Annotated in this window: 48 protein-coding genes and 1 pseudogene (1 of these 49 running past the window's edge); 19 read left to right on the plus strand and 30 right to left on the minus strand. The window is 45.4% G+C overall.

What is annotated here, in order from left to right; all coding sequences use genetic code 11:
* A pseudogene (locus tag M1L23_RS12400) lies at nt 1-325 on the plus strand (hypothetical protein); the annotation flags it as partial.
* A gap of 45 nt (nt 326-370) precedes the next feature.
* Here M1L23_RS12400 and M1L23_RS12405 read toward each other — a convergent pair.
* From M1L23_RS12405 to M1L23_RS12440, 8 genes are all read right to left on the minus strand, one after another.
* Nucleotides 371-2,572, minus strand: coding sequence for a S41 family peptidase (locus M1L23_RS12405; RefSeq protein WP_252627758.1), 2,202 nt, complete (start codon nt 2,570-2,572; stop codon nt 371-373).
* A 138-nt stretch (nt 2,573-2,710) separates the two neighbouring features.
* Nucleotides 2,711-3,424 (minus strand): response regulator, encoded by a 714-nt coding sequence (locus tag M1L23_RS12410; RefSeq protein WP_252627759.1) that lies wholly within the window; start codon nt 3,422-3,424, stop codon nt 2,711-2,713.
* Entirely contained in the window at nt 3,421-4,857 is a 1,437-nt protein-coding gene (locus tag M1L23_RS12415) for an ATP-binding protein (protein ID WP_252627760.1), read from the minus strand. The genes M1L23_RS12410 and M1L23_RS12415 overlap by 4 nt, the downstream gene beginning before the upstream one ends.
* Nucleotides 4,854-5,840, minus strand: a complete 987-nt coding sequence (locus tag M1L23_RS12420; RefSeq protein WP_252627761.1) for an exo-alpha-sialidase — start codon at nt 5,838-5,840, stop codon at nt 4,854-4,856. The genes M1L23_RS12415 and M1L23_RS12420 overlap by 4 nt, the downstream gene beginning before the upstream one ends.
* A 20-nt stretch (nt 5,841-5,860) precedes the next feature.
* Nucleotides 5,861-6,442 carry a PqiC family protein gene (locus M1L23_RS12425; protein WP_252627762.1) on the minus strand — a complete coding sequence of 194 codons (582 nt, stop codon included), beginning with the start codon at nt 6,440-6,442 and terminating at the stop codon, nt 5,861-5,863.
* Nucleotides 6,442-8,091 (minus strand): intermembrane transport protein PqiB, encoded by a 1,650-nt coding sequence (pqiB, locus tag M1L23_RS12430; protein WP_252627763.1) that lies wholly within the window; start codon nt 8,089-8,091, stop codon nt 6,442-6,444. The genes M1L23_RS12425 and pqiB overlap by 1 nt, the downstream gene beginning before the upstream one ends.
* Nucleotides 8,081-9,367 carry a paraquat-inducible protein A gene (locus tag M1L23_RS12435; protein WP_252627764.1) on the minus strand — a complete coding sequence of 429 codons (1,287 nt, stop codon included), beginning with the start codon at nt 9,365-9,367 and terminating at the stop codon, nt 8,081-8,083. Before M1L23_RS12435 ends, pqiB begins: the two co-directional genes overlap by 11 nt.
* The gene (locus M1L23_RS12440; protein ID WP_252627765.1) at nt 9,364-9,621 is read right to left on the minus strand and encodes an accessory factor UbiK family protein; all 258 of its coding nucleotides are present in this window, start codon (nt 9,619-9,621) and stop codon (nt 9,364-9,366) included. Before M1L23_RS12440 ends, M1L23_RS12435 begins: the two co-directional genes overlap by 4 nt.
* A gap of 124 nt (nt 9,622-9,745) precedes the next feature.
* On the opposite strand from M1L23_RS12440, the gene rep reads away from it, so the two are divergent.
* A complete protein-coding gene (rep, locus tag M1L23_RS12445) occupies nt 9,746-11,764 on the plus strand; it encodes a DNA helicase Rep (RefSeq protein ID WP_252627766.1) in 2,019 nt (672 codons plus the stop codon).
* Nucleotides 11,765-11,788: 24 nt separating this feature from the next.
* Here the strand turns inward: rep and M1L23_RS12450 are convergent, their stop codons facing one another.
* Nucleotides 11,789-14,413, minus strand: coding sequence for a bifunctional diguanylate cyclase/phosphodiesterase (locus M1L23_RS12450; protein ID WP_252627767.1), 2,625 nt, complete (start codon nt 14,411-14,413; stop codon nt 11,789-11,791).
* Nucleotides 14,414-14,591: 178 nt separating this feature from the next.
* Nucleotides 14,592-14,990 (minus strand): c-type cytochrome, encoded by a 399-nt coding sequence (locus M1L23_RS12455; RefSeq protein ID WP_252627827.1) that lies wholly within the window; start codon nt 14,988-14,990, stop codon nt 14,592-14,594.
* Nucleotides 14,991-15,189: 199 nt separating this feature from the next.
* Between M1L23_RS12455 and dinB the strand changes: the two genes are divergently transcribed.
* Nucleotides 15,190-16,263: a DNA polymerase IV gene (gene dinB, locus M1L23_RS12460; protein ID WP_252627768.1), complete on the plus strand. Its 1,074-nt coding sequence runs from the start codon at nt 15,190-15,192 to the stop codon at nt 16,261-16,263.
* On the opposite strand, the gene M1L23_RS12465 is transcribed toward dinB, so the two are convergent.
* On the minus strand, nt 16,260-18,434 hold the full coding sequence (locus M1L23_RS12465) for a S46 family peptidase (RefSeq protein WP_252627769.1): 2,175 nt from the start codon (nt 18,432-18,434) through the stop codon (nt 16,260-16,262). The two genes, dinB and M1L23_RS12465, sit on opposite strands and share 4 nt — an antisense overlap.
* Nucleotides 18,435-18,634: 200 nt before the next feature.
* Between M1L23_RS12465 and purE the strand changes: the two genes are divergently transcribed.
* The 8 genes from purE (at nt 18,635) to M1L23_RS12505 (ending at nt 27,869) form a co-directional block, all read left to right on the plus strand.
* Nucleotides 18,635-19,126, plus strand: coding sequence for a 5-(carboxyamino)imidazole ribonucleotide mutase (gene purE, locus M1L23_RS12470; protein ID WP_252627770.1), 492 nt, complete (start codon nt 18,635-18,637; stop codon nt 19,124-19,126).
* Nucleotides 19,123-20,211 carry an ATP-grasp domain-containing protein gene (locus M1L23_RS12475; protein WP_252627771.1) on the plus strand — a complete coding sequence of 363 codons (1,089 nt, stop codon included), beginning with the start codon at nt 19,123-19,125 and terminating at the stop codon, nt 20,209-20,211. Before purE ends, M1L23_RS12475 begins: the two co-directional genes overlap by 4 nt.
* Nucleotides 20,212-20,292: 81 nt before the next feature.
* The gene (locus M1L23_RS12480; protein WP_252627772.1) at nt 20,293-22,623 is read left to right on the plus strand and encodes an EAL domain-containing protein; all 2,331 of its coding nucleotides are present in this window, start codon (nt 20,293-20,295) and stop codon (nt 22,621-22,623) included.
* Entirely contained in the window at nt 22,550-24,037 is a 1,488-nt protein-coding gene (gene glpK / locus M1L23_RS12485) for a glycerol kinase GlpK (protein WP_252627773.1), read from the plus strand. Before M1L23_RS12480 ends, glpK begins: the two co-directional genes overlap by 74 nt.
* A 33-nt stretch (nt 24,038-24,070) precedes the next feature.
* Nucleotides 24,071-24,463, plus strand: a complete 393-nt coding sequence (gene cdd / locus M1L23_RS12490; protein ID WP_252627774.1) for a cytidine deaminase — start codon at nt 24,071-24,073, stop codon at nt 24,461-24,463.
* Nucleotides 24,464-24,474: 11 nt separating this feature from the next.
* Nucleotides 24,475-25,287: a deoxyribose-phosphate aldolase gene (deoC, locus tag M1L23_RS12495; protein WP_252627775.1), complete on the plus strand. Its 813-nt coding sequence runs from the start codon at nt 24,475-24,477 to the stop codon at nt 25,285-25,287.
* Nucleotides 25,288-26,610, plus strand: coding sequence for a thymidine phosphorylase (gene deoA, locus M1L23_RS12500; protein ID WP_252627776.1), 1,323 nt, complete (start codon nt 25,288-25,290; stop codon nt 26,608-26,610). It abuts the gene before it with no gap.
* A 20-nt stretch (nt 26,611-26,630) separates the two neighbouring features.
* On the plus strand, nt 26,631-27,869 hold the full coding sequence (locus tag M1L23_RS12505; RefSeq protein WP_252627777.1) for a phosphopentomutase: 1,239 nt from the start codon (nt 26,631-26,633) through the stop codon (nt 27,867-27,869).
* Nucleotides 27,870-27,884: 15 nt separating this feature from the next.
* On the opposite strand, the gene M1L23_RS12510 is transcribed toward M1L23_RS12505, so the two are convergent.
* Both M1L23_RS12510 and M1L23_RS12515 read right to left on the minus strand, forming a co-directional pair.
* A complete protein-coding gene (locus M1L23_RS12510) occupies nt 27,885-28,553 on the minus strand; it encodes an alpha/beta hydrolase (protein ID WP_252627778.1) in 669 nt (222 codons plus the stop codon).
* A 14-nt stretch (nt 28,554-28,567) separates the two neighbouring features.
* Nucleotides 28,568-28,981 carry an OsmC family protein gene (locus M1L23_RS12515; RefSeq protein WP_252627779.1) on the minus strand — a complete coding sequence of 138 codons (414 nt, stop codon included), beginning with the start codon at nt 28,979-28,981 and terminating at the stop codon, nt 28,568-28,570.
* 230 nt (nt 28,982-29,211) lie between these two features.
* Here M1L23_RS12515 and M1L23_RS12520 point away from each other — a divergent pair, with 230 nt between their 5' ends.
* A complete protein-coding gene (locus M1L23_RS12520) occupies nt 29,212-29,667 on the plus strand; it encodes an Hsp20 family protein (RefSeq protein WP_252627780.1) in 456 nt (151 codons plus the stop codon).
* 99 nt (nt 29,668-29,766) lie between these two features.
* Here the strand turns inward: M1L23_RS12520 and M1L23_RS12525 are convergent, their stop codons facing one another.
* Together M1L23_RS12525 and M1L23_RS12530 are read right to left on the minus strand one after the other, a co-directional pair.
* Entirely contained in the window at nt 29,767-31,356 is a 1,590-nt protein-coding gene (locus tag M1L23_RS12525) for a leucyl aminopeptidase family protein (RefSeq protein WP_252627781.1), read from the minus strand.
* 30 nt (nt 31,357-31,386) lie between these two features.
* Complete coding sequence (locus M1L23_RS12530) at nt 31,387-32,664, minus strand: acetyl-CoA hydrolase/transferase family protein (RefSeq protein WP_252627782.1); 1,278 nt, start codon at nt 32,662-32,664, stop codon at nt 31,387-31,389.
* A gap of 182 nt (nt 32,665-32,846) precedes the next feature.
* Here M1L23_RS12530 and M1L23_RS12535 point away from each other — a divergent pair, with 182 nt between their 5' ends.
* Nucleotides 32,847-33,614, plus strand: a complete 768-nt coding sequence (locus tag M1L23_RS12535) for a thioredoxin family protein (protein ID WP_252627783.1) — start codon at nt 32,847-32,849, stop codon at nt 33,612-33,614.
* Nucleotides 33,615-33,633: 19 nt separating this feature from the next.
* Here the strand turns inward: M1L23_RS12535 and nagB are convergent, their stop codons facing one another.
* The 7 genes from nagB to M1L23_RS12570 form a co-directional block, all read right to left on the minus strand.
* Nucleotides 33,634-34,380 (minus strand): glucosamine-6-phosphate deaminase, encoded by a 747-nt coding sequence (gene nagB, locus M1L23_RS12540; protein ID WP_252627784.1) that lies wholly within the window; start codon nt 34,378-34,380, stop codon nt 33,634-33,636.
* Nucleotides 34,381-34,504: 124 nt separating this feature from the next.
* Nucleotides 34,505-35,365 carry a F0F1 ATP synthase subunit gamma gene (locus tag M1L23_RS12545; RefSeq protein WP_252627785.1) on the minus strand — a complete coding sequence of 287 codons (861 nt, stop codon included), beginning with the start codon at nt 35,363-35,365 and terminating at the stop codon, nt 34,505-34,507.
* Complete coding sequence (locus tag M1L23_RS12550; RefSeq protein WP_252627786.1) at nt 35,362-36,924, minus strand: F0F1 ATP synthase subunit alpha; 1,563 nt, start codon at nt 36,922-36,924, stop codon at nt 35,362-35,364. Before M1L23_RS12550 ends, M1L23_RS12545 begins: the two co-directional genes overlap by 4 nt.
* Nucleotides 36,914-37,723, minus strand: coding sequence for a F0F1 ATP synthase subunit B family protein (locus M1L23_RS12555; RefSeq protein ID WP_252627787.1), 810 nt, complete (start codon nt 37,721-37,723; stop codon nt 36,914-36,916). The genes M1L23_RS12550 and M1L23_RS12555 overlap by 11 nt, the downstream gene beginning before the upstream one ends.
* Nucleotides 37,724-37,729: 6 nt before the next feature.
* Nucleotides 37,730-38,008 (minus strand): F0F1 ATP synthase subunit C, encoded by a 279-nt coding sequence (locus M1L23_RS12560; RefSeq protein WP_252627788.1) that lies wholly within the window; start codon nt 38,006-38,008, stop codon nt 37,730-37,732.
* Nucleotides 38,001-38,714, minus strand: coding sequence for a F0F1 ATP synthase subunit A (locus M1L23_RS12565; RefSeq protein ID WP_252627789.1), 714 nt, complete (start codon nt 38,712-38,714; stop codon nt 38,001-38,003). Before M1L23_RS12565 ends, M1L23_RS12560 begins: the two co-directional genes overlap by 8 nt.
* Before the next feature lie 159 nt (nt 38,715-38,873).
* Nucleotides 38,874-39,257 (minus strand): hypothetical protein, encoded by a 384-nt coding sequence (locus M1L23_RS12570; protein WP_252627790.1) that lies wholly within the window; start codon nt 39,255-39,257, stop codon nt 38,874-38,876.
* A 199-nt stretch (nt 39,258-39,456) separates the two neighbouring features.
* Between M1L23_RS12570 and M1L23_RS12575 the strand changes: the two genes are divergently transcribed.
* The 6 genes from M1L23_RS12575 (at nt 39,457) to M1L23_RS12600 (ending at nt 47,855) form a co-directional block, all read left to right on the plus strand.
* Entirely contained in the window at nt 39,457-40,062 is a 606-nt protein-coding gene (locus tag M1L23_RS12575) for a recombinase family protein (protein ID WP_252627791.1), read from the plus strand.
* The gene (locus M1L23_RS12580; RefSeq protein ID WP_252627792.1) at nt 40,059-41,660 is read left to right on the plus strand and encodes a type I restriction-modification system subunit M; all 1,602 of its coding nucleotides are present in this window, start codon (nt 40,059-40,061) and stop codon (nt 41,658-41,660) included. Before M1L23_RS12575 ends, M1L23_RS12580 begins: the two co-directional genes overlap by 4 nt.
* Entirely contained in the window at nt 41,650-43,014 is a 1,365-nt protein-coding gene (locus M1L23_RS12585) for a restriction endonuclease subunit S (protein ID WP_252627793.1), read from the plus strand. Before M1L23_RS12580 ends, M1L23_RS12585 begins: the two co-directional genes overlap by 11 nt.
* Before the next feature lie 164 nt (nt 43,015-43,178).
* The gene (locus M1L23_RS12590) at nt 43,179-46,301 is read left to right on the plus strand and encodes a type I restriction endonuclease subunit R (RefSeq protein ID WP_252627794.1); all 3,123 of its coding nucleotides are present in this window, start codon (nt 43,179-43,181) and stop codon (nt 46,299-46,301) included.
* Between the two features lie 3 nt (nt 46,302-46,304).
* Complete coding sequence (locus M1L23_RS12595) at nt 46,305-47,081, plus strand: hypothetical protein (RefSeq protein WP_252627795.1); 777 nt, start codon at nt 46,305-46,307, stop codon at nt 47,079-47,081.
* 99 nt (nt 47,082-47,180) lie between these two features.
* Complete coding sequence (locus tag M1L23_RS12600) at nt 47,181-47,855, plus strand: DUF5710 domain-containing protein (RefSeq protein ID WP_252627796.1); 675 nt, start codon at nt 47,181-47,183, stop codon at nt 47,853-47,855.
* On the opposite strand, the gene M1L23_RS12605 is transcribed toward M1L23_RS12600, so the two are convergent.
* The 8 genes from M1L23_RS12605 to M1L23_RS12640 form a co-directional block, all read right to left on the minus strand.
* On the minus strand, nt 47,755-48,942 hold the full coding sequence (locus M1L23_RS12605) for an IS4 family transposase (RefSeq protein WP_252627797.1): 1,188 nt from the start codon (nt 48,940-48,942) through the stop codon (nt 47,755-47,757). The genes M1L23_RS12600 and M1L23_RS12605 overlap by 101 nt on opposite strands.
* An 85-nt stretch (nt 48,943-49,027) precedes the next feature.
* A complete protein-coding gene (locus M1L23_RS12610; RefSeq protein WP_252627798.1) occupies nt 49,028-52,666 on the minus strand; it encodes an EAL domain-containing protein in 3,639 nt (1,212 codons plus the stop codon).
* Between the two features lie 19 nt (nt 52,667-52,685).
* Nucleotides 52,686-53,612 carry a chemotaxis protein gene (locus tag M1L23_RS12615; RefSeq protein ID WP_252627799.1) on the minus strand — a complete coding sequence of 309 codons (927 nt, stop codon included), beginning with the start codon at nt 53,610-53,612 and terminating at the stop codon, nt 52,686-52,688.
* A complete protein-coding gene (locus tag M1L23_RS12620; RefSeq protein WP_252627800.1) occupies nt 53,609-55,159 on the minus strand; it encodes a methyl-accepting chemotaxis protein in 1,551 nt (516 codons plus the stop codon). The genes M1L23_RS12615 and M1L23_RS12620 overlap by 4 nt, the downstream gene beginning before the upstream one ends.
* Nucleotides 55,160-55,325: 166 nt before the next feature.
* Entirely contained in the window at nt 55,326-55,877 is a 552-nt protein-coding gene (locus M1L23_RS12625) for a TetR/AcrR family transcriptional regulator (RefSeq protein WP_252627801.1), read from the minus strand.
* Nucleotides 55,878-56,570: 693 nt separating this feature from the next.
* The gene (locus tag M1L23_RS12630; protein ID WP_252627802.1) at nt 56,571-57,044 is read right to left on the minus strand and encodes a hypothetical protein; all 474 of its coding nucleotides are present in this window, start codon (nt 57,042-57,044) and stop codon (nt 56,571-56,573) included.
* A 195-nt stretch (nt 57,045-57,239) separates the two neighbouring features.
* Nucleotides 57,240-57,542 (minus strand): GIY-YIG nuclease family protein, encoded by a 303-nt coding sequence (locus tag M1L23_RS12635; RefSeq protein WP_252627803.1) that lies wholly within the window; start codon nt 57,540-57,542, stop codon nt 57,240-57,242.
* Nucleotides 57,535-57,671 carry the 3' portion of a hypothetical protein gene (locus M1L23_RS12640; protein ID WP_252627804.1) on the minus strand. It continues 1,570 nt past the right edge of the window, so 137 of the gene's 1,707 nt are visible here — the last part of the coding sequence; its start codon lies off the right edge, out of view; it ends in the stop codon at nt 57,535-57,537. The genes M1L23_RS12635 and M1L23_RS12640 overlap by 8 nt, the downstream gene beginning before the upstream one ends.

A 57,671-nucleotide genomic window follows, 5' to 3' on the forward strand; every position in this document is an offset into this window, starting at 1 on the left:
TAAGATGTCTTCTGGGGAATCACAGCCGACAAGCAGCTGGTCGATGAGTTTGTCTGATATTGGCATTCTGATATCCTTCTTCGATATTGTTAAGAATGCCATTTACACAGATATTTTTACACTCTCGTTCAAGCTTTCCATGCTAGGTGTTACAAAACGACGGTCACTAATATCTGTGGAGTATATTGCCCTTTTGGTTGGCTGTATTTCTTGGCTGTTACCTGTAACTAAAGCGCCTAATATGTTTGCTACACCTGCGTTGTTTTTATGTGCCTATTTAATTAGTAAGCTTATAACCAAGGCCGACAAAGAAAAGCTGTGGTGATACTCCTTACTAACAATAATTGTGCCCTTATGCGGGCACAATGCTTTAGTTACTGTTTGTTTCAAACCATTCTATAGCTTTATCTACTAAAACATCACGGCCGCTTTGAATGTCTTTCATAGTTGGCAGCACATAAATGTCGGGCACAATCCCTACCTGCTGTACGTCGTTACCTTCAGTATCCAACACTCTTAAGCCGGTAAAAAACACTGACGTTCCGTCTGGTAAAAGCAAACTTCTTATATTGCCAATGGCACCTGCCGTGGTACTACCAAGCACCAGGGTACGTGGTAGCTCTCGCCAAGCCATCACACTAAACTCAGCCTGACTCATGGTTGCTTCATCAACTAATATTATTATAGCTTCAACTTCTGCTAAATAATCTGAATCGGCGGGTTCTAACGTTGGTTGAAAATCAATGAGCTGCACCTGCCCTGGCGTTGATGGGTCCACTTGCGCTAGTTGTGCAAACTCCAGCGGTTTATGTGTTAGACGCCCGCCCACGTCATACAATACAAAGTCGTGCGGGTATCCGCGTGCATCAATAATCATTTTGCCAGTACTACGAACCTGCTCAAAAGCCTCATCGACGCCGTCCCAATTTAAACCCGCTAGCTTTATATAAGTAATATCACCCTTTAGTAGCTGTACTGAATCACCCAGCAGCCCGTGGTCGCCTGCTACTAGCCTAGCCTCCACATAATTGCCTACTTCAACCTCTATTTCTTCTCCGTCTCTACCAACAAGTAGTCTGCTAGGTAGTGATTCACACTCTCTACTCAATAATTTATTCGATAAATAATAGTGGCCAGACATGGCATTACTCGCAGGGAAAGCAGGCAGTAGTTGTTGTAATTTGTTTTCCAAATTTACCCCATCGATAGCAAGCAGCAAGTCTCCTAGCTTGAGTTTGTCCGCTGCTAACATGTCACCATGCAACTGGGTAATCACAAGCTGGGAGTCTAAGTAACGAACCGTTACAGGTTGTTGGCATCTTCCTGCAGTGAAAACGCTTGGGCGCAGTTCGGCGTGACCATCGTTAAGCTGTGAAGTGAGTGATTGCATTACAAAGTGAAAGTCTGCCTGAGTATTGGCTTGGGAAATTTTTTCTATATACGTGGGTAAATGGGCATGCCAACTTCCCTCTAACTGTTGCTGATACGGAAACCAATATTCAATAACATTCCACAACCGTGCTAAAGCAAGCAGCCGTAGTTCGTGCTCAAAGCCTGCCGCATCTATCTTGTTTTCTGCTGCATAAGTTGTTAATCCCATACTGTCCGCAAATGCGTAACGGCTCTCGCCAAACTTATAACGGTTCATAGCCAATTGCTGTAAAGCTTCTGCTATAACGTCACCATAGGTTTCCTGTGCGGCATGCCAGTCACTAGCGTTCAATTCGAGTATTTGATGAGTTGGCGTATGGAGTTCTTCAGTGGGGTAGCTTGGCGTTCCTGCCGTTTCTAACAGTGTTGTTAACGCCTGAGATAGGTCGTTTTTCTCGAGCAAAAGGTGTAATGACTCTATAAAGGATAAATCCCAATCATATTGGCCACCGGCTACATTCGGGTGGAAGTATTTTATAAACCCCCATACTTTGATTAGTTCAGCTAGCTGTTCTGCGCTCTGCCTACTCAGTTCAGACCAAGCTATATCAACAGGATCTAAGCTTGCCAGTTTCTTACTAGTAGATGAGGCAACCAAGTCGGGCGTGTCCGGTAAATAAACGACCTTCTCTCCATCAGCCCAAAGCTCAATGTCACTTAACCAAGCTTGGCCTGGGCCATACAGATCTGCACCAAACAAGATAGAGTCCGCATGTGGCGACACCTTTTGAATGATTCGCACCTGCTGCCATTCTGCACCCTCGTCTACAACAAAATCACTATTACTAAACTCCAGTCTTTGTCTGTTTATGTCTTGAAAGAGGCTGAGTTGAAGCCCTATTCCTCCTTCTGCACGCTTAACTTTCACCCTTGCCCTAAGCTCAATTTGTTCTGCTTTAAAGTGAAAAGGGATGCGTTGAAATACCCAGCTTTCGCCATTAGGAGCATGCTCAGGTATAACTAATCGAACACTGTTTTTACCCTGATAGAGTTCATCACTATCAATAAATACATGGTCTGGCGAAGAGAACGTCCAGCCTACGGGCTTACCATCCTCGCCTTTTTTAAAGTCATACATTACCTCGTTTGCATGTGCACCCATGCAAAAGATAAGGAGTAATAACAGCATCCAATGTTTCATTATTACGCACCTCAAGATTTACTTAGCTTTATTGTTAGTAAAATGTTGCTAACTAATCTGCCATAAGGTTTTTTGGGCTGAGTGCTATTTACACGAACTTTACCCATTAGGAAATTTGATTTAACTGGAGAATAATTGCTACGAAGATGGCACTAACTTATAACCCATGCCATAAACCGACTGAATCAGCTCTCGCTTGGGAGCTGCTTCAGCCATTTTTGCCCGTAGGTTTTTAATATGGCTGTCGACGGTGCGGTCACTCACAATGCGGTGGTCGTCGTAGGCCGCGTTTATTAATTCGTTCCGCTTAAACACTCGGCCTGGTTTCTCATTTAATGTTGCCAGCAAACGAAATTCCACCACGGTTAAGGTTAGCAACACCCCGTCAATTCGCACTTCGAGTGCATTATGGTCAAGCTGTAAGGGGCTGCTTACTTTTTCCTGTTTTTTTCCTTGCCATTGAATTCGTCGCAACATAGCTTCCACCCTTGCTACTACTTCGCGAGGGCTAATAGGCTTTACTAAGTAATCGTCGGCGCCAAGCTTTAAACCAAGAATACGATCAAATTCGTCGTGTCGCGCGGTCAAAAAAAGCACCGGAACTTTACTGCGCTCGCGCAGCGTGCGGCATACTTCTAAGCCATCCATGCCGGGCATCATAATGTCGAGTAATATAAGTGCCGGCTCTGCTGCCTGCCCACCTTCTGCCAGCGCTGCTAGCATGGCTTCACCATGTTCAAACTCTCGGCATATATAACCTGCGTGAACTAGGTAGTCGCGTAAAATAGAGCGGATTTCTGGCTCGTCGTCCACCAGCCATATTTCAGCAGGGTGTGCGTTGGTTAAGCTCATACTTTACCCCGTGGTATTCTAAGCTCTACACTCAGCCCACCTAAAGGGCTAGGGGCAAAGCTAATACTGCCTTGGTGTGACTTCACAATACTGCGCACAATAGCTAAACCTAGCCCACTGCCGCCAGAGCTTCTGCTGCGGGCGCTATCGGGTCGGTACAAACGCTCGCCCAGCCTGGTGCACTGCTCAGCACTTAGCCCGGGGCTTGAATCTTCAAGGCGCCAGCTTACCTGCTCTGCGTTGGTAAAGTCTAAGGTGCAGTTAATGGTGCCAGGGCCGGCGGTATAACGCAGGCTGTTTTCTAATAGGTTGGTGAGTGCTTGTTGCAAACGTACTGGGTCTACGAACAGCTCATAAGGTGTACCCACTACATTGTAAGTGAGTACTAAACCGCTCTGTGCCGCTCGGTTTTTGTAGCCGTCAACTAGTTGCTTGGTTAAGGCAGACACGTCACAGAGTTCGTTTTGATACGCCAAGGCACCTGAGTCGGCCTGAGCTAATTGGTGCAAGTCTTCCGTTAAGCGCGCCAAATGGAGCACCTGTTGGTGTAGCCGTGCCTGATGCTTACTGTCGGCTTGGCGTATACCGTCTTGTACTGCTTCAATATCACCTTGCAGCACGGTTAATGGTGTACGCAGTTCATGGGCAACATCGGCTAGTAACTGGCGCCGCTGCTCTCTGCTAATAGCTAGAGTATTGGCTAAAGCATTCATATCGCCTGCAAGCACGCTAATATCGTCATTGCCACTGGCATCGGCTGTTGCCGCATATTCACCCTTGGCTAAGGCCCGACTTACTTTTGCCAGGGCTAAAAGCCGTTTACGCAATACAAAGCTAACCCCAATGGCCGCCAGTGCGGCTAATAACACTGCCAGTAGCCCTGCAAAAACAAAGGCGCTTGCTTGCTGCGCTTGGAATACCTCATCAATAGGGGCATTCGCCCCTTCTGGGCGCGGCGCATATAAGTGCCCAACCACTTTTGGTTCGCCTTGCGATGACCCAACCTGAGATAACCTAACAATAACGGCTACAGACACGGCGTTTTCTATAGGCTGGCCAAACACCGTGTCGCCACTTGGGGTTATTAAATGCAATTGGGTAAACGCCAGTTGAGTGTCTAGGTTTAGTTTATCAGGGTTAAAAAACACATCGCGTTGAATAGCTCGAAGGGTTTGCTGCCATTGGTTTAGATTATTGTTTTCTACTGCCGGCTGGCTGTGTTGCCGAGTGTTCTGTTGGCCATAGTAGTCGCCTAGCACCAGCGCCACTTGGCTTAATCGCTCGCGCTCTTGGGCAGCCAAATATTCAGTGAAGTTGTAAGAAAAATAACTGCGCACCCCGGTTAGCACAATGGCGACTAACAACAAGCTAGTGCCTGCTATAGCAATAAAAAACTGCCAGCGGGTACTTAAATAGCGCCAGCCAAGCTTCATACCGGCTCCGGTTTTAATTCGTTTAGCGGCACTGCGGCAAAATAAATGGCGGGTTTGGCTTTACCATAAGGGCTATTGGCGTGCGACGAATAATAACTCACATAAGCCGTGTTATTACGAACGATTAAACCTGCGTAGCTGGTGTCGCCTGCCGAAGGTAAGGTACCGCATTCAGTCAGTTCTCCCGTGTCGCGATTCACCCAAGCAAAACTGGTACGTGCCGAAGTAAGTTCGCCATCGGTATAACCATACAAGCGGACCACACTAAGCAAGCGGCCGTCGGTTAAACACACCATGACTGGCCCACCAATACGTTGGTTGCATTCACGCCACTGCCACTGGGTATAAGGCGGGGCTGCAGAGCCTAACAAGGCATGCTGGGGATCGCGCCGCAGTAAACACCATGCGGTACCGCTTTGATCAAAACACAAGCCGCTTTCATTGCTGTATTCATCGCGAATATGCTCGCCACGGAAGCGCTCAAGAATTTGCTGGTATTGTACGCCGTCTTGGGTGCTATAAAGCCGGGTGTGGTAGTCGCCGCCCACTTTATAAGCCACACCTAGGCCTGTGTTTCCTTGAAAAGCAACGCGCCACAGCCATAGGTCTTTTTCACCCACGGCGCTAGGCGCTTGCCACTGGCGGCCAGTGTTCGACTGCCAAGCGTACACTTGGTGCGAATAGCCATGGGTTTTGCGATCAACTTTAAATGCTGCTAGTAGCGTTAACTTCCCTTCCGGAGTAACAATTAAACTTGGATCTCTTAAATCTCCCTCAAGAGAAAACACTTGTATAGTACGCCAATGCTTACCCTCAACTGAGCGAATAAGGCGAATACGACCGTCGCCCGACACATGGTTACTGGCTTCTCGAAACACGCACCACCAAGCATTTTTAAACCAAGCTAAGTCGGTAAATGCATTGTGGGCTGCTTTTTGCCAAATGCGGCGAGCGGGAAACGCTGGCAACAAATTGTTGGTCATTATTCACCTTTTTGTTTCTGCTATTGGTAGCTTGCTGCTTGCACCTGCTCAGCCATGGTTACTAACACTTGGTGCCAAGTCGAACTTAAATCAGCCACCGCAGTTGCATAGCCTTCGCCATTTAACGGGGTTTTCAGATCAACAATACCCGTTATTAACTGGTCGTTTGCCATGGTGCGTAAAAACCACTGCACCCGCACTCGGCCAGCGTTGCTGTTGCTTACTTGGAAAGCGTCTACATACAAATCTAGCCGATAATTCATGTTATTTACATTGCCTGCGCTAGCTACCGGCACCCATTGGGCGTTCGGGTAAAGCTGGCTCATGGCTTGTCGTAGCTGGCGTTCCAGCTGGCGGTCTAAACGTTCGGCCCAGCGGTGTTGGCGGGTAATGGTCACTTCTGCATTACCTGTTTCTACCACCAACCCTGTGCCCGATATAAATTCAGCTAAGCGCACCGAGCCCAAGGCTACTTGAACACTAAGATTGCTACTTACTGGGCTGAAGTTCGGCTCTGCCAACAAATAATGCTTTAATTCTGGCGGTTTACTGGCACAGGCGGTTAAAAATAAAGCTATGAATACAACCAATAATCGCTGCATTAGTTACTCCCTACTTTTGGATCTTGCGGAATGCGCACGTCGAAAAACAATGCCCGTGGGCTGTCTCGCAAGGTTTCACTTAACGGCTCTAATTCACGCAAAATACTATTTAACTTTTCAATCGATTGGGTTAGCTCATTATATGCAGGCGCGTTGGTAGAGTAACCGGCAAACGTTTGCTCTAGCTCGTTTAAGGCGCTCACTAACACAGTAGGTAATTCTTGCATCGCATCTTGTTCAAGTAGCTTGTGTAGTTGCTCGCTAGTTTTATTAATAGTACGTAACGTTTGTTCAGAGTAGGCAAGTGTAGAAGTGGCCGTGTCAATAAACTCAGAAAACTTAATATTGTTTAAGCTATCCAACAGTGCGGTAAACTTTTGGTCTAGCTGCGTAAAACTATTAGTAACCGAGGGGAAATAGGCATAGTCGGTGACTAAGTTGGGTACCGTATAAACTTCATCAGGATAAAAATTAAGGTCGACGAATAACGCCCCAGTTAGTAAGTTACCTGCCCGCAAACTAGCCCGTAAGCCATTACGAAACATATCGTCCATGTCTTTTTTCCAATCTTCTAAAGTGGTTGCATTAATACTGCGATTAATACGCTCTGGTTCAAACCGAATAAGTATGGGAATTTTCATTTCTAGAATTGAATCGGTGTCGCCGTGAAGGCCCTGAAATGGCACTTCTTCCACTGTGCCTACCCGCACTCCTCGATATTCCACCGGAGAACCTTTATTTAAGCCACGAACACTGTCTTCCAACAAAATTACATAGTGAATAACTTCTGTGAAACGCGCCTGCCGTGCTTCTTCTTCATTTTGATACAGCTGAAATGAGGCATTGTTTGTTACCATTCCCGCTTGCGTATTTTCTTCAAACGCAGCAAAGCTTACTCCACCGCTTAGCAGCGACTCCAAAGAGCCAATGTCTACCCGAACACCTCTTGAACTTAGGTCTAACTGCGCGCCTGAATGCAGCCAAAAACGTACATCTGACGTTACCAAACTGTCGTAAGGTGCCTGTACAAAAAGCTGATAAGTCATTTGCTTGCTGGTGGGCTCAAATTCTACCTGCTCTATGCGCCCCACCGTATAGCCCCGATATAAAATCGGATCGCCAACGCCCAAATTGCTGGCATCGTCAGACTGTAAAACAATGCGAACACCTTCCATATCGGCGGGGGTAATAGGGGGTGCCGTTAAGGCCACAAAGTGATTTTTAGTATCGGCCGCACCACCCGGCTGCAACTGAATAAAGGTACCCGACAACAAGGTACTTAAACCACTAATGCCTTCGCGCCCTACGCGCGGTTTTTCAACCCAAAATTCCGTAGCACTATTCAGCATCCGGTCGGTGTCGCGGTACATACGAATATCGATCAGGGCAAAGTCGAAGGTGTCGGCCAAGCGCACTCCCTCTACTCGGCCTACTGCTACGTCTTGCGCTTTCACTAAGGTTTTACCTGCTTCGATACCTTCTGCGCGATCGACCTCTAGAGTAATCATCTGCCCTCGGCTAGTTACAGTGTCGTAGGCCATCCACACGCCAATGGCTAGCGCAACAATAGGTACCAGCCATACGGAGCTAATTTTACGACCAACCCGGCGTTCGGCACGCTCTATTTTTTGACGCGTTTCAATTTCCATAACCTTCCTGCTTTTGTTTGCTTAGTTCTTCCGAGCTTTGCTGCATGTTTGAGTCAACTGCGGCCCACAATAATCGCGGGTCAAAGGTCATAGCGGCAATCATTGTTATTATAACAACGGCGGCAAAAGCTGCCGCTGCCGCACCCGGGTAAATACTTAAAATAAGACCTGCTTGCATAAGTGCCACCGTAATTGCGACCACAAATACGTCGATCATTGACCAGCGGCCAATAATTTCTGTTATACGGTACAGCCGCATACGCCGTTTTGTTGCCATCGGCTGAGGGTGTGCCGCCAACCAGCACAAATAACTTAGCGCTATAATTTTAGCTATCGGCACAATAAAACTAGCGGTGAATATTATGGTGGCGATAACGTAACTTTCTGTTTCAATTAATTGCATAACACCACCCAGTATCGTCGAATATATTGTGCCGCCAATGGTTACGGTAGTCATCATTGGATAAAGATTGGCTGGTATATACAAAATGGTGGCGGCAACAATAAGCGCCCAGGTAGCCTGTAAGCGAAAGCGTGAAGGCGAAACTATTGACGCATGGCAGCGCCGGCACGCTGTTTCAGCCTCAGAATTTAATAACCCACAAGTTGGGCAACCCACTATGCCCTGGCTTGCAGCCGTTGCGCCCGTATAGGCCCCTGGCGGTGGTGCGGGCTCGTGTAACAATGCAAACCAAAGCCAGTCGGCGTCAACTAAACTAACGGTTCTAACCAAAAAAAACACATAAAAACAAAAGGCGACAAACGACCAACCAAGCTCTACATGGGCCATGCCCATTAGTTTGCCTATGCTTATAAGTACACCCAGCAAAAACACATCGGTCATTAACCATGGCTTTAACCCACTTAGCATACGGGCTAAAAAATGTGTGCCCGGTAGTTTGGTGCGCATAGCAATAGAGGCATATAGGTACACAATGGCGGCCAAAAAAAGCCCTGGTAAAATAACTATGGTTAGTGCAATAAGTAGGGCAAGAATGGGCCAGTCGTTAGTAAACATGGCTTGGGCGGCGTCGAACAAAACTATCTCTTGCTGTATACCCGCCATGGAAAAGGCTAAAAAAGAAAAGGGTAGGGTAAGCAACAACATTACCAATGCGCTGGCTGCATAGGCTAGAATACGCTGGGCGGGAGCGTCGTGACGATACACCAGTTCTCGCTCACAGCGTGGGCAATGGGCCGACTCGCCTGCCTTAAGTACTGGCAGTGCCATTACCCAATCACATTCAGGGCAAGCCCGCCAGCGTCGGCTACTCATGACGTTTGCGGCGACTCCGGTGTTTCAAGTGCTGTCAATCGTTGCTCGAGGGTATCGATACGCTGGCGTAGGTGCAGCACCATTTGTTTTTGCACTTCCAGTTCGTCTTGGGTAACAACGTCTAACCGCCCTAGCTGCTGTTGTAGTGTTTGCTTCACCTTGCTTTCAATATTATCCGCAGCACCTCGAACGCTAGCAGGAATACTGTCGGTTATTTGCTTTGCAAGCTGCTCTATTTTTTTACTATCGAACATAAGGTCTCCTAGCGACTACAAAATATAATAAATTAGGCTGTACTATATCACGCGCAATGACTGTCATTCAGCTTAGTATAAAATTCAGGTACAATTCCGTTCCTCATTCAAGCGAGTAAAGAGCATGCAATTAAACCCCCAACAACAAGCTGCGGTAGAATTCACCACGGGCCCTATGCTTGTGCTTGCGGGTGCTGGCAGTGGTAAAACCAGAGTAATTACAGAAAAAATAGCACATTTAATTACTCATTGTGACTACAATCCACGCAACATAGCGGCGGTTACTTTCACCAACAAAGCAGCGCGTGAAATGCGGGAGCGAATTGGCCAGCGCTTAGGTCGCGACAAAACCCGCGGCTTACGAGTGTCTACCTTTCATACTTTAGGGCTCGACATGATTCGGCGTGAAAGTATGCAGTTAGGCTATAAACCGGGCTTCTCTCTTTTTGACGACCAAGACACCTACGCTTTACTTAACGCCTTAAGTGAAGAAACCTTACAAGGCGACAAAGCCTTAATTCAGAAATTGCAGCAGCAAATAGGCAACTGGAAAAACTCCATGTTACTACCCGACACGCTGCACGTAGGTAACGACGCCGAAGAGCAGCTTTTTGCTCAGCTCTATGCCGACTACCAACACCACTTAAAAGCTTACAACGCGGTGGATTTCGACGACCTTATTTTATTACCAACCCTGCTGTTGTCTCAAAGCGAAAGCGTTCGTTTACGCTGGCAACAACGTATTCAGTATTTGTTAGTCGACGAGTACCAAGACACCAACACTAGCCAATATCAGCTAGTGAAATTACTGGTGGGCGAGCGCGGACGTTTTACCGCCGTAGGCGACGACGACCAAAGCATTTATTCTTGGCGCGGAGCGCAGCCAGAAAACTTAGCTTTACTGCAAAAAGACTTTCCAACCCTACGCGTAACCAAGCTAGAGCAGAATTATCGCTCCGTTGGGCGAGTGTTGAAAGCCGCTAACATTCTTATTGAAAATAACCCCCATGTGTTTGAAAAGCGTTTGTTTTCAGAAATGGAGTATGGCGAGCCCCTGCGGGTTATTTACGGTCGCAATGAAGATAATGAAGCTGAACGGGTGGTGGCAGAAATTGTTCGTGAGCGCTTTTTACACCAAACGCGCTATGGTGAATATGCGGTGCTGTACCGTGGCAACCATCAATCTCGCCCCTTAGAAAAAGCATTAATGGCGAACCGCATCCCTTATAAAATTACCGGTGGCCAGTCATTTTTTGCTCGCGCCGAAGTAAAAGACATTATGGCTTACCTACGGTTAGCCGTGAACCAAGACGACGACAATGCCTTGCTGCGTGTTATTAATGTGCCGCGCCGTGGCATTGGCCCGCAAACCCTTGAGCGAATTGGTCAGTTGGCGCATCAAGAAAAATGTAGCTTATTTGCTGCTTGTGAACATTTCGGGTTAAAAACCATGTTGGGCACGGCCGCTTATAATGACGTGCAAGAATTCACCCACATTATTGACACCGCTAGGCGAGCCGCTACCGGCGACACCATAGATGTGATAGAAGCGGTTAAAAACTTAATTCAAGCCACGGGTTACGAAGACTATTTGTTTGAAACTAGCCCCAGCCCAACAGCCGCTGAAATGCGGGTTAAAAACATTAATGAATTATATCGGTGGGTGGTAGGCATGCTCGAAGGTGACGCCGAGCACCCCGCCATGAGCTTAGAGCAAGTTGTCGCGCGGTTGGCGCTGCGCGATATGTTGTCGCGCCAAGACAATGAAGACGACGGCGACCAAGTTCAGTTAATGACCCTGCATGCCTCTAAAGGTTTAGAGTTTCCTTATGTATTTATGATGGGTATGGAAGAAGGCTTGCTACCACACCAGGCCAGTATTGATAACGACGACATTGAAGAAGAGCGCCGTTTAGCTTATGTGGGAATTACTCGAGCACAGCAACGGCTTACCTTTACTATTGCCCGCGAACGTAGGCAATACGGTGAGGTTATTCGCCCCGAACCAAGCCGTTTTTTAATGGAATTACCACAAGACGATTTAGAATGGGAAGACAATAAAAAAGAGCCACTAACCGGTGAAGCAAAACAAGAGCGCAATGCTGCTCATGTGGCACGAATTCGGGCAATGCTTGGCGAATAAGCTTAGCGGCCAATAATAAATAGGCTAGGTGCCGGTACGTTTTACCTCAGCTTCAAGTACCGTTTCCCCTTCAACCCATTGTGCTGGCGAAACAAGTAATTGTCCCTGACCAAAATACACACCAAGGCCTTTTAACGCAGTAAGCTGGGCTTCATTTTCTATACCTTCTGCCGTTAGGCGAATGCCTAATTCTTGGCACAAGGTAACAATATTCCGCACCATTGCTTGCGCTCGCGGGTTTTTAGTAATTTGCGCCACAAAGCGATGATCAAGCTTAACCATGTGGAAAGGAAAGTTGTACAGGAAGTGGAGTGGCCCTGAGTTTCGGCCAAAGTCGTCTAATGCTAATTTAAAACCTAGTTCATTGAGCCGACGTAAGCTTGCCAAAATTCGGCGTGGTGTTTCGCCTAACAATGAACCTTCATCAAATTCAAACACTATAAAGGCAGGGTTCACACCACTACCTTGAACCAAGTCAGCCAGCCGCTGCACGTGGCGTGCCCGCAACAAGTGCTGAATCGACAAGTTAATATGTATGGGTATAATACTGTCTTCAGCACTGCCGCGGCCTTTTATGAGCTCGCATGCTTGCTGCACTACCCAAATATCTAATTCAAGGATTGCACCAGAGCGCTCCGCCAGGTCTAAAAAGTCGGCGGGGCTAACAATTTGCTTGCCTTTTTTCCAGCGCAACAACAACTCATAGCCAGCTACTGCTGTTCCCGTTAGATCGAGTAAAGGTTGGTACCACAGTACAAAGTCTTTATTTGCTTGCGCATGGCGTAATGCCGTTTCCTGATTAACTGCAGCAACAAGGCCACTACGTATGGTTTCGTCGAACACTACATAACGGCCACGACCAAAGCTTTTGGCTTGGTACATAGCAGCGTCGGCGTCGCGCAACAAGCGTTCAACCGTGTCACTTTTATCACGCCACGTGGCAATGCCTATGCTTGCACCAGAGAAGAGTTCTTTTCGATTTAATTTAAATGGCTTTTGCATTTCATTCACAATACGGGTGGCCACATCTTTGGCGTCATCTAAATGCGTAATGCAATCCAGTAAAATAACAAATTCGTCGCCGCCTATACGGGCTAGTAAGTCGTGCTCACGAATGGTACTGGCTAAGCGTTGGCTTACTTCAAGTAAAAACTTATCACCAGCCGAATGGCCTAAGGTGTCGTTAATGTTTTTAAAGCGATCTAGGTCAACAAACAATACGGCAAAGTATTCTTTGGTACGGCGCTTCTGTGAAATAAGTGTTTGTTTTACACGCTCAACAAACATAGCTCGGTTTGGTAAGCCCGTTAGGTTGTCGTGGTGAGCGTCGTGGTACAACTGCGCTTCAATAGTTTTACGCCGTTCAATTTCTTCTACTAATTCCTCGGTTCGTTCTGCAATACGTTTTTCAAGAAACACGTTCGCCCGCGCTAACCGCTCGGCCGAACGTCGACGCTCAATTGCAACCGCCACATGTTGCGAAACAAAGTTTAATAATTCGAGGTCTTCTGGGGCATAACTTTGCTCTTCACTATAGGTTTGTACTGCTAACATACCAAACACTTCGCCTTCCATAATAAGCGGTGAACCTAGCCATTCACGAGCAGGCTTACCATAGTTTTCACCAAGTACCACTTCACCCTGTAAAATAAGCTCGTCGCGCACTGCGGCATTAATAAAGGCAGGCCGACCATGACGCAATACATATTCTGTTAAACCTTTTTGCAGTCGGCGCTGGCGTCCTTCGTAACCACTTTCGTCGACATAATATGGGAAATATACTTGCTTACCATTTTCCGTTAACAGCGCCACATAAAAGTTATCGGCATTAAGAAGTTTATCTATTTGAATGTGTAAGTCGCGGTAAAACGCCCGCATATCTTCTGCGGTATTGGTTAATTCTGAAATGGCATACAGCACACTGGTTTGCTGCTCAGCTTTTTCCCGCTCGCTAATTTCTTTCAGCAAATGCTCATTTGCAAAACGCAGCTCCGAGGTTTGGTGTTTTATTTCTGTTTCCATCCACTCTCGATGTTTAAAGCGCTCAAGCGCATTAACCACATGTTGCGACACAAACATTAGGAGCTCTAAGTCTTCGTCTTGGTAGCGCACTTCCTGCACATAGCTTTGCACTACCATGGCACCAATAACTTCGTCGCCTAAGGTTAACGGCACACCTAACCAGTCAACCGGCAATGAGCCTACGGTAATCACTTGGCCTTGTTCAATTAAGTCTTCAATAGTTTCTTTGGTGGCAAGCATAGGTTCGCCGGTGCGCAATATATAACCTGTTAGGCCACGCATAAGTACTTCAACTGGAATTTCGGCTACATAATCGGCCGAATCATATTCGTCGGAAAAATAAGGAAAGCTAAACGACGTACGATTTTCGTTGTACAAGCAAATATAGAAGTTACGGGCCGCCATAAGTTGCCCAACAATACGGTGCACCGACGCATAGAGCTGATCCATGCTTTGTGCTGAAGAAGCGAGTTCTGAAATACGAAAAAGGGCCTGCTGAACTACTTCAGCCTGCCTGTATTTTTGGGTGAGTGCTTTTAACCTTTCAATTACTTTTTCTAACCGGCGTACTTTTTCTTCGGAACTAACAGCCACCCCATGTGATTTCTTAGTAAAAGACGAATTCACGCTGCTCTCTCGCTCTTGAATGTGGCATTCATCGTTGACGGTGTTGTATTTTTGTTCTTTAAATTACCACGAACTGAGTATAACTTGAGCAAGGAAAGATGAAAAGGATTCTAGTGAATTTGCGCAAAAAAAACCGTCTTTTGACGGTTTTTTTGTTAACTACTTGATTATTTTGAGGTTATACACCTTCGATCATGTACTCAATTGCGGCCAAAATCTCTTCATCTGAGCACTTTGTACACGTTCCGCGGGGTGGCATAGCGTTTAAACCGTTAATAGAATGTTCTAACACAACGTCCATACCTTGCGCCAAACGTGGTGCCCAGTCTTCTGCATTGCCTAACCGCGGCGCTCCTAATACACCGGTGGTATGACATGCCACACAAGCTTGGTTGTACACTTGTTCGCCTGAACGCACACCAGAGGCCTGTGCCTGCTGCCCAGCTGCTTGCTCGGCGCCAGCAATACGCACTTGTGCTGCAGGTTTAATTCTCTCTGCAATAGCTTCGCGAGACATATCTTGGCTAAAAGCCATAACGCTACCCGCTGTCGCGACACCAACGATAATAGCTAGCATATGTTTCCACTTAAATGCCGTTGAAATTTTCACAATGAGCTCCTGAGCTTTCGATACAGCTAAGACTAATAATAAGAATAGTTCGTATTATACGATTTTCAACCTCTAAGGTAAATAAGTTGATACAACTTATAGCAGCACTTTCTTTTTTGCCTATATGGTAAGATTTAAGTTGTTTAAAATGTAAGGGAGGCCATTTGTGGTCCACACCACCGAGCGTAAAATTGCCTTGCTTGATCTCGACGCATTCTTTGCCGCTGTTGAGGTGAAAAAAGACCCTGCCTTAAAAAATGTGCCCTTTGCTGTTGGCGGTGGCGGCGAACGCGGTGTGGTTGCAACCTGTAACTATATTGCCCGTCAATTTGGTGTGCGCAGTGCTATGTCGGGCTATCAAGCAAAACGGCTATGCCCCAATTTAATTTTTGTTAAGCCCGACATGCCCAGCTATAAAACCATGTCTAAGCAAGTACTAAACATTATTTCTCGTTACACCCCTATTATAGAGCCTGCGTCTATCGACGAATTTTATTTAGACTTATCTAATGTTCGCTTACATCACGGTAGTGCTACCCTCATTATGGAAGCTATTCGGGCTGAATTACGTGCGTTAGGCATTAGTGGCTCTGCGGGTATATCGAACCAGAAAATGGTAGCCAAAATTGCCTCCGATGAAAACAAACCCGACGGCCAATGTGTAATTCCGCCACACCAAGTATTGTCTTTTATCGCCCGTTTGCCCTTAGGCCGTATACCTGGCATTGGCCCAAAAAGTAAAGAACGTTTAGCCCACGCAGGCTTTTATACCGGAGCTGACATTCAGGGCATTGACGTTACAAAGCTACAGCAAGTGATTGGCGAAAGTAGCGGCTTTGTTCTTCACCAACGCTGCCATGGCATTGATTTACGCCCAGTTAACACCAACCGCATTAGAAAACAAATTAGTGTTGAAGACACCTTCCCACGCGACATTAACCAGCGCCGCGAAGGCGAACACATTCTCACCAATCAGCTACTGCCCGCCTTGCGTAAACGGTTACCCAGCACTCATTGGCAAGACACACGTATACGCACCCAAACTGTAAAACTACGGTTTTCCGACTTTCAGCAAACCACCGTTTCACGGGCAGCGAATAAAGTGTCACCTTCATTGTTTTATCAACTGCTCGAAGAAGCATGGCTGCGCAAAGGCGAACGTAGCGTAAGACTTATTGGGGTGGGGGTAACACTGCCCGATCCGAACGAAAACAGGCAGCTAGAATTAGATTTAGATTAAGGCGTTAATAAAGGTTTTACTCGGCAACTAACCGCTTGCTGCGGTTTACTATCAGTAAAACCTAACTCAGCTAATAACTCCGTTGCACCTTCGTAATAACCTAGAATCCATAATAAATATCGAATATCTACGTGTACTAAACGATGACGATTACGCGCATAAATCCAATCACTCATGGTTGATTCTGCCATCAGGTCAAACACCAAGCCCACTAAATGCCCTTGTGAATCAAAGGTTGGAGCCCCAGAACTTCCTAAGGCGCCGTCGGCGGTGGAAATGAAGTTCACCGTAACCGAACCACGGGCTTGGTTTATAAAACATTTTTTGCCATGGCGTGTTAAAGCACGCCGAAACGAACTAGGCAGGTTGCTATCTTTTTCCGCCTGTAGGTGATCTCGAAACACATCTAAATAGGTGAGAGCCAAACGAAAGTTGTTTGGATCAGGGTCTGGCCGGTAGCCCAGCACCTGCCCTTCGCTAATTCGTAAGGTGCGATTGGCATTAGCAGGTAACACTCTGCCTTGGGCTTGGTCGTACTCTCGCTGTGCAGCCATCATTCTGGGCCGGGCAAAAGCAATACGGCCACGGCTTTCAATTTCGCGAGCATCAATGGCCAACCGTTCTGTAGCTGTTGCTGTTGCAAATTGTAGCCATGGGTCGTACGAATTTTCTACAGCTACTAGCGACTTGCTAAACCAACCTTGTCGCACCTCATCGTCTAATAATTTAGGCGCTTTATAAAGTTCAGCTACGCGAGAACGAATACTACTTTCGGTGCTTTCACTGCTGAGGGAAAAAAATGCCATAACTGTTTGCGACTGCAGCGGCTCTGGTAGCGCCAAGTAACGCATAAGTAAATGCACCAGCATATTTTGCTCTAAGGTTAAATCGATACGGTTAGCGTAATTGTCTAACTGGGCGCGCAAACTGTATATGTCGCGCTGTTGAAAACCGCGGGCACGAATGTCTTCCGGAATACTTTGTTCATAGGCATAACGATGCACCAATAGCGCTGCGCCCGGCAGGCTTAATTCTTGCAAAAAATGCCACCACAATTGTTGCGGTAACCATTGCCTATTTTCTTGTAATTGTTGCTGAATAATCCACCAAGCCCCACCATATTGCTCTTGCCGTTCGGGCAACGCTAACCAAGTTAAAAGTTGTTCTTGGCTTTTTTCACTTTCTTGCTGTAATCCATGTTGCTGATATTCATTTAGCTGCGCTTCTATGTTCGTTATTTGATTACGCAAACGAAATAATGTGGGTTGAAAGCGCACTTTCAGCTGGCTGTCGTCGCCAACATAAGTCGCAATAATTTGTTCGAAGTCTTGCAAGTAAGTAAGCATTGCTGGGTACTGCTCGCTAAACGCCCATTGCATTTCTGCTGCGGTTCTAAAGCGTTGCGTGGTCCCCGGATAACCCGCTACCCGAACAGCATCAAAAAAAGTTAAATGTGAGTCGGCAACTTGGGCTACCTCGACAGGTTGGTAAGGTACATTGGAGGCAGCAAAATCGGCGGCATTACCATTCGGCGCCACATACACGCGCATTACGGCAATGTCGGCAGCAAAGCGGGGCCACTGCCAATTTGCAGCATCGCCGCCATACATAGCAACCGCTGCAGGGGCCACATAAACCAAGCGCACGTCTCGTAATTGGCGTTCGCGCACCAATAAATAATGTAATCCGTCTTGGTGCTCTTGTACCTGACAGTTCACATTCGGCTCGGCTTCGCACGCTCGCAACAAAGCATTTCGGTTGCGGGTTAAATGCAAGTGTCGGTCACGTGGTGCCATTGTGGGGTAGGTGTTTTTAAGCATTCTGGCTGTCACGTCTTGCTGGCTTAGGGTAATCGAAGCAAAAAAACCAGGCGCTGCTGGCAGCTCTTCCGCTAAAGTTCGCGCTAGAAAGCCTTGGTCACGAATTTTATGTTGTTCGTCGCTGCGTAACTGCATTGTTTCTTCAATACAATGGGCGTTTGTTAACAGTAGCCCTTGCTCAGAAACAAACACACCACTGCAAGCCCCCACTCGGGCAACCGCAGTTAAAGGTATATTTTGCGCCAATTCGGGCTGCTCCGAAGCTAACCACATACCTTCCGAAGCTGACACTATAGGCATTAAAGCAAGCGCCCCTGCAGCGATAAAAAGTCGTTGTATCAAAGGCGTCATAGGTTTACCTGAAACATCAAACCACCAGCCTGCATTATTAGCCTTAGTACTAGTGTGAGTTAATTGTTGTCGATACTATACCTTAATGACCTGATTTTTAAGTAGCCGACAATTAAAGTTAGTCAACTTACTTTTCATGCTTTCGGTTAAATTTCCTGCTATAATCCGCGCCTTTCATAGGGCACACAAGGGGCTTAACAATGGCTTCAGTACTTATTTTAATGGGTTCAAAGTCTGACTGGCCGGTCATGCAGCACGCTGCCGCCATGCTTAAAGACCTTGGCGTACAATGGGAAGCTCGCGTGGTTTCTGCACACCGCACCCCCGATTTATTGCAAACATCCATGGCTGAAGCCGAAGCCAGTGATGTGAAAGTAGTGATAGCCGGTGCAGGCGGTGCAGCTCATTTACCTGGCATGCTTGCAGCGTATACTTATTTGCCTGTTTTAGGTGTACCTGTACCGTCGAAGCAACTCAAGGGGCTTGACAGCTTACTATCAATTGTCCAAATGCCAAAGGGCGTGGCTGTTGGTACTATGGCTGTAGGCCAAGCTGGTGCAGCAAACGCAGGTTTATTGGCGGCACAAATTTTAGCCACCTTCGACAGCAAGGTGCAAGAAGCAGTTCGTAATTTCCGTATTACGCAGCGTTCAGCTGTTATTGAAAACAGTACCTTGGAACTCGATTCATGAAGGTGCTCATTCTCGGCAATGGTCAATTAGGCCAAATGCTCGGCCAAGCCAGTATTCAGTTAGGCGACGAGTGTTTACTAATCAATACTCGTACCAATGAAGTAATGCCCGTTGGTTCACACCAAGCTTTAAACTGGTCGGTGAACGACGCGATGGCATGGGCCGACGTGATTAGCTGGGAACATGAGCAAATTTCTGATCAACACGTGGCGCTAGCAAAAAACAAGCTGCTAACCGACCCAGCACAAATTAAGCCGCTTACTCACCGACAGCATGAAAAAGCAATGTTCGACCGTTTAGGCTTAGGCACTGCTCCTTGGCAAGCCTTTAACAACGCAGACGAACTGGCTGCTATTTTGAATAACTGGCAAGGTCGCGCTGTTATTAAAGCAGCTGAAGGTGGTTACGACGGCAAAGGCCAATGGCGCTGGCAGCCGGGCGACAGCGTTCAACCATTACTAGATACCGCAGGGCAACAACCCGGCATTGTTGAAGCCATGATTCCCTTTAGCTGTGAAGTGTCTATTGTTGGTGCTCGCACTAAAACGGGTGAAATCCATTGCTACCCGCTGGCTGAAAACATTCACCGCGACGGCATTTTAAGCCATACGCTAGCGGGTGTTAGTGTATTACCTCCCCACCTACAAAGTGTTGCTGAACAGTGGTTTGCTACCTTAACTGCCGACTTAGGCTATGTGGGTACCTTAGCCATTGAATTTTTCGTGGTTGGCGAAGGCAACACAGCTCAATTATTAATAAACGAAGTAGCTCCACGAGTGCATAACAGCGGCCACTGGACCTTAACCGGCTCAAATTGCAGCCAGTTTAGTTTGCACATGCGGGCAATTACCGGTGCCCCTATTCCACCGTTAACACTTCAGCCTACGCTTATGTTGAATGTCATCGGGGTAGCCAGTATTCCCGCTCATTTTTGGCAACATGCGCACGCGGCCCCATTTTGGTACGGCAAAGAACACCGCCCTGGCCGTAAAGTTGGCCATATTAATATTGCTCTGGGTGAACACGAACAAGCTCAAGCTTGGGTTGATCAATATGCGGCGCCTTTGCAAATACTAAGTAAATAAAATTTTAATAAAATGATCTAATAGCTGCGTACATACGTTTAATACGCTTAGACCGTAAATACATACTTATTAAGCGTAGCCATGAATTCTATTAGCTCATATCAAACCTCAGCAACTAATGCTGGCTCTTTTGGCCAACCCGAAAGCAATCAAGCACACTTACTGCGAGCTCTTCAATGGGTTGTTTTGCCCATTTTGCTGATTGCTATGGCCGAATGGAGTCGCAGTTTTAGTATTAATGGCACCGAAATGTCGGCCATTTGGCCCCCTGCCGGCATTTTTATAGGTGCTTGCCTAGCTTTAGGCTATCGCGCTTTATGGTCGCTGGTACCCGCACTACTGTTTTGGTCATTATTCACACAAGGCATGCCAATTAGCTTAGCCATAGCTGGAGTTGCCGGATTAACCATAGGCGCTAGCCTTGCTACTTGGCTTATTCGGCGTAGCCGTAAAGCGCTTCACCCACTGCAGCGTTTGAATCACTTGCCCAACTTGTATTTCAAAGGTGCCATTATTGGTGCTGGGGTGTCATCGCTAATCGGTGCTGCCGGTTATGCATTCAGCGTTCCGGAGTCTGCCGATTTCCAGATACAAGACTTGTGGTTAGTTTACTGGTTGTTTGAAGCACTAGGCGTTATTCTTTTTGCGCCTTTATTTGCACTGTTATTTTCTACGCCTAAACATGCCTTTATGGAAATTATTTCCGACTTCAAAGAGCGCCGTATTCAACTATGGTTGGTTCTTTCAGTAGCTGCCGTTGTTATAAGCATTATATTTAGTAAGTGGGGCGACCCGCGCTATGCGCCAGTTTTTTCGTTCGCACTGTTTCCGCTTATTTGTTGGTATGCCATTGTAGCTAAACCTACTAGCTTGCATCTTTGGATTCCGGTATTTGCTTCCGTTTTTGTTTATTTTTCAATTTATAATATTGGTGGTTTACCGCCAGTGCATGACTTTGAAGACTTATTGCGGGTTCTGCTGCAAGTAGGCATTTTATCAATAATGGCGCAACTGCTAGGTTCAATTAATCGCCATCGTAATCATTTACTAATGCGCTTTGAGAACCAAGCAAAAGAAGACTTCATGACCGGCCTTGCTAACGATAGGGGCATACATGAAGTACTACAGCGGCATATTACTGAAAGCGTCAATGGCCTCAATAACAAAGGCGTGTATTGGTTGGCCTATATAAAACTACCTGACTTTAATGTTGTTAACGAACTTTTTGGTGTAGCCGGCACAACAGCAATTGAGTTAGAACTAGCACAACAACTGCAACGTTTCTGCCCACATACAACAATTGCCCGGCTAAACCAAGGTAAGTTCGCCGTGCTGCAAACAGCCGACTCTTTTACTAGCATTGAAAGCCTAGCTATAGAATTGTATAAAAAAATAACTGCCAAAAAGAAACCTGGTAACTTGAGTGGCCAATTCCGTATCGCCATGGGCGTTATACCTATTAATGGCAGTTTAAATAGCCCTGAACAATATTTAAATTCAGCATCACATGCCGCTCGTATTGCGTTAACTAAAGTATTTAGTTTGCACTACTTACCGGCCCCAGAAAGTGTTGTCGATTCATATTATAAGTTGGCGGCTCGCTTTGAAGCTTTAAAGCTGGCAATTGAAAATGACACTCTGGTTCTTTATGGGCAAGAAATTCGCGCCCTACAACCTACTGATAAGCGCATATCGTTTGAAGTTTTAGTCCGCATGCAAGACACTGCTGGGCATATTCTCTCGCCCGCAGAATTTATTCCTGCGGCAGAAGCCTATGGCCTTATGCCAGCACTCGATCGTTGGGTAATAAAAAACAGTATTCACTATTTATCGCTCAACAAAACGAATTTAAGCAAAGTTGCAAAATGCGCCATTAATTTAAGTGGTGCTTCTTTATCTGATCCTGAATTAGCTTCGTTCATCGGTGCTTGTTTACAGCAATATAACGTTCCAGCTTGCTGTATAACCTTAGAGATTACTGAAACAGAAGCCATACGAAGCCCTACTCAAGCACTAAATTTTATTCACGACATGCACGACCTTGGCTGCAAAGTGGCCTTAGACGATTTCGGCACCGGCCTTGCTAGCTTCGACTATCTTCGTCAATACCCATTTGATGAGCTAAAAATTGATGGTGTTTTTATTCGCAACTTAGTAAATAACCCTGTTGATAAAAGCATAGTAAGTGCCATTTGCCATGTTGCTAAAACCATGAAATTACAAACTGTTGCTGAGTTCGTTGAAGACGTCGCTTTATCTAATTTATTAGCTGAACTTGGCGTTGATTTCGCACAAGGGTATGGTATTGGTAAACCACAGCCTTTAAGTGAGCTATTAAATGGACACGCACCAGCAGAAACTGATTTTAGCAATCGATCAGGGCACCACCTCAACGCGCGCCTTAGTTTTTAATGCACAATTAAAGGTAGTTGGCCGTGGTCAATACGAGTTTGCGCAACACTTCCCCCACGACGGTTGGGTGGAACATGATCCTGAAGACATTTGGCAAACTACTTTAAATGCCTGCCGCGATGCCATTAAAGCCAGTGGTGCTAGTGCTCAAAACATTGTTAGCATTGGCATTACTAACCAACGTGAAACCACCGTAGTGTGGGACCGCACTACCGGCAAAGCCATATACAATGCTATTGTTTGGCAAGACAGACGCACCGCCGACTACTGCCAGCAACTTAAAGACCAAGGACATGAAGAAGAAATTCAGCAACAAACAGGCTTGTTGCTTGACCCTTACTTTTCCGGCACGAAACTACGCTGGATTCTTGATAATGTACCGGGCGCCCGAAGCCGGGCCGAGCGGGGTGAACTTTGTTTTGGTACCATCGACAGTTACTTACTTTGGAAGCTGACCGGCGGTCAAGTACATAAAACGGACGCTAGTAATGCTTCACGCACCTTGCTTATGAACCTTACTAGCCGAACCTGGGAGCCGAATTTAATTGAATTATTTGCTATTCCTGCCAGTATGTTACCTAGCATTACCGACAACGCTGGCGATATCGGAATAACTGACCCAGTGTTATTTGGCGCCGAAATTCCTATTCACGCGCTTATTGGCGACCAACAAAGTGCACTGCTAGGGCAAGGCTGTATTAACACCGGGCAAGGCAAAAGCACCTATGGCACCGGTTGCTTTATGTTAGTAAACAGTGGTGCTGCCCCAGTTATTTCAAATAACCGTTTGTTATCAACGCTCGCTTGGCAATTAAACGGTAACGCCACCTACGCCCTTGAAGGTAGTATTTTTATGGCGGGCGCTATCGTGCAATGGCTGCGCGACAAGCTTGGCATTATTACCCAAGCCGCCGAAACGGAACAGCTCGCTGAACATGTGCCATGGCAACAAACTGAAATGCTTATACCTGCCTTTACCGGCCTAGGTGCGCCCTATTGGCAGCCGAATGCGCGCGCGGCTATTTTTGGTATGACACGCAATACTGGCAAAGAACAAATTGCCGCAGCTGCGTTGCGAAGTGTGGCTTATCAAAGCCAAGACTTACTACAAGCGATGATCGACGACGGGCAGCAAATTAAAGAGCTAAAGGTTGACGGTGGTATGACGGAAAACAAATGGTTTCTACAAGCCCTTGCCGACCTTACCCAATGCACTATTGTTCCTGCCGACAGCAGCGAAATTACCATTCGTGGGGCCGCTTTTTTGGCTGGGCTACAAGCAGGAATTTTCAATTCTATCAATAATATAAACGATTATACCGAGTCACATACCAGCTACTCTGGGCAATTAACCGAACAACAATGCCAGCAGTTATACCAACGCTGGTTGGCGGCTGTGGATAAAGTCCGCTAGAATAGCTTCCCATTAGCTTCAGAAGCACATGCTATGAACCAAGAACCGTTGTTTACCTTGGCTTACAAAGCCATGCAGCAGGCTTATTCGCCTTATTCTAACTTTCCTGTCGGTGCGGCCATTCAAACCGACCGTGGTAATTTTTATACTGGTTGCAATGTTGAAAATGCCGCTTATCCTGAAGGCACCTGCGCTGAAGCAGGCGCTATTGCGGCAATGGTTTTAGCCGGTGAACGCAATATAAAAGACATTTATGTAGTGGGTAAGGGCGAGCATTTGGTTTCTCCTTGTGGTGGTTGTCGTCAGCGCATTCGTGAATTTTCCTCCGCCGACACTCGCGTTCATATTTGTGGCCCTGAAGGCGTTCGTAAAATATTAACACTTCACGAATTGCTGCCTTTTTCTTTTGGTCCTGAGCATTTATAAAGGAATACACCATGACTCCACAACAAGTGAAAGCCGCCAAAGCTTTCTCGCTGCTCGATTTAACCAGTTTAACCGACACTGAAACGCCCGCCGACATTGAAGCTTTGGCCGAAAATGCGCGCTTAATTCTTGATAATGGCGATACGCTCCACGTGGCAGCACTCTGTGTGTTTCCGCGTTTTATTCCACTTGCTCGTCACTATTTAGACGCACGTAACTTATATGCCGTGCACATTGCTACCGTGGCTAATTTTCCTGGCGGTGGCGACAACATTGATATTGCCGTAGCAGAAACCCGTGCATGTGTCGCTTATGGTGCCGATGAAGTTGACGTCGTATTCCCCTATAAAGCATTTATGCACGGCGACGAAGGTTTAGCGCGTTTACTTATTGCCGCCTGCAAAGCCGAATGTGGCCATAAGGCTCGGCTGAAAGTTATTTTAGAAACTGGTGAACTACAAACAGCAGAACTAATTCGCCGTGCCAGTGAGCTGGCCATTGCTGCTGGGGCCGACTTTATTAAAACGTCTACCGGCAAAGTAGCTATCAACGCTACCCCTGAGGCGGCCCAAAGTATGCTACAAGTTATTGCCGCCAACGACGCAAAACATAGCTTTCAACACCCAGTTAAAGCCGTTGGCTTTAAGCCCGCAGGTGGTATTCGTACACTCGACGACGCCGTTATTTATATGAACGCCGTAGCCGAACATTTAGGTGAAGCAGCCGTACAACCTAGCCGCTTTCGTATTGGCGCAAGTTCTGTGCGAGCCGACTTAGCTACAGTCCTTACGGGCGTAGCCACAACTAACAATGGAGGGTATTAAATGTTGTTACCCCAAGAAATTATCCGCGCTAAGCGCAATGGTTTAGAACTTAATCGCGAGCAAATCGCATTTTTTATTAAAGGTGTTACTTCGGGCGCTGTCACCGACAGCCAAATTGCCGCTTTTGCTATGGCGGTGTATTTTCAAGGCATGGAAATGCATGAACGGGTTGCCTTAACTGAAGAAATGATGCATTCCGGCAATGTATTACAGTGGCACGACATGCCAGGCCCTATTGTAGACAAACATTCAACGGGCGGCGTAAGCGACTCGGTAAGCTTAATGCTGGGCCCGTTAGTAGCGGCTTGTGGTGGTTACGTACCCATGATCGCTGGCCGTGGCCTTGGCCACACAGGCGGAACCCTAGACAAGTTTGAAAGTATTCCAGGCTATAACATTATGCCTTCGGAAACTTCATTTAAGCAGATTGTAAAAGACATCGGCGTGGCTATTATTGGTCAAACCGACGAAATAGCACCTGCCGACAAACGCATTTATGGTATTCGCGACGTAACCGCTACCGTTGATTCAATTCCAATGATCACCGCTTCTATTTTATCGAAGAAGCTTTCTGCCGGCCTAGGCTCGTTAGCCATGGACGTAAAAACCGGTAACGGTGCCTTTATGTCTACCCTAGAAGACGCCCGCCTATTGGCTGAAAGCATTGTTGCAGTGGCCAACCAAGCTGGCGTACCAACTTCGGCTACCATTACCGATATGAGCCAACCCTTAGGTTCAACTGCCGGTAATGCCACGGAAATGTTGGAAGCCATTGACTACCTAACCGGTAAATATCGTAACCCGCGTTTACACGAAGTAACCATGGCACTTGCTGAGCAAATGCTATTATTAAGTGGTTTAGCCACCTCGAAGCAAGACGCCCTCAGCAAACTTAACCATGCTCTTGATTCAGGTGCAGCTACTGAAAAGTTTAGCGCCATGGTACATGCTTTAGGTGGCCCAGCCGACTTAGTTGAGAAAGCTGGCGACTACGTGCAACTAGCCCCTGTGTGTAAGCCAGTATTTGCTACCACAGCCGGCTATGTGCAACATATTGAAACCCGCAACGTGGGCTTAGCAGTGGTTAGCTTAGGTGGCGGCCGTACCGAGCCTTCGCAAAAAGTTGACCACGCCGTAGGCTTAACCGAGCTAGCAAGTTTAGGCCAGCAAATTAGCGCTGATCAGCCTATTGCAATGGTGTATGCGCGTACTGAAGCGGAAGCAGAAGCTGCTGCAGCCAGTGTGCAAGCCGCCTTTAGCATGAGCGACCAACCGGTAGAAGCACCGCCGATTATTCATGCTTTGCTTGAACCTACCAAGTAATAAATAAACTGGAGTAAATTATGGCCCGTGCAATTATATTAATGTTCGACTCTCTTGGCGTTGGCGCAGCTGCCGACGCCCATGTGTTTGGCGACGAAGGCTCAAACACCTTTGGCCATATTGCCCGCGCTTGTGCCGCAGGCGAAGCCGATGTGGGTCGCAGCGGGCCATTACACATTCCAAATATGGTGCGCTTAGGTTTTGCTCGGCTTGCTACAGAAGCGGCCGGCTTAAACCTAGCGACCACGCCAAGTTTTTATGGCTTAGACACCACCATTGAGCCACAAGCCTATTACGGTTTTGCGCAAGAAATAAGTAACGGCAAAGACACCCCCAGTGGGCATTGGGAAATGGCTGGTGTGCCAGTACTATTCGATTGGCATTACTTTCCACAACAAGTACCTACATTTCCGCAGCCATTTATTGATGCGCTGTTAAGCAAAGGCGAATTAGCTGGCGTGCTCGGTAACTGCCATGCTTCCGGTACCACTATTATTGCCGAGCTCGGTGAAGAGCACATGCGCACAGGCCAACCGATTATTTATACCTCGGCCGACTCCGTGGTACAAATTGCTGCCCATGAAGAAACCTTTGGCCTTGAGCGGTTGTTAACGCTTTGCCAAGACGCTCGAGCATTACTAGATGAACAAGGGTTAAATGTTGGCCGAGTAATTGCTCGGCCCTTTATTGGCACCAATGCCAACGACTTTAAACGCACCGGCAACCGCCGTGATTATTCAGTGTTACCCCCAGCGCCAACATTATTGGTGCGTAACCAAGAAGCCGGTAATGAAGTGATTAGCATTGGTAAAATTGCCGACATTTATGCCGACCAAGGCATTACCCAAAAAGTGAAAGCCACGGGCAATCAGGCCTTGTTCGACGCAACCCTAGAGGTAATGAGAACAGCGCCAGCCAAGAGCATTATTTTCCCAAACTTTGTCGATTTCGATATGGAATATGGCCATCGCCGCGACGTGCCAGGCTATGCCCGTGCGTTAGAAGAGCTCGATGCCCGTTTGCCTGAATTAGAAGCATTGTTACAACCTGGCGACCGCGTATTTATAACCGCCGACCATGGTTGCGATCCCACTTGGGAAGGTACCGATCACACCCGTGAATATGTGCCCGTGGTATGTTTTGGGACAGGCATAGCAAGCAAAAATATTGGCCGCCGTGAAACTTTTGCCGATATTGGCCAAAGCATTGCCAGCCAGCTTGGGCTGGCACCACTCAACTACGGTAAAAGCTTTCTTTAGTTGTTAGCCAAGTACTTACGCCAGCACTCGGCTTAACCACGCGCCAATATCTGCAATTTGTGGCCCGCTTACTTGGTGGGCCATAGGGTAGGTTTTATACGTTACGGAATAGTTGCGTTGCTCTAACCATGCTTTCGCTTGTTCACCCAGCATTACCGGCACCACAGGATCTTGGCTGCCATGCTGAACGAGCAACGGCGTGGTCGCTTGCACCGCATTCGGGCTGACACTGTCTTTACTGGCTAAATACGTCGACAGCGCCATAATGCCTGCTAACTTTTTATCGAAGGTTAGCCCTGCTTCATAAGCCACAGCCCCCCCTTGCGAAAACCCAGCCAAAACAATTTTATTGGCTGGCACCCCACGCTCTATTTCTCGTTCAATTAAGTTTTTCGCCCATTCGGCTGACTGTCGCAGTTGCGCTTCGTCGACACTACGCTCAATGGTCATTTCCAAAATGTCGTACCACGCCGGCATGCTCATGCCGCCATTAATGGTCACCGGCATTTTTGGTGCATGGGGAAATATAAAGCGTACGTTAGTGCCTGTAGGTAATTGAATATGTGGCACGATCGACTCAAAGTCATGGCCATCGGCACCTAAACCATGCAGCCAAATAACACTGGCATTGGCCGGACCATTTTTTGGTTCTACTTCTACACAAGGAAGATACTGCTTGCTCATTGGCGGTTCCTATATTAATCAATTAATTCTGTTGGAATGCTTAACTGTTCATTCATTAAGGTACGGTGCACTGGGCAGCGGTTTGCAATTTCTAATAGCCGCGCACGTTGTTCTGCCGACAAGTCGCCTTCTACTTTTACTTTGCGTACTAAACTTTCAACGCCGTTTTCGCCTCTAACATGGCGTAAATCTACCGTTACTTTTTCCAACGGCCATTCTTTGCGGTTCGCATACATGCGCAGGGTCATTGATGTACAGGCCCCTAGCCCAGCCAACACCATTTCCATTGGTGCAGGGCCGTCGTCGGCACCGCCCATCGACTCAGGCTCGTCGGCTATCCAACGATGCCTATGCGTAGTTACCTGCTGAGTATAGGGCGCCATTTTCTCTTCTACACGAACACAACCTTCATCGACAGCGTACTTCATTGCGCTTCTCCATTATTGGTATCTATGGTTTAAGTAAATCCTCTTACTTAAGTGCGCTCAAGCTACCTGATATTCAACCTGCAGGCAAAAATCTGTGCTTTTAGGCACTATTTTTATTTTACCCCTTGAAAAAGATTGACACGGCACGCATATATAAGGTGTAGCAGGCGGGTCTCTTAGAGAACGTTTGAGCTACCTAACCTAAATATCGCTCATTGGAGGATATACTTATGACAAGTATCGATTTAACACCATTATACCGTAACAGTGTTGGCTTTGACCGCATTGCGTCTATGCTAGATAACGCCCTACGTGGCGACACCAGCGCAGGTGGCGGGTACCCACCGTACAACATTGAAGCTACAGGCGACAACAAGTACGCTATTACCATTGCTGTAGCAGGCTTCGAAGAAGACGAACTTGAGCTACAAACCGAACGTGGTGTGCTTACTGTACGCGGCAAAAAAGCCAGCGACGACACCGAGCGCAATTATCTTTATCAAGGTATTGCTGCCCGCGCCTTTGAACGCAAATTTAACCTAGCTGAGCATGTTGAAGTAACCGACGCTGAATTGCGCAACGGCTTACTGAACATTCACCTAGTGAAAGAAGTACCAGAGGCCATGAAGCCCCGCTCGATTGCTATTAAAAATACCGAGCGCACGCTAGAAAACAAAAACGACTAATATAGTTGGTTGTATACTTAAATTCTGGTGATATAACTTAAAAAGCCACCCCAGTTAAACTGGGGTGGCTTTATTCATTTTGCTAGAGCAATTATATACTTACTCTGCAGGGTAAGTTTTAACCCACTCAGTTAGCATACGTACGCCGTAGCCAGTTGAACCACGTGGGTGAATACCCTTGTCGCTACTAACTAAGGCATTACCCGCCATATCAATATGAATCCACGGCGTGTCGCCAACGAAGCGTTGAAGCAACATAGCACCTGCGCTTGCACCTGGCGCGCCAGTGTTTTTCATATCAGCAATACGGCTTGAAATAGCTTCTGCATACACTGGGTCTAGCGGCAAACGCCATACTCGCTCATAGGTTGTTTCTGCCGCCTGGCGTAGGCTTTCATACACTTCTTCATGGTCTGAGAATACTGCAGAGAACTCCGTACCAATGGCACGCACTTTAGCACCGGTTAAGGTGGCAATGTCGGCCATTACCCGTGGTGCAAAGTGTTCACGTGCATACCAAAGACCATCGGCAAGAACTAAACGGCCTTCAGCGTCGGTATTGCCCACTTCAATGGTTAAACCTGAACCTGTGGTAACTACGTCACCTGGCAGCTGCGCTACGTCGCTCACCATGTTGTGCGCTAATGGCGCCACTGCAACAACGTTCACGTCGGCTTTTTGCCCTGCAAGTGCCACTACAGCACCCACCACGGCTGCTGCGCCGGCTTTGTCCGTATGCATAGTCACAATGCTGCTTGAAGTGGTTTTTAAGTTATAGCCACCCGTGTCGAAGGTAATACCTTTACCAACGAGTGCAATTGGCTGGTCATTATTACCACGGTAATGTGCAACCAGTAAGTGTGCTTTATGTTGGCTGCCTTGCGACACACCATATAAAGCCCCCATGCCAAGTGCTTTTACTTGCTCTGGGCCTAAAATAGTTACTTCAACACCTAGCGGCTCTAGCGCTTGGCGAGCATATTCAGCAAACGCAGCTGGGTAACCATTACTTCCTGGCAGGTTGGTTAATTCACGAGCTAAAAACACGCCTTCAGCTAGGGCACGCATGTCGGCAAACTCTTTGCTCGCTTGTGAGCGATCACTTACGCGATAAGTGAAGTGTTGTGCTGGGCGCTCCGCAGCTTCGCTTTTTAAACGATCAAAGCGATAATTCCGTAAATCAATACCATGGGCCAGCTGAGCTAGCACCTGGCTGTTTTGGCTTGCATTAGTAATTAACGAACCGTCTACAGACACTTTTTCAGCCGACAGGCTATTGAAAAGTGCCGCCAATGAAGCGCCTGCTTCTTCAACTTTATAGCGTGGTGTTTCTTCCGGATTACCCACCCCCACCAACACTAAACGTTCAACATTTAAGCCCGGTGGCGCAACAATAGTATGGGTTTGCCCAACAGAACCGTCGAACTTAGCAATGGCCATTACACGTTGTACGTGGCTAGCAGTTGCGTTCGACCAGTCGGCTAAACGTACAGTGGTATTTTCCGGCACCACCACTACTAGGGTGTCACCCTGCTCTCTAAACGAACTAACCAGCTGTGTTTGCGTAGACAAATACGATGTTACAAACGGTGTTTCAATAGGTACTACACTTGCATGCGCGCTCATAGAACTAAACACGCCAACCATAGTAGCAAAAGCTACCGTTTTTATTTTTTTTCCAAAATACATGCTGTTTTCCTGTTGGTTAATGTTCATCATTTACAACCGAATACCCCAATCACGTACGAAGTCTTTTTCTAGCTGCTCTCTGAATTGAGGTGCTGCTAAATCAATTAGCAACTTGGCCCGCTCACGCATGGAACGGCCGCGTAAGTTAGCAATACCATATTCAGTAACCACATGGTGCACATGAGCCCGTGTGGTAACAACACCTGCGCCGGGCGCAAGCATCGACGTTATTCTTGAAATAGTGCCACCTGCGGCTGTTGCAGGTAAAGCAATAACCGACCGACCGCCTTCAGAAAGCGATGCACCGCGGACAAAGTCCATTTGCCCACCTACCCCTGAATAAATACGTGTGCCTAGTGAGTCGGCACACACTTGGCCGCTTAAGTCTATTTGCAGCGCACTATTAATGGCCATTACCTGTTTGTTTTTACGAATAACCGCCGTGTCGTTGGTGTATTCCACGTCTAAAAATGCCACTTGGGCGTTGTCGTCAACAAAGTCGTAAAGCGCCTTGCTGCCCATGGCAAAGCTGGTAACAATACGCCCTGGATGCGTACGTTTACGCGAGTTATCTACCACGCCTGAAGCAATTAACGGTAGCAAACCGTCGGAAAACATTTCCGTGTGAACACCTAAGTGCTTATGGTTACCTAAACATGCCAGTGTGGCGTCTGGAATAGCACCAATACCCATTTGCAGGCAGTCGCCGTCGTTAATTAAGCTAGCTACATGGGCGCCAATAATGCGGTTGGTATCGTCTAGCTCAGGGGGTAAATGTTCATACATAGGCTCGTCGTGTTCAAACCATGCGTCTATTTTGCTTATGTGCACGGCCGAGTCGCCATGGGTACGGGGCATCGACGGGTTCACCCATGCAATTACTCGGCGGGCATTTTCAACCGCAGCTCGAGTGGCTTCAACGGAAACACCTAAGCTACAAAAGCCATGGGCGTCGGGGGGCGACACATGAATAAGAGCCGTGTCTACATGCTGCTCTTTAGAACGAAACAGCTTTGGAATTTCAGACAGTAAAATAGGCACATAGTCGGCCAAATCAGAATTCACCGCATGGCGTGTAGAAGCGCCAACGAAAAACGCCCGCTGCCGTAGGTGGCCCCGTAATTCTGGTGCCTGCAGCATTTCACTTCGTTCTGTATGCAATTGCATCAGCGTTAGGTTTTTACGGTGTGGCGCCAATTCGGCCAGCGCCTCTAATAATTTGTACGGCGTAGCGGCCATAGAATGGCACCATAGCCATTCATTATCTTGAATTCCTTGTACCGCGTCGAAGGCTGTTGCGAACTGCATGTTACTGTTCCTTTTGGTAGTGGGGTGTTGCCTATAAAACATTGCTACCAGTATACCAAAAACGCTGCCGTTACAGCTTGATCTAGCGTAATTATTTATATCCTTAAACATACAAGGGCTTGCATTTTAAGCCAAGAAAAGACAATTATAGGCCCATACAATTTTATGCTTTAGAGTGCCACGTGTTGTTATTTCAATTACAAAAACATACTTTTATTTTGTTTATGCTTTTAGCGTTTTACAGCCAAGCTACTAATGCCAACGATACTGCCCAAGAGTCTCGCTTCACAGCTTTTCAGTTTCAACAGAACCCCGCCACCTTGAGCCGAATTAAAACAGCCCAACAACAGGCGATTGAAAGTAGAAAAAAACTTTTGGTTGTTTTAGGTGCAGACTGGTGCTCAGATAGCACGGCGTTTGCTAAACAGCTTTCTCAACCCTCTTTTTATCAGCAATTGACCGAACAATATGTACTAGTTAGTGCTAATGCTGGTTTTTTTGAACATGGCTTTGATATCACCCAACACTTTAACTTGCCCACGTATTACGGAACTCCAACTGTCCTTATTATCGAGCCAAGTACTGGTGAAGTATTAAATCGGCATAGTTTCCACATTTGGGCAAACGCTGCAAATATGAAGCCTGAGCAATATTCAAATTATTTTTTTAACACCACACATCAGTCTAGTTCACAGCGAAGTGACACGGAATTAGCGGAAATAAGTGCTTTTGAAAAAGAATTAGCGAATCGGGTGCAAGCTGGTTATGGCGTTGTCAGCCCTATGTTAGCCGCTTATGTGGCATCAAATAAACCGCCGTCTGAAAGCTTTTTAAAGCACTGGGCCGAACTAGGTCAATTTCGTAGCCAAGTAGCTAAAGACCTAGCTCAATTGCGCACTAGTCACGACATCATACAGTGGCCCATTTACGAACCACTAAGCTGGGAATAGTAGGGGTTGCCGCTTGGGTTTAAATAGCTAGCTTGGCTTCCATAGGCAAGAGTGAAGCGGCAGCTTCGTCAATAAATATTTTTATTTGCCGATGCTCTTTTAAAATAGACGCTGGCATTTGTTCGTCGATACCAGTTGTATATAAATGCGCCATCACTTCGGCCTTATGACTACCTGTAGCCACTAGCACCACTTCTTTGGCGCTCATAATTTCTTTAATACCCATGGTAATAGCTTTGGTAGGTACTTGATTCTTGTCTTCAAAGAAACGGCCATTGTCGCGGCGGGTATTTTCTGAAAGCTCTACTACATGCGTAACGCTGCTAAATGGTGTGCCCGGCTCATTAAAGCCAATGTGACCATTCGTACCGATACCTAATAACTGTATATCAAGCCCACCCGCATTTTGTATTTTTTGCGAATATAGCAAACATTCTTCTTCAATGTTGTTACACATGCCACTTGGCAACGACACCTGGCTGGTGCAAATGCCGGCTGGCCTAAAGAAGTGAGTTTGCATAAAGTGATAATAGCTTTGTGGGTGCTCTGGCGCTAAACCAATATATTCATCTAAATTGAACGTGGTAATTTCTGACAGGTTTAAGCCTGATGATTTAGCTTGGTTAATAAAAGCTGCATAAATTGGCTCCATGGTGCTACCCGTTGCCAAACCTAATACAGATTTTGGGTTACTTTGAATTTTTTGCAGTAATACGCCACTTAAATGCTCGGCAATAGCCTGCGGGGTGGGAAAGATATAAAACATATATTTAGCTCATTCTAATTTTTAGGGGCAAGGTAGGTGCTAACCAAGCTAGGTATACCAAAACAGTATATCTTTTCTTTCTCTCACCGTCATTAATTAACCTTTCTATTACAAAAAAAGCACGTTAGTCAAAGTGACCAACGATAATATCCATTAATTCGGTGGTAATGGCCTCTTGCCGCACTGTTGTCATTTCACCTTGTACTTCACCTAAACGCTCGTCGACCGACTGCTCGGCTTGTTGCATTAACGCTAAACGCGCGGCATTTTCCGTTACCATGGCTTCCGCCGAAGCCCTAAACACACTCACAAATAAGTGGTTACGCACCAACGAAGAAAGTAACGATTCCAGCGGCATATTAAAATCGGGTAACGATGGCGATGACCAGTGTTTAATTGGCTGCAATAAATTTTTGGCTAAGGGTAGTAAAGGCTTTATAACTGCCATACGGGTGCCATGCTCGGCGCGCTCTGTAAAGGCTAAGGTTACGGCTAATTCCGACAGCATATCGCCACGGCTAAAGGCTTCTATTTCACCTACAATATCACCCGCTAATCGGCCAATACCTTCTGCCGAAGCCGGTGGCATCAGTAATTTATAAGGCGTTAGCCCTTGCTCTGAAAGCGCATGGTGCATTCGCGCGCCAATGCAAAGTACTGACATGGCCTGCTTGTTCTGCCCCCCTACTAATTCAGCAACCTGATCATTGTAATTACCGCACAAACCATGATCGGAACCAAACACAATTAGCAACCGCCGTTGAATTGGCGGTTGTGCTAAGGTCGCGGCCAATGCTGGGCCGGCCCGAAAAGCAAGTGCCGCAAAGCCCTGCAATATGGTTTCGTGGTAGGCCTCTATTGCTTCTGCCGCTTGCTCATAAGGTGCGGCATTAATTGCTGACAGTGTTTTCATGGTGCGCACAATACCCCTAATGCTGGTTAGGGTGTTGTTTTGCCGTGATAACTGTTCCAACGTTTGTGTCATGGCGCTTCCTGATTAGCGGCTTTGCTCTGCGCCAACAGTGCCATGTCATGCAAGGCTTGCCGGGCGCATTCAACCACTTGCTCACGCTCTTGCTCTGTTAGTTTTTGGTTTTCTTGAATACGCTGTTCAATGTGTTGTAAGTTTTTTTGCGCCGCCACGCGAATATGGTTCATGGCCTGGCTCATGCTTTGCTCGGTAAAGGAATCGAGCAAGCCTGCCATTCCAGCTAACAATACAGTTAGTTGCTCAAGAGCCGGCATAGGGTCGCGCTCGGCTTGCCGTAGCGACGTGCGCACTGCCGCACCACGGGCTAAACGGGCTCGAGTGGCGTCGTCTAAACGAGTACCAAAGCGAGCAAAGTCTTCTAATTCTTCAAACTGCGACAAGGTAACGCGCAAGTTACCCGACACGTCTCTTAATACTTTGTTTTGTGCTTTACCACCTACACGGGAAACCGATAAGCCCAAGTGCACCGCTGGAAATTGGTTTTTTTGTACCAAATTTGGCGACAAATATATTTGCCCGTCGGTAATTGAAATTAAGTTGGTCGGAATATAAGCCGACAGGTTTTCCGCTTGGGTTTCCACCACTGGCAAGGCGGTAATAGACCCGCCACCACGTACTTCAGTGAACTGCCCCGCACGCTCTAATAAGCGCGCATGCACGTAGAAAATGTCCCCGGGAAAGGCTTCTCGCCCTGGCGGTCGGCGTAATAACAACGACAGCTCACGATACGACTGCGCATGGTGAGTCATGTCGTCGAACACCACCAACACGTCGCGACCTTGGGCACAAAAATATTCTGCCATGGTCATAGCCGCATAAGGCGCAAGGTAAGAAAGCCCTGGCGACTCTTCGTCACCGGCATTCACAATAATACTGCGGTCGAGCATATTACCGTTGGTTAATGCGCGTATTACTCGGGCAACAGCGTCGCCGCGCTGGCCTATGGCGCAATATATACAAAGCACTTCGGTGCTCTGCTGGTTCAACATAGTGTCGATCGCTAATGAGGTTTTACCCGTTTGGCGATCACCAATAATTAATTGCCGCTGGCCTAAGCCCACCGGAATAGCCGCATCTACCGCTTTCAAACCCGTGGCTAAGGGCCGGTAAATAGGTGTACGTTCAAGAATACTTGGTGCCTCGGCTTCTACCGGCTTATGGTTCATAGTCACAATTGGGCCTTTAGCATCAAGCGGCCGGCCCATGGTGTCTACCACGCGCCCTAATAAGGCCGTACCAATAGGCACACTCACTACTTTTTGGGTACGAAACACTTCTTCGCCTAATTGCACCAATTCCGCTGGGCCAAGCAAAATAACCCCTAAACGGCCAGGCTCTAAGTCGAGCACCACACCTTGAATACCACAGGCAAATATAAGCAACTCGTCGGCTAACGCACGCTCTAGGCCAGTAACTATGGCCACGCCATCGGCCACTTCTGTCACAAAGCCCATTTCCGTTAAGCGCGGCTCAATTTCAGGGCTTTGCACCAACTGCTCAACCCATTGGTTGAAGGACTGTTCCGCGGCGTTTGCCGAAGGCTTAATGCTCATGCTCACTTCCTGGTTGCTTACGCGCGTGGCTTTGACCACTCACGCCTTGGTGGCCCAATTGAACCGCCGAGGTGTTCTCTGCTAGTAAGGCTTCGAACTCTTCCATGTAGCTATCAATGGTCCATTCCACTCGCACGCCACCCACTTGCACCACTAGGCCTGGGGCTTGCTCAGCATGAACAGTAAAGCTTAGTGCTACGTTTGGAATAAGCGTATTCAGCTCTTGTGTTAGCTGTGCTTGTACGCTTTCAGGCAGCGCATGGTGGGTGCTTACCGTTGCCGACGTATGCTCCCCGGCGGCCGCAACTAAGGTGTGTTCCAGCGGCGCAAGCTTTTTCCCCACATGACGAATAATCGTATGCTCTAAGGGCTCGTCGGCTAAGTCGTGTACGGCTTTACGGGTTAAAGCAAACAGCGTGGCTGCGCCAGCATTTTGTAAACGCTTAATAAAGTCTAGCCGCTCTTGCTCTAAGTATGTTTGCCAGTCTTTTTGTTCTTGTACAAGCTGAGCACGAGTTTCAGCAAGCAACTGGGCCCGCTGCGCTTCGGTTTTTTCCAGAGCTTGCTCAAGCAAGGTGTCTTGCTCGGCTAAATGCTTGGCCTGCAATTTCTTATAGTTATTTTCCGCCGCTTCAGCGATTATTCTAGCCTGCGTTGCGTCGGCCATACGCTTAGCAATTTCCGCTTCGCGAGCATCGATCCCGTCTAAAATAGGCCGGTATAAAAATCGTTTCAGCAAATAAATAAGCAGTAAAAAGTTTACTAGTTGTGCTGCTACGGTTATCCAATCAATCGACATGGGGGCTTAGCCTCCTGCAGCTACTTGTACAACGTTCCAAAAAGGGTTGGCAAAAATAAGAATTAACGCCACCACGAAACAATAAATACCCGACGACTCAATCATCGCCAAACTTACAAACAGAGTGCGCGACAATACCGGTGCTGCGTCTGGCTGTTGAGCTATCGCCGACATGGCTGAAGCAGCGGCGCGCCCTTCACCTAAGGCGGCACCGAACGAACCAATAGCAACCGTTAAGCCGGCCGTTAAAATGGAAATAATTGAAATAATTGCTAACTCACTCATGGCGTTTCCTTGTTTTAATTGCTTTTTGTTTATCGGACATAGCCGACGAAATATAAACCGCTGCTAGCACGGCAAAAATATACGCTTGAATCATGCCGGTTATTAACCCCAGCATTTCCATTACGACTGGAAAAAAGAACGGCGCCACACTCAGCAGAATGGCCACAATAACTGCACCGCTCATTACGTTGCCGTATAAACGAATGGACAAAGAAATAGCCTTTGAAAACTCGCTTAAAATATTAAATGGTAACAACCACGCCGTGGGTTCAATAAACTGGCGTAAGTAATGGCGCACACCCCCGTGGCTAATACTAAACAGCGGTACTGCCACCAAAACCGACAAGGTTAAGGCCACCGTAGTCGATAACGAGCCTGTTGGTGGGCGGAACCCCGGTACAATAAGCAACACGTTCGACACAGCAATAAACAAAAACAACGTGCCGGCAAAATAAGTAACCGGCCGCACCGCAAGGTGGCTTACTTCAGTCACCTGATCTTCAATTAGCTTCACTATAATTTCTAAGGTGCTGCGCCAACGGTTCGGTGGCACGTCGGGCCGCAAGTTGCGTGTTACCAGCATAGAAACACCTACCAATAACGCCATAACCACCCAAGTGTAAACAATGGTCGCGTTCAGCTTCAGCCAGCCCCATTCAAACGGGAGATCTGAACTATTACTTAAGGAAAGGTGAACTATTGTCATAGTGGTTAAACCTCAATCTCTTTTACTCATTGGTTCTTAGCAGACTTTCTTTAGTTCTTAAGGAGATCTGAACTATTGCTCATAGCGATACTTAAACACCAACGCAATGATTAGTAAACTCTTCATTGCGTTAATTTTGCATTGGTCCTTTTGCTTGATCTAAGAGCTTGAGTTCCTTTCAGCTATATACGATAGAGTGTTGTTGTATTCATTAAGCAGTCTATTAAATTCGTTATTTTTATAACGCTTTTGTCTGATGGCCGTTTTAAGCCTTTGTATCTCATCTGTTGGTATGGTGCTTTTCACTATACCTTCTATATCCACACATATACGATCTATTGCATCTATAAAGTCTTGATCCCTTTTCTCTATTAATGCTGTTTCTAAAAGGATGGCTGATTCATAAAGCTTTATCCTGTTACGACTCTTATAGAGTGGAATATCTAACTTAAATGCACGCTTGGACTGTGAAAGTAAGATCAAATACTGAATTACGAAGTCTAAGTCAGCAACGCTAATTTTAGTTGTAGCTGTTCTACTCATACACGCCCCTTTAAGCGTTATTTTTATAACGATAAAATTAGCGTATAAAATTTTATCACGCAAGGTTAAGTCAAATAATTTTTGATAAGAATACGTCCGTTTTATTTACGTTTGAAAATATTTCAAAAAACCATTAACTCAAGCTTGCTTTGCGTAAATTAATCACGATAATAAATCTATGACAACATAAGGTACGTTTATGATAGTTGGCTACGCTAGAGTAAGCACACAAGACCAATCACTGGAGTTACAACTGGATGCTTTAGAAAAAGCGGGTTGCGAACAAATTTTCAGTGAAAAGTTTACAGGTAAGTTAAGAGAACGACCTGAGCTAATTACCTGTCTTAAAGTTTTAAGGAAAGGTGATGTTCTCGTTGTTTGGAAGCTTGATCGTCTTGCCAGATCACTAAAAGATCTTGTTGAGTTGATTAATGAGCTAGAGATTAAGCATGTTGGTTTCCGCTCCATAACTGAATCAATAGACACAACAACAGCTGGCGGGAAACTGGTCTTTCATATTTTCGGAGCACTGGCAGAGTTTGAGCACAATCTGATCCGAGAAAGAACTATTGCTGGTCTGCAAGCGGCAAGAGCAAGAGGTCGCAAAGGTGGTCGTAAACCCGCTATGACTAAATCTGATATCAAGAAAGCCGCAGCAATGCTTAAGGACAGCACCATAACAAAAAAAGAGGTTGCGGCACATTTTGGCGTGAGTCGCCTTACACTGAACAAATCACTGAATAGAGAGGGCTTTGATGGCCTTCCTGATAGACAAGCAAGTCATAATACTGAGGATGATAAATGACTAACGAAGAATTCAAAAAAACACTTTGGGATGCCGCTAATAGCCTAAGAGGTTCAGTTTCAGCAGCAGCCTATAAATACCCTGTACTGGGCTTGGTATTTTTAAAGTTCGTCTCAGATATGTTCGAGGCTCAAGCCGAAATCATAAAAAAACGGTTAGCAGATCCTGATTCTGATATTTATATCGATGATGAAGATATCCGCAATGAAAGCGCTGAAGATTTCATTAAAGACAGAACTTTCTACGAAACAGACAACGTGTTTTGGGTTCCAAGTGAAGCGTTATTCTCAAACCTGCTAGAAAAAGCAACTGCTGCTGACATTGCACAAAAGCTTGATAAAGCGATGTTACTTGTTGAGCAAGAAAACCAAAAACTTTCAGGTGTGCTTTACCGTGAATTTTCTCGCTTAGCACTGGAGCCTGGTAAGTTAGGCGAGCTGATGAATATTGTTGCTAAACTGAAGTTTAATCCAGAAGATCATGGTAGTCGGGATGTGTTTGGCGAGGTCTATGAATACTTCCTCGGCATGTTTGCTATTAACGAAGGCCAGCGAGCTGGCGAGTTCTACACGCCAAAGTCGGTGGTCAACATGCTTGTGGAGACCCTAGCCCCTTTCAAAGGTACAATTTATGATCCAGCTTGTGGATCAGGCGGAATGTTTGTTCAATCCGTTAAGTTTAAAGATGCCCACCAGAAGCAGTTAGGCCGTAAAGGCGACTTAGCCATATACGGACAAGAATTGATGTCCGAGACTCGTAAGCTATGTCTGATGAACCTCGCTGTTCACGGCTTAGAAGGTGATTTAGGTGAATCGTATGGTTCAACTTTCACCAACGACCAGCATAAATCGCTTCGAGCAGATTATATTTTGGCTAACCCACCTTTCAATATTTCAAATTGGGGCGGCGATAAACTGGCAGATGATCCTCGATGGGCTTTTGGTACTCCTCCTGCGGGTAATGCCAACTATGCATGGCTTCAACACATGTGGAGTCGTTTATCGTCAAGAGGCCGTGCGGGTATTGTTCTGGCAAACGGCTCAATGTCGTCCACCTCATCCAATGAAGGCAATATCCGTCGTGATATGGTCAAGAAAGATGCAGTAGAATGCATGATAGCCCTACCTGGACAGCTATTTTCTAACACGCAAATCCCTGCATGCTTATGGTTTTTATCTAAAGATAAAACCAAAGGTGTTAATGGCCAGTTTGACCGCAAAGGCCAAGTCTTATTTATAGATGCACGTAAAAAAGCAACAAGTCGCATTTCAAGAACGCAAATCGAATTTACCGACCAAGAGCTTTTCGAGATTGCTCAAATTTATCACCGTTGGCGTGGAACGGAATTTTCGGATGGTAAACCATACGAGGATATTCCTGGATTATGCTTCTCGGCTGATTTATCCGTCTTAGAAAATCATGGTTTTGTTTTAACGCCAGGACGCTATGTAGGCGCGGAAGCAGTTGAAGATGACGATGAAGCTTTTGCTGAAAAAATGACTTCACTAACTCAAAAACTTGCAGAGCAAATGGCCAAAGGCGCAGAGCTAGACCAGTTAATCCGCCAGAAGTTAGGAGGGTTGGGTTATGAGTTCTGAGTGGATTGATACCACGCTCGGCGAGGTCTGTGCCGCTCAAAATGGTGCTATTCAAACGGGGCCTTTTGGTAGTCAGTTACACGCGTCTGATTATGTCGAAACAGGTATTCCTGTTGTTATGCCTTCAAATATTGGCCCTGATGGTGGCATTTCTGAGGACGGAATCGCTCGAATTAAACAGCAGGATGCTGATAGACTTTCACAACATAAATTGCAGATTGGGGATGTTGTATTCAGCAGGCGGGGCGATGTAACAAGAAATGCATTGATTGAACCTCATCAAGTTGGCTGGCTATGTGGAACTGGATGCTTAAAAGTACGCCTTGGTAATGAAACTAAGGCTGATGCTAAGTTCATATCTTATTGTTTAAGATTGCCTGAAACAAAAGAATGGCTTATTCGGCATGCGGTTGGTGCAACAATGCCGAATTTAAATACATCAATTTTGTCTGCAGTACCTATTCAGATTCCCCCTATTGCAGAGCAAAAGAAAATAACCGAACTGTTGAGAGCTCTGGATGATCGCATCAATCTACTCCGCGAAACCAACACCACCTTAGAAGCCATCGCGCAAACGCTGTTTAAATCCTGGTTTGTCGATTTTGACCCAGTGCATGCTAATGCTGGAAGCAAAGAGGCTACCCTTCCACCAGAAATTCAAGCGTTATTTCCATCACGTTTCGTCGAGTCTGAGCAAGGTTTGATACCGGAGGGGTGGGAGTGGGTTTATTTAGATGAGCTGGTAAACGTAACTAAAGGTAAGTCGTACTCAAGTGAAGATTTAGTACATTCTAATGGAACTGCGTTAGTAACTTTAAAGTCTTTTGAACGAGGCGGTGGTTTTAGAATGGATGGCTTTAAACCTTATGTGGGTAAGTACAAGGAAGAGCAAATTGTTCTGCCCGGTGATTTGATCGTAGCTTACACAGATGTCACTCAAGCAGCTGAATTAATTGGCAAACCTGCAATTGTTGTGGGTGTTGAAGAGTATGATACCTTGGTTGCATCTTTGGACGTGGGCATTGTTAGGCCAAAAGATTCTCGTGTAAGTAAATCATTTTTGTATGGTTTGTTTTGTACAGACGATTTCCAAATCCATACTTATGCTCATACGTCTGGAAGCACTGTGTTGCATCTTGCTAAAAATGCAATTGGCTCCTATCAAGCATTATTGCCTTGTCAGGCAATAATTGACGAGTTTACGAAATCAGTTTGCGTTTTAGAGCAATTTAAACAGCTCAATATTGATAAGTTACGTTTGCTTACTAATCTGCGCGATACCTTACTTCCCCGCCTAATCTCCGGCCAGTTGCGTTTACCAGAAGTTGAAAATGAACTTGAGGATGTAATTTAACGATAGTGAGCTTTTGTAATTTGATAGTGTGATTACCTAAAAAATGATTTTTTAGGTTTTCACCCTCTTGCAACTTGGAGTTTTGCATTTTAAATGTGGTACATTAACGTTTGTATTTATTTTGCGCTCTTAAGTTGCAAGTTATTTGAATAAAAGGGATTTAGATGAACGAAAACCATTTAGAATTGGCGTGTTTTGATTGGTTAAGCGAAGTTGGCTATGAAGTCATTACAGGTGATGAAGTCTCTCTCGGTGGCAAAAGTCAGGACAGAGAGCGTTTCTCACAGGTTGTATTATCAAGCCGTTTACGTTCAGCGTTGCAAAGATTAAATCCCTCATGCTCATCCTCAGAAATAGAAGATGCCTTTAATAAAATTGCTGGCTTCGCGTCTCAATCCGTTATTGACGGTAACAAAGCGCTTTATGAATGGTTAAGAAATGGCGTTGAGGTTGACCGTACTGACAAAGATGGCGTTCCTACAGTTATCCGCTTACAAGTATTTTCTAAAGATGGCGATAACGATTTTGTTGCTGTTCGTCAATTAACTATTTTTGGTAAAAAACAACGCAGGCCAGATATCATCCTAATGGTTAATGGCCTGCCTTTAGTTGTCATTGAGCTTAAAAACCCAGCAGAGTTAAGTGCTGATATCGAATCAGCTTATAACCAGATTGAAAACTACAAACACGACATTCCCCAGCTTTTCTTCTACAACCTTTTAAATGTTATCTCTGATGGCACTTTGGCTAGATACGGCTCTTTAAGCGCAGATTTTGGGCGCTATACGCCTTGGCGTTTGTTAAACGGCGAAAAAGTTCGCTTAAAAGGCGAAATGGAATTACAAATTCTGGTTAGAGGTTTACTGAATCCAGAGACTTTAATGGAGTTCTTCTTCCAGTTCGTTGCGTATGGCGGTGAAAGCGGCAAGAACACGTTTAAAATCGTGGCACAGTGGCACCAGTATCATGGCGTTAAAAAGGCGGTTCAACGAGCTGTAGAAGCGCTTACAGAGCGTAAAGACGGCAAAGGTGGCGTGTTGTGGTTTACACAGGGCTCAGGCAAGTCCTTGCTCGCCCTTTTCTATGTAATGAATTTACGTGAGCGGCCAGAATTTAAAAACCCAACCATTGTTCTAGTTACTGACAGGAACGATTTAGACGGCCAGTTGTTCGAAACATTTAGCTTAAGTTCATGGTCGCTAAGAGGCAGTCCTGTTCAAGCGGGTAGCCGAGCTGAACTAAAAGAAATCCTAAGCACCACAGAAGCGGGTGGTATCGTTTTTACCACCATCAATAAGTTTGCACCAGAGCAAGGTAAAAACACGCTAGAAACACTTTGTGACCGCTCTAATGTCATTGTCATAGCAGATGAAGCCCATCGTACTCAGTATGGCTTCCAAGCCACGCTAGATGAGAAAACGGGCGAGACTAAATACGGCCTTGCCAAATATATGCGTGATGCTCTACCTAAAGCGATTTATTTAGGTATGACAGGCACACCCATTAGCTCGGATGATAGAGATACAGAATCAGTGTTCGGCACCTATGTCGATATTTACGATATGATTGACGCTCAGGACGATGGCGCAGTTGTCCCTGTCAGTTATGAATCTCGGATCCTTGAATTATCGTTTAACGAAGCTGAAAAAGAGGCGTTACTTAAAGAGTTCTTAGAGAACACTGAAGGCGAAGATGAAACCCAGCAAGCCAAAACTTCAAGTCGTTTAACGCGAATGGAAGCCCTAGCAACGGCAGAGAATCGCTTAAAAACACTTGCAGAAGATTTGGTGCAACATTGGGAAATGCGAAAAGATTTAACGGGTGGAAAAGCCATGGTTGTTGCAATATCACGGCAAGCCTCAGTGAGTCTTTTTGATGAAATTATTGCTCTTCGACCCGACTGGAAAGGTGACGATATTAATTCTGGCCGCATTAAAGTCATCATGACTACTGCATCAGATGATCCAGCGTCATTTCAGCCTCATCGAACCGATAAGTTTGAACGCAAACAACTTGAAAAACGATTCAAAGATCCTGACGACGAACTTGAAATCGTTATCGTCCGCGATATGTGGTTAACGGGATTTGACGCCCCGCCAGTGAATACTTTGTATGTTGATAAGCCCATGCAAGGCCATGGTTTAATGCAGGCCATCGCCAGAACAAACCGAATATGGCGTGATAAGTCAGGTGGTTTAGTAGTCGATTATATTGGCATTGGCGAGGAGCTTAAAAAGGCGATTAAATCTTATACCCGTGATTCTAAATCGACTCGCTCCCCTGTCGATATCTCAGGCGAATCACTGAAGATCCTGCTTGATACAGTTGACGTAATCCGTAAGAATTTTTTCCACAAATTTAACTACGACAACATTGATAATCCGACTGTTGCATTATCACTTTTACAGCCAGCTATGGATCACATCATTGGCCTGACAACTGAAGTTGATGAGAAACAACGAAATAAAGGCGTCACTAACTACCTAGATACGGTAGCTAAGCTAAATCGTGCTCAATCGCTTGCTGGCACCCGTGAAGAGGCATTAGCACTCAGGGAGGAGATAGCCTTCTTCCAAGCGGTTAGGATTGGTTTAATTAAGCTTACACGCTCAGGGGTCGCCAGTGGAAAATCAAAGTTAGAACGGGAAGCGGCACTTAAGCAACTTGTTGCCAAGGGGGTACTGGTTGAAGGTGTTAATGATCTCTATGCCACGCTCGGTTTAGAAAAACCAAACTTATCATTATTGGATGAAAAGTTTTTAGAGCAAATCAGACAAATGAAAACTAAAAACCTTGCAGCTGAGCTTTTAGCTCGTCTTGTTGGTGACAAGATAAAAGACAGGAGCACGAAAAATGCTATGCAAGGCAAAGTTTTTACCAAAAAACTTGAAGAAGCCATCAATAAGTATCAAAACAGAGGGCTAACCACAGTCGAGGTGATGGAGCAATTAATAAAAATTGCGAAAGAGCTAAATGAAGCAAGTCCACCTGACGGTATGAGCGAAGAAGAGTTTGCGTTCTACCAGGCACTTATTGAAAACGGCTCGGCTTTAGAACAGCTTGGTCATCCAGTCTTACGCTCATTAGCCATGGAGCTAACCGACAAGTTAAGAAAATCTGCAACAATAAATTGGCAAAACAGAACATCTGCGCGAGCTAAAATGATGGCCATGGTAAAGGTGTTGCTAAAAACACATCGTTATCCGCCTGATAAAGAAAGTGCAGCGATTGAGCGTATCATAGAGCAGGCCGAACTTTTAGCTGAGCAATGGGCGTTTGAGGTCTGATAAATGACCATTCTCTTTTATCAGATCGCAGCTCAGCTTGAGCCAAATGTTAGAAGCACAACAGGCGCTCAAGAGGGGCATTTGGCTGTAGTTTTAAAGTCTGATCAGGAATTGAAGGCTCAGGTCTACTCAGAATTAGCTGCAAATAGGCTAGCAATGTTCCTTGGTATTCCAGTAGCGCTGGGCGTCCCTGCAAAGTCAACCGAAGATAACTCTGTTGTTCGCTTTGCTTCGCTAAGAGCTCATGAAGATGATCGTGATTTCTATGATTTTACTGATGACGATCCTAGAGCAGAGGAACCTCCAGACAATGCTCCAGAAGGAATTCACATCGAGCAAGGCCATATCAATGAATTACTCAGCCTTAGTAAGATTTACCCCAAGGAGCTGTCTTACATTGCTGTTTTTGACTTCTGGATTGGTAACGCAGATAGGCCATTCAATTTTAAAGCGGAGCTCTCAAAAAGCGAAAGGGGCATTCTATTTGCTGTGGACCATGGTTCATCATTACTTGCCTGCTCTAGGGATATTGAAAAGTCATTAGATTTACTTTCTGATAGCAACTATCCAAAATTTCATCCATTTCAGAAGCTAGTTAATCCTGTTTATGTCGGTCAGATGGTGGAGAGAATATGTAGTATGCCAGATTGGGCTATTGAATCTGCTACAGTTTTCAACGACATAATTGGTAACGTGACGCTCGCTGATCAATATGCAACATATAGCGCCTTAATTGAAAGAAAGAAGTTGCTTATTAATATAATCAAACCAGTGTTTTGAAAATTAAACAAAACTTAAGTAATGCAAGCTAAGATAAAAATCTGCAGCTTCACATGTTTGAATCGTTAGCTAAACACTAATGCCTAAGAGGACTGGATTTTGAATATTTATCAAATGTATGTAGAGCATTGGCGTAAACCAGGGTTTTGGGTTCAAAGGACAACCTGGGGTAACACCATAGCAAAAATTACATTTGTCGGTGAGCTAACAGGAAAACCACCTTATTACGGAAATCCCAAAGTTATAGCTACTGTCTATGACATACACACTGGTGAAGTTAAAGATCAAGACTTTGTTATAGATACTGCAGGAACTTATAAAACATGGCGATGGGTACAGCCACCTAAATGGAGCGGAGAAAGTGATTTTGATCCCAAAAAAGGCCGCATTCTATTGAATATTCCATTTAGCGAAAATAAGAAAGCATCGTCAATGGGTGCTAGATGGTCTGAAGCACTTGGCGCTTGGTGGATACCAGAAGATGATGCGAGTTTACTAGAAAAAGCAAATAAACGAGGATACCTTACACCGCCTGAAGCAAGGGTTCATTTCAATGTTGGATTTGAAAATAAAGAGATAGCGAAACAAGCTGGCGGCGTTTATCACACAGACACTAAAACTTGGTCATTTAGTGAAACTGACCTGAGGGATCCCCACAAATTGCTCCCCCATATTATCCACACTCTATCAGATCGTCCGGTGTCCAGCACCACTGAGCTATCCACTGCAAAATTTGCTTTAGCCCTTGCTGATAATATCGCCTACTTATATTAAGCTTTTGCTCTTTACAGAGCAGTATCCCAAGGGAACAAAGAGCGAGCACTCGTCTATGCTTAACGGTATTAGCCTGATAACGTCGTTGTAAGCCAGCCTTCTCACCCGCACTGCCAAGCAGGTAATGAAACCAGTTAGCTAGGGCTGCCAAGAGCAGTAAGATCTCCAAGCGTGATTTCTTGCGAGTACCATGTAGCTCGCTACCTAACCCGTAACGGTGACTTTTTTGATCCCGGAAGCTTTCTTCTATCTGCATTCGGCAGCTATAGCATTTGGCAATTTTCTCGGCATATTCATGACTTTCTGGTAAAGAGGAAACTAATAGCCAAGGCTCTTTGTATTGCCTGTTTTTATCTCTTTTCAATAACTTGTAACCTTTTCCAACCAAAACAGCTTGTGTTTCATAGCTCTGAGATTGGGTGAGTAAGATGTTGCCGACATGCTTGGGCTTGGCTTTGGCCTTACGATAAAATTGGTTAACAGAGATAAACTCTTCCTGCCCTGCCACTTTCAGCTTCACATTCCCTCTGACTCTGGCGACATAATGCCAGCCGAATTCGCGTACTTGTTTTAACCAAGGCACTTTAAATCCGGCGTCTGTCACGATAATTGGTTTGCAGCCTTCTGGTAACATGGCTTTAAGTTGCTCTAAGAATGCCTGATGCAAACGGGGGCTGGTGTACTCTTCTTCAGCAGCGATTTTTTGCAACAACGTTAATGCTCTGCCGTCCGCAGCAATACTCGCTCGTAAAATAAAGTGACGCTTGGCGGTATCCGCATTACTCCAATCGACTAAAATCGTTGGATGGGAATGGGGGGTTACAACAGAAGCAGTCAACGCGGCATAAATCAACGGTAGCTCTCGTTGCAGATTGGCATTATTGAGTAATCTGTCGGCTCGCTTGATGCTGATTTTGTCTGAGGGCCCTGGCATAGCGCGACCAATTGCTGTAACGGTGCAACGAGCGTCTTTAGCAAGAGCAGTAACCGCATCTAACAAGACAGAAAATCTGGCTTTATGCATGGTTTTTGGGGTGACAAATCGGAGGAAATCAGCGAGCATAGTTTTAACATTCATGGCGAGCATCCGCGGTGTGGGATTTTTGGCGAATGATCAGATCGGGAACCGCCATGAATGTTCCCTAATCTAATCACCTAAATTTTTATTTTAACTACAAAATTTCTGGGGATACCTCAGCTCTTTTATAGCTCAAAAGTAATTTTTCAAACTGCTCAACAGAGAGAGGTTTATCGAAGTAGTAACCTTGCCCCCAATCACAACCCAGTTCTGCCAGTAGCGTCGCAATTTCTTGAGTTTCAATTCCCTCAGCAAGAGTTTTCAAGCCAAAAATCTTTGCTATTGAAATAATGGTTTTAACAATGGCGAGGTTTTTCTCATCTTCAAGTATTGACTTGATAAAGTGCATATCAATTTTCAGCACATCCGCATTGATGTTTTTTAGATAACTTAATGAAGAATGCCCCATACCAAAGTCATCAATGGCAATCGCAAAACCTTTACTTCGTATCACATTTAAAGTTGATATTGCTTTATCGGGATCACGCATAAGCCCTGTTTCGGTAAGCTCAAGCTCAAAATCATTTGGCTCTAACCCTGCGAGCTCTATCAAAGTTAAAAAACCATAAATTGCAGACTCATCATCAAAGCTTTTCGCTGAAATATTAAGGGCGAGCTTGAAACGCAAATTTTCTTGCGAGAACACTTCTTTTTTCTGCCAACTGCGTTTCAGTTCAATAACACGTTCTAATACGAGATGCGTCAACTTATTGATTAACCCTCGCTCTTCAGCAATTGGAATAAAGGATCCTGGCGAAACTTCGCCAAGCTCTTCGTCTCTCCAGCGCACCAGAACCTCAGCACCGACTAACTTATGTGTTTTTAAACAAACTTGAGGTTGAAGGACGATTCGCAGATTATCAGGATAGGAGAGTAAGGTTCTCTCAAGTTGCTTTGAGATAATTGATTTTTTCTGAATCCTTTCACCCACTTCAATATTAAAATAGCAACTGGGTAAACCGGAATCTTTGGCCATATTAAGTGCTATATTGGCACCTCGTGTTATTGCATCAAAGGTATCCGCATCCTGAGGATATAAAGCAATTCCAGCTCTTGCATTGATACTGACTTCACCCTCTAGGGTTTCGAGCGGCTCAGCGAGAGCTTGTTGTAACCTGTTGACCATTATTGATGCCGCATCGGGATTAGATAGAACGGCTGCAAGCGCAAAAACATCAGAATTTAAACGGGCTAAGGAGTCAAACTCTCGATCTATGTCATTGACGATAGGTAAAGTCTGGCAGTCCTCGTTCTCAAAGACACAACGCACTAAAGTATCTGCACCGCGGATGGTTTTTGCTAATCTGCGACCGACCGCTTGGATGACTGCATCACCCGCTTCGTATCCCATTGTTTCGTTAATGTCTTCAAGATTAACCAGGTCGATATATACAACCGCGATGGTATATTGATGTCTCTGTGCAATTTTAAGTAGGTATTTAACTCGATCAGAGAATAAATTTTTATTAGCCAGTCCCGTTAGCTCATCAAAAAATGCCAATTGCTTGATGCGATGCTCTTTGGCTTTAATGTCACTTAAATCACGCCAAATTACCTGGATAGCGTTTTTTCCAAGGTAGATGACTGGAGTGAGCGTTACCTCTATCGGTAGATGGTGACCTTGTTTAGTGATATGAAGCCATTCAAAACGCTGGTAGCCCTCTGTTGAGGCTTTATTTAAAAGAGCTTTGGCGAGCTCGTCGCTGTTGTTTTTACCCTGGCTCAATGGTGAAAATTGAATAGGCGACAAGCCAATCAGCGCTTTGCGGTCAGACAAGTCAAAAAGCTTTGCAGCTGCGTCATTGCAATCGGTAATGACAAAATCTGGGCTGATTATGCCCATCGCATCCTCTGATTTATGCAGCAAGTTCACCAAGCGCTTTTCGTTTTCACTTTTGAGTCTTTCATAATCAAGCTGCGCCGAGATGTCTCGAATTATATTGACGACGACTTTTTGGTTAAACGCTGTTTGTACAATCTGCATACTAATTTCTGCAGGATAGATGTTACCATCCCCTTTGTGATGTTGGGTAACAAAATGCAGCAGCTCCACCTCACCCATTTTGAGCGGCTTCAAAAGCCGATCGAACGATTGTGCATCGTAGCTCGGCTTAAATTCGTAGGGCTTCATAATTTGTAGCATCGCCCAACTCCGCCCAAGTTGACGCTGTGCAGCAAGGTTGGCATATAAAATGTCCAACGTTTCGGCATCAAAAAATAGGACGGCATCAGCGATTTGATCAACAACGCTTTTAAGGCTGGTCAGTTCGTCCTGCCTCAAGCGCTCTTGAGTTATATCCAGCTCAATCGAAATATACCCCGTATGAACTCCAAGCTCATCAAATGTAGGGTTACAACTGATTCGACTCCAGAAAGTCTCGCCACTCTTTCGATATTTAAGTAGCTCAAGTTCTATAGGCCTTTTATTTGATACTGCTTTTTGCAACTTCAAAAGGTCAAAGCTATTAGTCTGCGGCCCGGTTAATATTGTCCATGGCGATTGGCCGGCAAGCTCCGCTAAAGGATAACCAGAGATCCGTTCGAAGCCAGCATTACACCAGGTGATGTTGTAATCACAATCTAATATCAATACCCCATTCACAGTTTGCGTCGCGACCAAAGCAAGGCGGGCATTTTCCTCCAGTGTCTGAGCAAGTCTATTTTTGATTTTTCTGGCTTCGGACAGCGACTCCAGGGTTTCGAGGATGGGATTGAGTTTCTCAACGTCAGATTGGTCATAGCCCCTGGCTGCGTTAGCCAGGCCGACCATGCCAATCAACTTACCATTATGTTTAAATGGCAATCCGAGGAAAGAAGAAAGCTTGGGATGACCATGTGGCGTGCCACCAGCACGAGAGTCATTCTGAGGATTGTTTGAGATAATAGCCTGGCCGGTTGTTAATACTTCGCCAATTAAATTATGATGATTGTGAAATTCTAAGCCGTCCGCCTTACTTTTTTCATATAACTCCCGGGTTTCATTATCCCAGCTGATATTGGTTAAAACCCGAACTTTTAAATAGGGCTGGCCTTGCGAATCCTCGAGCACATCACCAATCAGACCGAATTGACTATCTGTTAGTGCAATAAGCTCATTAAGTAAAAGGCTAAGTGCACTGTGGTACGATTCATTAAGGATAAAGGCGCGCTGTATTTTAGCGATGGCATTGCTGGTGCGGATTTGGAAATCGTATTTATCAGAAATCTGCTGCCTGGATTGCTCAAGGGCCTGGTGGCTAGCGTACATATAGGCATCAAAGGCAAGGGTGATATCCAGCAAAGCAACTTTGTATAAGGCGGTTAACGTTGGTTCGATTCGATCTGTATCGCTTTTCAATATCACGCTGACGAATTTGCAAACGAGATCTAAATACACTCCATAAGCACCAATGTACCATTGCGGCGTCAAACCAACCCTTTGGTGTGCAATGCCCACTCTAATACGGTCTTGGGCATAGTCAAATCCATAATCACCGGCAGTTAATTTCCTAAAATACAGTTTCTGTGTCTCTTGCAGCTTACTCATTAAATTGACGTCATGCAGCATCCTCGATGCATGATCAAATGTTAAAAGATGCTTATAAAAAGCATGAATAAGCTCATTCTCAAAGGCATAAAGTGGTTTATGAATGGCTTCGAGCAATTTAATTTCGGTTGTTGAAAGATTAATAAGAGCTTTACGCTCATCAAAAGAGACGGGGTTGATGTTTAATCGCTTTAGTACTTCTTCCACTCTCATAGCGCACCTGTCTTTACTTCATTAACAACCAGTGATTGATTGCTTGTAATAATTCATCAGGATGAAACTTCGCGATAAATTGGTCCGCGCCGACTTTCTTAACCATTGACTCGTTGAACACACCACTTAATGAAGAGTGCAAAACGACGTGAATATCTTTCAAAAGTGGTTCAGATTTAATCGCGGATGTCAGTGTATAGCCATCCATTATTGGCATCTCAATATCAGAAATGACCAAAGGTATTCTCTCTGCAATTACTGCTTTATGTTTTGCCGCAAAGTCTTGTAAATATTGAAGTGCAGATTGGCCATCATTAACCAGTTTAGACGGGATATTTACACTGTCTAACACGCGTTTAATCTGATTTCTGGCCACTGCTGAATCATCCACAACCAATACTTCAATCTCAGAGGTGTTGAACCCTTTAAGCTGTTGCGCCGTTTCAGCTTCAATTTCATGGTCGTTGGGCATGATCTCCGAGAACACTTTTTCAACATCTATGACTTGAATGAGCTTGCCTTCAATCTCTGTCACTGCGGTTAGGTAATGACTTTGCCCTGCTCCTTGAGGTGGAGGTTGAATTTGACTCCAGTTCAGATTAACGATGCGATCAACTGCCGAAACCAGAAAGCCTTGGATATGGCGGTTGTATTCCGTCACAATCACAAAAGCCTGTTCGGGATAACTTATCGGCTTCCCTGTCGTAGCTTCACTCAGGTCGATAACGATAACTGGATTGCCACGAAGCTGCGCAATGCCCTTTATAAAAGAATGGGCTCCTGGCATTTCAATGAGCTCAGGTACACGAATTACTTCCCGAACCTTAAAGACGTTGATGCCAAAACGCTGATGACCATTAAGGCTAAAGAGGAGCATTTCAAAGCGATTTTGACCTGCCAGATTTGTCCTTTGGTCAATAGACTTCATTAACATATTCATTTAAAACGCACCACCAGCTCGTGTAGCTCTTCAGATATTTTCTTAAGGTGCTCTAGAGAGCTTGCTGCTTTATCAGCAGAATTGGCGCTTTCATCGGCCAACGTTGAAATACTTACAACCTGGCGATTGATATCTTCAGCCACATGAGCTTGCTCCTCTACAGCCGCTGCCATCTGTGTCGTCATATCGGATATATGCCCGACTGAGGCAACGATGCCTTGCAGCATATCTCCACTCTCAATGACTTTTGACAGCCCCTCGTCAGCGTCAGAAGCACCTGATTCAGCTACTTTAACGGCCTCGCTGGATTTTAGTGAGAGAGCTCTGACAATTTCGTATATTTCTTTCGTAGAATCTTGGGTACGTTTTGCAAGATTACGCACCTCTTCAGCAACCACGGCAAAACCTCGGCCTTGCTCGCCGGCACGCGCTGCCTCGATAGCAGCATTTAGCGCAAGTAAGTTGGTCTGTTCAGCAATCTGTTCAATTATTTGAGCTGCTTGCGCAATTTTCGTCGTTTGTAGCTCTACATCAACAACGGATTTCGAAATGGTCTGGACAGTTGCTCTAAGTTTTTCAATAGAGGCGCTTGTTGTTTTGGAGAGTCCTCCACCGGTTTCGGCCAGATTAAATGCTTTATCAGCTTGTGAAGCGGTATTGGAAACATGATGCGATACCTCTGAAATAGTTGTCGTCATCTCATTCATCGCTGTAGCAACCTGAATCGTTTCAGATTGCTGGTGATCAATAACCTGCTTAGATTGTTTAACCAAGTCAAATGAGGAAAGTGTTTCGCGCGATACTCTTTTCGCGGCATCATCAATGCGGTTGATAATAGTTGTCAGATGAGCTTGCTGGCTCAATACAGAGACTTCTAATGCGCCAGTAAGTCCGGACTTATTGGTGTAGGTGAGAACTGCGAGTTCATGCGAGAAAGAACGGCTTAGTAATTTCTTTAAGTCAGACGCTCTGGCGTGGTCTTTCACATTGACCCAAATTGCATAGATCGCAATGACGGCGAGCAACAAACTCTCTGATAACTCTTTGTAACCAAGAAAGAATGTCGCAAGCGCGATAGCGACAGACACCATTAAAAAAATGTTAGGCAGCGATATAGGTAACGGTTTAGGTAAATTACTTCCCGCACTCAAGCGGCGGTATAATCTGTCTGCTCTTTGTACATCTTCTGCTCTTGGGCTTGAACGAACAGATTCGTACCCAATAACTTGGCCATTAGCTGTCACGGGTGTTACATAAGCGTCTACCCAGTAAAAGTCACCGTTCTTACAACGGTTCTTAACCAACCCCATCCATGCTTTACCCTCTTTTAGATGTGACCACATCACTTTGAAAGCCATCGCTGGCATATCGGGGTGTCGAACAATATTATGTGGCTGGCCAATTAACTCCGACCTGGAAAATCCGCTGACCTCAACGAAAGCGTCATTACAATCAACAATATTGCCGTTTTTATCCGTAACTGAAATCAGCTTCTCAGACGATGGGAAAGTTTTTTCGTTAGATGTAACAGGGAGGTTTTTGCGCATAGATAGCATCCGTGTGCATGTTTAGCTTACTAAATATACACATCTTACATCATGTAGGTGGATTAACCTATATCTATTAGTAAATATTTATATGCCCCGAATTTGTGCAAACTGATTGCGTTATCCTTATTTCCTATGCTAGGTAGGGCGTATTTAAAAGTTTACATTACCGATTGAGCTTATGATTTATCAACTTGGCATTTGCTACGAGTTCATTGATGTCAAATGTTGTACGACCTAACCCCATCAGTGGTATGAGCCCAACGGCCATCGATGACAGCAAGATAATGTGATTGATTTTGTCTGTTTGTGTTTGCTCTACACCAGTATCATCAATTTGCTTAAAAATTATCGTTCTGTAGTATTTAGCCAGTTTTTGCGCAATTTCTGGGGAGTTAATTGCCTGTTTCCAGATAAACACCATTATGTTAGCGACCTCTCGCTGAGATGTCCATCGCATAAAATGCTCTAGTGCATCATCCGAAACCAAGGTGTTTTTAGCATCAAAGTTTTTGTAAAACGATTCAGGAAGCAGTATCGTGTGTCTTTCGAGAAGTCTATCAATAATTGCCTCAACCAAAGCCTGCTTAGTTGGGTAGTGATAGGTCAAGTTTCCCTGAGAAATCCCCATGTACTTAGCGACCTGAGTTACGGAAAATTTGTCTATTTCACCTGACTCGATGAGAGTAATAGCGGATTCAACGATCTTTGCTTTCATTAAGCAGAGTTCCTTGTGATTAAAGCGAGATTATCCTCAAAGTTCCTTCAGGGGGCATCTTAATTCAGCTCATAAAAGATGACTTTGATCTCAAATAACTATAATAAAATCTTGGTTTCTAAGAGATAAAATTACTCACTGAATATAGCTTGGCGTGTGGATGTCTGCTTGTTTTATAAATATGTTTAAGTGAGCCAATTTGAATCACGTTATCCCTTTGACATAACATGACGAGCCTGAGCTGGCCATATCCCTACAAACTCAAAGTAGATGTTGAGGAATTTTCAAGCCTAAAGAAATATCTCCACTTATCGTTCAAAGTGAAGATCGTCTCTGTGCCAAAAGCGGATATTCACTGATATTCGTTTAAATCGGCGCTTTTCACTGAAAGCGGACGTTAATGAAGATAAACAAAGGCTTCAAAATTTTCGAGACAACAACCAATTGCGAAAACAGTTAACAATGCTGGATTCTTGACTTTGTGTTTCAAGATGTCACAGGTTTTTAGATGCCTTAGTGTGGCTAAATTGATGTGTCCGAATCAGTCGACCACTCCGAAGCAATAGCAGCCGCCTGTCGGCAATAGAATGCCACTTACACAGATTTTTTTATAGTCTCTTTTGGCTCAATACAAGATATTGCAAACTGTCTAACTGAACATCACATGATTTGATTCAATTAATCGAAGCAGTATCAACTGCCTTCTCTAATCGGTCTTGGTGAAACCTTAATACTGCTTGCTGAAGGTTGCTCTTTTCCCATATATGTATTTAATTTTTTTGCGTCAGTAACACTGCAAGATACAGAGTGTGTTTGTTTAGAGTTAATAGTTGCTCTTTCTTTAGCTGACTTATGTGACTTTGCATGAACATCTGTTAGCCATACTAACTTTGATTTGGCTATGACGCTACCACTCTCACTTAAGAAAACACATTGAGTTACAACATCTTGAATATCATGGTAATTATTATTCGCTATACTAACAGTTAAAATATCTACTTCTGGATCGAATTTAGCTACCTCAACTTCAATTTTACTCACCATTTTGGCATGAATATTAAAAGGCAACTTATCCCAATGCGTTATTATTTTAACGGTTAAAATGCCAACTATCGGGGCAAGAATAATTTTTGCCCAATCTGACTTTGAAAGCGATTTTTTTAGCATAGACATCCCTTTATTTTTATAAGACTTGTGATGAAAAAAGTTAACCTAATAAAGCGAATTAACCACATGCAGTATTAAGTTTAATCTACCAACCAACCATTAGATAAAGATTTTTCTCATTGGATTATGTCAATAAATGGAGGCCTGTTATTCTTTAAAAAATGGATTTCTTGAGATGCTGCTTCCATTATCTTACTAAACCAATCCACAATTCACCTCATCACTTGTTGAATCTGATTCTTCGTTCCAGATTTTAGCCAAAATTCTCTTACCAATAGCAGGCATTTTTTTTACTTGACGCTCAATTTGCAATGCTTCGCGTTTTGATTTGAATGCTTTCTGGGCTATCAATTTTTCAGGCTGATTTATTCTTGTAAAAAGAGCCCCCTTGCCAATACTATGCTTATGAACCCTGTTATCGACATTTGGATAAACACCTGTGTAAATGCGTTTATTTTTGCATTCCAATAAGTAAACATACCATATTTGCTCATCCATTATTACTAAGCTCCCCTGTTATATGTACATTCCGAAGCTTTACAAATTCTGGATCTAGCCTGCGGTGTACATCTACTGAAAACAGCCGCTCTAACTTCGCAAGAGTAGGTGTAGATACGCCTGTTGAAG

Source organism: Aliidiomarina quisquiliarum (assembly GCF_023922585.1).
Classification (GTDB): domain Bacteria; phylum Pseudomonadota; class Gammaproteobacteria; order Enterobacterales; family Alteromonadaceae; genus Aliidiomarina; species Aliidiomarina quisquiliarum.

Excerpts from the sequence above, each read along its gene's own strand:
- M1L23_RS12620 (WP_252627800.1), bottom strand. The coding sequence starts at position 55,159 with ATGCGCAAAAACCTCCCTGTTACATCTAACGAAAAAACTTTCCCATCG.
- M1L23_RS12410 (WP_252627759.1), bottom strand. The coding sequence starts at position 3,424 with ATGAGCTTAACCAACGCACACCCTGCTGAAATATGGCTGGTGGACGAC.
- M1L23_RS12565 (WP_252627789.1), bottom strand. The coding sequence starts at position 38,714 with ATGACAATAGTTCACCTTTCCTTAAGTAATAGTTCAGATCTCCCGTTT.
- M1L23_RS12520 (WP_252627780.1), top strand. The coding sequence starts at position 29,212 with ATGACAAGTATCGATTTAACACCATTATACCGTAACAGTGTTGGCTTT.
- M1L23_RS12575 (WP_252627791.1), top strand. The coding sequence starts at position 39,457 with ATGATAGTTGGCTACGCTAGAGTAAGCACACAAGACCAATCACTGGAG.
- M1L23_RS12625 (WP_252627801.1), bottom strand. The coding sequence starts at position 55,877 with ATGAAAGCAAAGATCGTTGAATCCGCTATTACTCTCATCGAGTCAGGT.
- nagB (WP_252627784.1), bottom strand. The coding sequence starts at position 34,380 with ATGTTTTATATCTTTCCCACCCCGCAGGCTATTGCCGAGCATTTAAGT.
- cdd (WP_252627774.1), top strand. The coding sequence starts at position 24,071 with ATGAACCAAGAACCGTTGTTTACCTTGGCTTACAAAGCCATGCAGCAG.
- M1L23_RS12550 (WP_252627786.1), bottom strand. The coding sequence starts at position 36,924 with ATGAGCATTAAGCCTTCGGCAAACGCCGCGGAACAGTCCTTCAACCAA.
- M1L23_RS12465 (WP_252627769.1), bottom strand. The coding sequence starts at position 18,434 with ATGACGCCTTTGATACAACGACTTTTTATCGCTGCAGGGGCGCTTGCT.
- pqiB (WP_252627763.1), bottom strand. The coding sequence starts at position 8,091 with ATGGAAATTGAAACGCGTCAAAAAATAGAGCGTGCCGAACGCCGGGTT.
- M1L23_RS12405 (WP_252627758.1), bottom strand. The coding sequence starts at position 2,572 with ATGAAACATTGGATGCTGTTATTACTCCTTATCTTTTGCATGGGTGCA.
- deoC (WP_252627775.1), top strand. The coding sequence starts at position 24,475 with ATGACTCCACAACAAGTGAAAGCCGCCAAAGCTTTCTCGCTGCTCGAT.
- M1L23_RS12440 (WP_252627765.1), bottom strand. The coding sequence starts at position 9,621 with ATGTTCGATAGTAAAAAAATAGAGCAGCTTGCAAAGCAAATAACCGAC.
- deoA (WP_252627776.1), top strand. The coding sequence starts at position 25,288 with ATGTTGTTACCCCAAGAAATTATCCGCGCTAAGCGCAATGGTTTAGAA.
- rep (WP_252627766.1), top strand. The coding sequence starts at position 9,746 with ATGCAATTAAACCCCCAACAACAAGCTGCGGTAGAATTCACCACGGGC.
- M1L23_RS12560 (WP_252627788.1), bottom strand. The coding sequence starts at position 38,008 with ATGAGTGAGTTAGCAATTATTTCAATTATTTCCATTTTAACGGCCGGC.
- M1L23_RS12570 (WP_252627790.1), bottom strand. The coding sequence starts at position 39,257 with ATGAGTAGAACAGCTACAACTAAAATTAGCGTTGCTGACTTAGACTTC.
- M1L23_RS12585 (WP_252627793.1), top strand. The coding sequence starts at position 41,650 with ATGAGTTCTGAGTGGATTGATACCACGCTCGGCGAGGTCTGTGCCGCT.
- M1L23_RS12415 (WP_252627760.1), bottom strand. The coding sequence starts at position 4,857 with ATGAAGCTTGGCTGGCGCTATTTAAGTACCCGCTGGCAGTTTTTTATT.
- M1L23_RS12635 (WP_252627803.1), bottom strand. The coding sequence starts at position 57,542 with ATGGATGAGCAAATATGGTATGTTTACTTATTGGAATGCAAAAATAAA.
- M1L23_RS12455 (WP_252627827.1), bottom strand. The coding sequence starts at position 14,990 with ATGCTAGCTATTATCGTTGGTGTCGCGACAGCGGGTAGCGTTATGGCT.
- M1L23_RS12555 (WP_252627787.1), bottom strand. The coding sequence starts at position 37,723 with ATGTCGATTGATTGGATAACCGTAGCAGCACAACTAGTAAACTTTTTA.
- purE (WP_252627770.1), top strand. The coding sequence starts at position 18,635 with ATGGCTTCAGTACTTATTTTAATGGGTTCAAAGTCTGACTGGCCGGTC.
- M1L23_RS12580 (WP_252627792.1), top strand. The coding sequence starts at position 40,059 with ATGACTAACGAAGAATTCAAAAAAACACTTTGGGATGCCGCTAATAGC.
- M1L23_RS12545 (WP_252627785.1), bottom strand. The coding sequence starts at position 35,365 with ATGACACAAACGTTGGAACAGTTATCACGGCAAAACAACACCCTAACC.
- glpK (WP_252627773.1), top strand. The coding sequence starts at position 22,550 with ATGGACACGCACCAGCAGAAACTGATTTTAGCAATCGATCAGGGCACC.
- M1L23_RS12630 (WP_252627802.1), bottom strand. The coding sequence starts at position 57,044 with ATGCTAAAAAAATCGCTTTCAAAGTCAGATTGGGCAAAAATTATTCTT.
- M1L23_RS12510 (WP_252627778.1), bottom strand. The coding sequence starts at position 28,553 with ATGAGCAAGCAGTATCTTCCTTGTGTAGAAGTAGAACCAAAAAATGGT.
- M1L23_RS12480 (WP_252627772.1), top strand. The coding sequence starts at position 20,293 with ATGAATTCTATTAGCTCATATCAAACCTCAGCAACTAATGCTGGCTCT.
- M1L23_RS12420 (WP_252627761.1), bottom strand. The coding sequence starts at position 5,840 with ATGACCAACAATTTGTTGCCAGCGTTTCCCGCTCGCCGCATTTGGCAA.
- M1L23_RS12525 (WP_252627781.1), bottom strand. The coding sequence starts at position 31,356 with ATGTATTTTGGAAAAAAAATAAAAACGGTAGCTTTTGCTACTATGGTT.
- M1L23_RS12475 (WP_252627771.1), top strand. The coding sequence starts at position 19,123 with ATGAAGGTGCTCATTCTCGGCAATGGTCAATTAGGCCAAATGCTCGGC.
- M1L23_RS12590 (WP_252627794.1), top strand. The coding sequence starts at position 43,179 with ATGAACGAAAACCATTTAGAATTGGCGTGTTTTGATTGGTTAAGCGAA.
- M1L23_RS12515 (WP_252627779.1), bottom strand. The coding sequence starts at position 28,981 with ATGAAGTACGCTGTCGATGAAGGTTGTGTTCGTGTAGAAGAGAAAATG.
- M1L23_RS12425 (WP_252627762.1), bottom strand. The coding sequence starts at position 6,442 with ATGCAGCGATTATTGGTTGTATTCATAGCTTTATTTTTAACCGCCTGT.
- M1L23_RS12605 (WP_252627797.1), bottom strand. The coding sequence starts at position 48,942 with ATGCTCGCCATGAATGTTAAAACTATGCTCGCTGATTTCCTCCGATTT.
- M1L23_RS12615 (WP_252627799.1), bottom strand. The coding sequence starts at position 53,612 with ATGAATATGTTAATGAAGTCTATTGACCAAAGGACAAATCTGGCAGGT.
- M1L23_RS12595 (WP_252627795.1), top strand. The coding sequence starts at position 46,305 with ATGACCATTCTCTTTTATCAGATCGCAGCTCAGCTTGAGCCAAATGTT.
- M1L23_RS12435 (WP_252627764.1), bottom strand. The coding sequence starts at position 9,367 with ATGAGTAGCCGACGCTGGCGGGCTTGCCCTGAATGTGATTGGGTAATG.
- M1L23_RS12530 (WP_252627782.1), bottom strand. The coding sequence starts at position 32,664 with ATGCAGTTCGCAACAGCCTTCGACGCGGTACAAGGAATTCAAGATAAT.
- M1L23_RS12505 (WP_252627777.1), top strand. The coding sequence starts at position 26,631 with ATGGCCCGTGCAATTATATTAATGTTCGACTCTCTTGGCGTTGGCGCA.